The sequence below is a fragment of the Candidatus Cloacimonadota bacterium genome (genome assembly GCA_021734245.1).
Taxonomy (GTDB): domain Bacteria; phylum Cloacimonadota; class Cloacimonadia; order Cloacimonadales; family TCS61; genus B137-G9.
Genome location: JAIPJH010000012.1, coordinates 1 through 44,741, shown reverse-complemented (window position 1 = coordinate 44,741; position 44,741 = coordinate 1). Strand labels below are relative to the sequence as shown.

43 protein-coding genes and 2 pseudogenes are annotated in these 44,741 nt (G+C 37.4%); 16 read left to right on the top strand and 29 right to left on the bottom strand.

Features of this window, described 5'->3' with window-relative positions:
* Nucleotides 1-184 precede the first annotated feature (184 nt).
* Nucleotides 185-865, top strand: a complete 681-nt coding sequence (locus tag K9N40_03600; protein MCF7813550.1) for a hypothetical protein — start codon at nucleotides 185-187, stop codon at nucleotides 863-865.
* Nucleotides 866-931: 66 nt separating this feature from the next.
* Here K9N40_03600 and K9N40_03595 read toward each other — a convergent pair whose 3' ends face one another.
* Entirely contained in the window at nucleotides 932-1,132 is a 201-nt protein-coding gene (locus tag K9N40_03595; GenBank protein MCF7813549.1) for a cold-shock protein, read from the bottom strand.
* 248 nt (nucleotides 1,133-1,380) lie between these two features.
* Between K9N40_03595 and K9N40_03590 the strand changes: the two genes are divergently transcribed.
* The 6 genes from K9N40_03590 (at nucleotide 1,381) to gdhA (ending at nucleotide 6,381) form a co-directional block, all read left to right on the top strand.
* Complete coding sequence (locus K9N40_03590) at nucleotides 1,381-2,790, top strand: response regulator (GenBank protein MCF7813548.1); 1,410 nt, start codon at nucleotides 1,381-1,383, stop codon at nucleotides 2,788-2,790.
* Between the two features lie 109 nt (nucleotides 2,791-2,899).
* Nucleotides 2,900-3,280: a glycine cleavage system protein GcvH gene (gcvH, locus tag K9N40_03585; protein ID MCF7813547.1), complete on the top strand. Its 381-nt coding sequence runs from the start codon at nucleotides 2,900-2,902 to the stop codon at nucleotides 3,278-3,280.
* An 18-nt stretch (nucleotides 3,281-3,298) separates the two neighbouring features.
* The gene (gene gmk, locus K9N40_03580; protein MCF7813546.1) at nucleotides 3,299-3,910 is read left to right on the top strand and encodes a guanylate kinase; all 612 of its coding nucleotides are present in this window, start codon (nucleotides 3,299-3,301) and stop codon (nucleotides 3,908-3,910) included.
* A gap of 23 nt (nucleotides 3,911-3,933) precedes the next feature.
* A complete protein-coding gene (locus tag K9N40_03575) occupies nucleotides 3,934-4,164 on the top strand; it encodes a hypothetical protein (GenBank protein MCF7813545.1) in 231 nt (76 codons plus the stop codon).
* A gap of 13 nt (nucleotides 4,165-4,177) precedes the next feature.
* Entirely contained in the window at nucleotides 4,178-4,861 is a 684-nt protein-coding gene (locus K9N40_03570; protein MCF7813544.1) for a uracil-DNA glycosylase, read from the top strand.
* 188 nt (nucleotides 4,862-5,049) lie between these two features.
* On the top strand, nucleotides 5,050-6,381 hold the full coding sequence (gene gdhA / locus K9N40_03565; protein ID MCF7813543.1) for an NADP-specific glutamate dehydrogenase: 1,332 nt from the start codon (nucleotides 5,050-5,052) through the stop codon (nucleotides 6,379-6,381).
* Nucleotides 6,382-7,059: 678 nt separating this feature from the next.
* Here gdhA and K9N40_03560 read toward each other — a convergent pair.
* From K9N40_03560 to K9N40_03545, 4 genes and pseudogenes are all read right to left on the bottom strand, one after another.
* Nucleotides 7,060-8,562 (bottom strand): annotated as a pseudogene (locus K9N40_03560) (FAD-dependent oxidoreductase).
* A gap of 388 nt (nucleotides 8,563-8,950) precedes the next feature.
* Nucleotides 8,951-9,511 carry a hypothetical protein gene (locus tag K9N40_03555; protein MCF7813542.1) on the bottom strand — a complete coding sequence of 187 codons (561 nt, stop codon included), beginning with the start codon at nucleotides 9,509-9,511 and terminating at the stop codon, nucleotides 8,951-8,953.
* Nucleotides 9,512-9,545: 34 nt separating this feature from the next.
* Nucleotides 9,546-10,643: an AhpC/TSA family protein gene (locus tag K9N40_03550; GenBank protein ID MCF7813541.1), complete on the bottom strand. Its 1,098-nt coding sequence runs from the start codon at nucleotides 10,641-10,643 to the stop codon at nucleotides 9,546-9,548.
* Nucleotides 10,644-10,738: 95 nt separating this feature from the next.
* Nucleotides 10,739-11,683, bottom strand: a complete 945-nt coding sequence (locus K9N40_03545; GenBank protein MCF7813540.1) for a YitT family protein — start codon at nucleotides 11,681-11,683, stop codon at nucleotides 10,739-10,741.
* A gap of 139 nt (nucleotides 11,684-11,822) precedes the next feature.
* Here K9N40_03545 and K9N40_03540 point away from each other — a divergent pair, with 139 nt between their 5' ends.
* The gene (locus K9N40_03540) at nucleotides 11,823-13,472 is read left to right on the top strand and encodes a nucleoside kinase (GenBank protein MCF7813539.1); all 1,650 of its coding nucleotides are present in this window, start codon (nucleotides 11,823-11,825) and stop codon (nucleotides 13,470-13,472) included.
* A gap of 446 nt (nucleotides 13,473-13,918) precedes the next feature.
* Here the strand turns inward: K9N40_03540 and K9N40_03535 are convergent, their stop codons facing one another.
* From K9N40_03535 to K9N40_03525, 3 genes are read right to left on the bottom strand one after another with little or no spacing between them, the layout of a single operon-like run.
* Nucleotides 13,919-14,488, bottom strand: coding sequence for a hypothetical protein (locus tag K9N40_03535; GenBank protein ID MCF7813538.1), 570 nt, complete (start codon nucleotides 14,486-14,488; stop codon nucleotides 13,919-13,921).
* On the bottom strand, nucleotides 14,488-16,254 hold the full coding sequence (locus K9N40_03530) for a hypothetical protein (GenBank protein MCF7813537.1): 1,767 nt from the start codon (nucleotides 16,252-16,254) through the stop codon (nucleotides 14,488-14,490). The genes K9N40_03535 and K9N40_03530 overlap by 1 nt, the downstream gene beginning before the upstream one ends.
* Nucleotides 16,251-17,225 carry an NAD-dependent epimerase/dehydratase family protein gene (locus tag K9N40_03525; protein ID MCF7813536.1) on the bottom strand — a complete coding sequence of 325 codons (975 nt, stop codon included), beginning with the start codon at nucleotides 17,223-17,225 and terminating at the stop codon, nucleotides 16,251-16,253. The genes K9N40_03530 and K9N40_03525 overlap by 4 nt, the downstream gene beginning before the upstream one ends.
* Before the next feature lie 163 nt (nucleotides 17,226-17,388).
* On the opposite strand from K9N40_03525, the gene K9N40_03520 reads away from it, so the two are divergent.
* From K9N40_03520 to K9N40_03490, 7 genes are all read left to right on the top strand, one after another.
* Complete coding sequence (locus K9N40_03520; GenBank protein ID MCF7813535.1) at nucleotides 17,389-18,015, top strand: nucleoside monophosphate kinase; 627 nt, start codon at nucleotides 17,389-17,391, stop codon at nucleotides 18,013-18,015.
* A 139-nt stretch (nucleotides 18,016-18,154) separates the two neighbouring features.
* The gene (locus K9N40_03515; GenBank protein MCF7813534.1) at nucleotides 18,155-18,856 is read left to right on the top strand and encodes a TrkA family potassium uptake protein; all 702 of its coding nucleotides are present in this window, start codon (nucleotides 18,155-18,157) and stop codon (nucleotides 18,854-18,856) included.
* 10 nt (nucleotides 18,857-18,866) lie between these two features.
* Entirely contained in the window at nucleotides 18,867-19,625 is a 759-nt protein-coding gene (locus K9N40_03510) for a PAS domain-containing protein (GenBank protein ID MCF7813533.1), read from the top strand.
* Nucleotides 19,626-19,634: 9 nt separating this feature from the next.
* Nucleotides 19,635-20,621, top strand: coding sequence for an RluA family pseudouridine synthase (locus K9N40_03505; GenBank protein MCF7813532.1), 987 nt, complete (start codon nucleotides 19,635-19,637; stop codon nucleotides 20,619-20,621).
* A 213-nt stretch (nucleotides 20,622-20,834) separates the two neighbouring features.
* On the top strand, nucleotides 20,835-23,231 hold the full coding sequence (locus K9N40_03500; protein ID MCF7813531.1) for a hypothetical protein: 2,397 nt from the start codon (nucleotides 20,835-20,837) through the stop codon (nucleotides 23,229-23,231).
* Nucleotides 23,232-23,668: 437 nt separating this feature from the next.
* The gene (gene dapA / locus K9N40_03495; GenBank protein MCF7813530.1) at nucleotides 23,669-24,544 is read left to right on the top strand and encodes a 4-hydroxy-tetrahydrodipicolinate synthase; all 876 of its coding nucleotides are present in this window, start codon (nucleotides 23,669-23,671) and stop codon (nucleotides 24,542-24,544) included.
* A 7-nt stretch (nucleotides 24,545-24,551) separates the two neighbouring features.
* Nucleotides 24,552-24,935: a hypothetical protein gene (locus K9N40_03490; GenBank protein ID MCF7813529.1), complete on the top strand. Its 384-nt coding sequence runs from the start codon at nucleotides 24,552-24,554 to the stop codon at nucleotides 24,933-24,935.
* Nucleotides 24,936-24,953: 18 nt separating this feature from the next.
* Here the strand turns inward: K9N40_03490 and K9N40_03485 are convergent, their stop codons facing one another.
* The 21 genes and pseudogenes from K9N40_03485 to K9N40_03385 form a co-directional block, all read right to left on the bottom strand.
* Nucleotides 24,954-25,331, bottom strand: coding sequence for a VanZ family protein (locus tag K9N40_03485; GenBank protein ID MCF7813528.1), 378 nt, complete (start codon nucleotides 25,329-25,331; stop codon nucleotides 24,954-24,956).
* On the bottom strand, nucleotides 25,328-26,041 hold the full coding sequence (locus K9N40_03480) for a DUF3108 domain-containing protein (GenBank protein MCF7813527.1): 714 nt from the start codon (nucleotides 26,039-26,041) through the stop codon (nucleotides 25,328-25,330). Before K9N40_03480 ends, K9N40_03485 begins: the two co-directional genes overlap by 4 nt.
* The gene (locus K9N40_03475; GenBank protein ID MCF7813526.1) at nucleotides 26,028-27,299 is read right to left on the bottom strand and encodes a hemolysin family protein; all 1,272 of its coding nucleotides are present in this window, start codon (nucleotides 27,297-27,299) and stop codon (nucleotides 26,028-26,030) included. Before K9N40_03475 ends, K9N40_03480 begins: the two co-directional genes overlap by 14 nt.
* Before the next feature lie 4 nt (nucleotides 27,300-27,303).
* Nucleotides 27,304-27,738: an rRNA maturation RNase YbeY gene (ybeY, locus tag K9N40_03470; protein ID MCF7813525.1), complete on the bottom strand. Its 435-nt coding sequence runs from the start codon at nucleotides 27,736-27,738 to the stop codon at nucleotides 27,304-27,306.
* A gap of 2 nt (nucleotides 27,739-27,740) precedes the next feature.
* Nucleotides 27,741-29,840: an HDIG domain-containing protein gene (locus tag K9N40_03465; GenBank protein ID MCF7813524.1), complete on the bottom strand. Its 2,100-nt coding sequence runs from the start codon at nucleotides 29,838-29,840 to the stop codon at nucleotides 27,741-27,743.
* Between the two features lie 259 nt (nucleotides 29,841-30,099).
* A pseudogene (locus K9N40_03460) lies at nucleotides 30,100-30,528 on the bottom strand (LysM peptidoglycan-binding domain-containing protein).
* A gap of 291 nt (nucleotides 30,529-30,819) precedes the next feature.
* Nucleotides 30,820-31,071, bottom strand: a complete 252-nt coding sequence (locus K9N40_03455) for a hypothetical protein (protein MCF7813523.1) — start codon at nucleotides 31,069-31,071, stop codon at nucleotides 30,820-30,822.
* 135 nt (nucleotides 31,072-31,206) lie between these two features.
* Complete coding sequence (locus K9N40_03450) at nucleotides 31,207-31,668, bottom strand: CBS domain-containing protein (GenBank protein MCF7813522.1); 462 nt, start codon at nucleotides 31,666-31,668, stop codon at nucleotides 31,207-31,209.
* A gap of 28 nt (nucleotides 31,669-31,696) precedes the next feature.
* Nucleotides 31,697-33,478 (bottom strand): FAD-dependent oxidoreductase, encoded by a 1,782-nt coding sequence (locus K9N40_03445; protein ID MCF7813521.1) that lies wholly within the window; start codon nucleotides 33,476-33,478, stop codon nucleotides 31,697-31,699.
* Between the two features lie 4 nt (nucleotides 33,479-33,482).
* Nucleotides 33,483-34,649, bottom strand: coding sequence for an NADH-quinone oxidoreductase subunit D (locus tag K9N40_03440; GenBank protein ID MCF7813520.1), 1,167 nt, complete (start codon nucleotides 34,647-34,649; stop codon nucleotides 33,483-33,485).
* Complete coding sequence (locus K9N40_03435) at nucleotides 34,639-35,199, bottom strand: NADH-quinone oxidoreductase subunit C (protein ID MCF7813519.1); 561 nt, start codon at nucleotides 35,197-35,199, stop codon at nucleotides 34,639-34,641. Before K9N40_03435 ends, K9N40_03440 begins: the two co-directional genes overlap by 11 nt.
* A 6-nt stretch (nucleotides 35,200-35,205) precedes the next feature.
* Complete coding sequence (nuoB, locus tag K9N40_03430) at nucleotides 35,206-35,826, bottom strand: NADH-quinone oxidoreductase subunit NuoB (GenBank protein ID MCF7813518.1); 621 nt, start codon at nucleotides 35,824-35,826, stop codon at nucleotides 35,206-35,208.
* 13 nt (nucleotides 35,827-35,839) lie between these two features.
* Nucleotides 35,840-36,757 carry an NADH-quinone oxidoreductase subunit H gene (locus tag K9N40_03425; protein ID MCF7813517.1) on the bottom strand — a complete coding sequence of 306 codons (918 nt, stop codon included), beginning with the start codon at nucleotides 36,755-36,757 and terminating at the stop codon, nucleotides 35,840-35,842.
* Between the two features lie 13 nt (nucleotides 36,758-36,770).
* The gene (locus K9N40_03420) at nucleotides 36,771-39,902 is read right to left on the bottom strand and encodes a hypothetical protein (protein ID MCF7813516.1); all 3,132 of its coding nucleotides are present in this window, start codon (nucleotides 39,900-39,902) and stop codon (nucleotides 36,771-36,773) included.
* Nucleotides 39,896-40,249, bottom strand: a complete 354-nt coding sequence (locus tag K9N40_03415; GenBank protein MCF7813515.1) for a sodium:proton antiporter — start codon at nucleotides 40,247-40,249, stop codon at nucleotides 39,896-39,898. Before K9N40_03415 ends, K9N40_03420 begins: the two co-directional genes overlap by 7 nt.
* Complete coding sequence (locus K9N40_03410; GenBank protein ID MCF7813514.1) at nucleotides 40,246-40,929, bottom strand: Na(+)/H(+) antiporter subunit B; 684 nt, start codon at nucleotides 40,927-40,929, stop codon at nucleotides 40,246-40,248. The genes K9N40_03415 and K9N40_03410 overlap by 4 nt, the downstream gene beginning before the upstream one ends.
* Complete coding sequence (locus K9N40_03405) at nucleotides 40,922-41,206, bottom strand: DUF4040 domain-containing protein (protein ID MCF7813513.1); 285 nt, start codon at nucleotides 41,204-41,206, stop codon at nucleotides 40,922-40,924. Before K9N40_03405 ends, K9N40_03410 begins: the two co-directional genes overlap by 8 nt.
* Nucleotides 41,206-41,565 carry a monovalent cation/H(+) antiporter subunit G gene (gene mnhG, locus K9N40_03400; GenBank protein MCF7813512.1) on the bottom strand — a complete coding sequence of 120 codons (360 nt, stop codon included), beginning with the start codon at nucleotides 41,563-41,565 and terminating at the stop codon, nucleotides 41,206-41,208. Before mnhG ends, K9N40_03405 begins: the two co-directional genes overlap by 1 nt.
* Entirely contained in the window at nucleotides 41,566-41,778 is a 213-nt protein-coding gene (locus K9N40_03395) for a cation:proton antiporter (protein ID MCF7813511.1), read from the bottom strand.
* 49 nt (nucleotides 41,779-41,827) lie between these two features.
* A complete protein-coding gene (locus K9N40_03390; protein ID MCF7813510.1) occupies nucleotides 41,828-42,322 on the bottom strand; it encodes a Na+/H+ antiporter subunit E in 495 nt (164 codons plus the stop codon).
* A gap of 11 nt (nucleotides 42,323-42,333) precedes the next feature.
* Nucleotides 42,334-42,972, bottom strand: a complete 639-nt coding sequence (locus K9N40_03385; GenBank protein MCF7813509.1) for a TetR/AcrR family transcriptional regulator — start codon at nucleotides 42,970-42,972, stop codon at nucleotides 42,334-42,336.
* Between the two features lie 546 nt (nucleotides 42,973-43,518).
* Between K9N40_03385 and K9N40_03380 the strand changes: the two genes are divergently transcribed.
* On the top strand, nucleotides 43,519-44,661 hold the full coding sequence (locus K9N40_03380; protein ID MCF7813508.1) for a hypothetical protein: 1,143 nt from the start codon (nucleotides 43,519-43,521) through the stop codon (nucleotides 44,659-44,661).
* Nucleotides 44,662-44,741: the final 80 nt, after the last annotated feature.

The window sequence follows — 44,741 nt, the reverse complement described above, 5'->3', positions numbered from 1 at the left end:
GAAATATATCAGAAATTAAATCTCAAGTTCAAATTTAATCGGAAATATCATGATGTGAAAGTAAGAATGTAGTGCCCAAACAAAAAAGCCGCCCTTGCAAAATAAGAACTTAGAGGCATTTTGCCGAAACTTGGGTTAAGTGCGGTTCATCTTGAGATAAGTTGAAAATTCTTTGGAGAAAAAAATGACCAAAACAATCTACATTTTATTAGCATTCTTGCTGATAGCCACTCCTGCATTTGCCAATCCGAAGGGCTCTTCAGATTTTTCTACAGGGCAATTTATAATTTTAGGCGTGCTCACTTTAGGAATCGGGCTATTGATTTATAACTTGTTTTCACCACCTCCCAAGGCAACTTTTCAATCCGAGGAGATAGGTATAACTCTTCTCCCGAATGGATTCGTGGAAGTGGACGGCAAATACAAATTTACTCGTCCCGATGATTCGGTAAAACATTTCAAGATTACTTATCCATTCCCCAAGAGCAAAGATTTTGGCAATGTTCAGATCAAGAAGATGATGGTAAATGGAGCAGAAATAGAGAATGTTTCTCAGCATTTGAACAATCCCAAACAAGTAACTCTGGAACTGTTTTTCGAAGGAAAGGATGAATTGGAGTTTGAGATAGTTTTTCTGCAGAAACCTCCCCGAAATTCCTACAAATACATTTTAGAAACCACCAAATCTTGGAAAAAACCATTGGAAAGTTGTAAGATCAATCTTCATTTGCCGGAAGGTTTTGCTGTTGCACACTGCAATTATAATCTTATCTCTTTAGAAAATGAAGAAGGAAGAGGTAAAGAATATCAACTGACTGCATTCAATTTCTATCCCGAAGAAGATCTGAAATTCAGCTGGAAGTAATAGATAATAAAATTTAAATAAAAAAAAGCCCCGAAAAATCGGGGCTTATGTGCGAATCAAAATACGTTATATTTTAGAAACGTTTATCGCTCTAAGTCCTTTATCAGATTGTTCTGATTCAAACTGTACTTTTTCGCCTTCAGCAAGTGTTTTGAATCCTGAAGAATTTATATTTGTGTGGTGCACAAAATAATCTTGTCCGTCTTCTCCAGAAATAAATCCAAAACCTTTACTTTCATTGAACCATTTAACAGTTCCTTCCAACATGTACTACTCCTCTAATTTATATTGGGAATAAATTCCCTGTGTATTAACTTTTCAAAAGATACTAATAACTGCTTGGCAATCCTTAGATTTTCATCACCGTCATACACATAGTGCAGCTGATAAATTCGTCTGTTTATTGTCAATACATTAATTTTTTCTTTGTTGAAAATATAATTTTTTTTTATTACTTGCCATTAAAATTGAACAAAATATTTTGTAAAAAATATTGGATAAGGAATGTATTGGAAATGAAGAAAAGGATAATGATTGTAGAAGATGAAAAGATCATTGCCGAAGATGTAAAACGGACTCTGCTCTCTTTCGATTATGATGTGATTGGAATCGTTTCCAGTGGTGAAGTTGCTGTGGAAATTGCCCAGCAGGAAAAACCTGATCTGATTTTGATGGATGTGATGTTAAGCGGCGACATGAACGGATTGGACGCTGCTGATCACATCTACAACGTCTATGATATTCCGGTTATATTTCTTACTGCTTATGCCAATGATGAGATACTTTCCAAAGCTACACTTTCTTCTCCTTTCGGATACCTGATTAAACCTTTTGAAGACAGAGAACTGAAGGTTAATCTGGACATGGCATTTTATAAACATCAGATGGAAAAAAACCTCAGAAACAGCCGAAATTTTTTGATGAATCTTATCGATACTGTTCCCAATTATATTTCTGTAAAAGATGAAAATTTTAAATACATAATTGCCAACAAAGCTTATGCCGACCTCTATAAAACTACTCCAAAAAGCATGGTGGGAAAAACTGATAGCGATTTTATCGATTCGGTAATAAAAGATAAAGACCTGGTAGCAAAATATCATCAGAATGATCTGGAAGTTCTGGAAAATAAACAACCTAAATTTATTCCTGAAGAGTATTATGAAAATGTCGATGGCATAACAAAATGGTTTCAAACTACCAAAGTTCCCATGAAATCTATCGACAACAAAGATGTTGTACTTACAGTTGCAGTAGATATTACCAAACGCAAAGAAACAGAAGATGAGTTGGAAGAAAGTTATCATAAGCTGCAACTTTTGATGGAAGAAACTGTAAACGGATTGGTGTTTGCCTTGGAAAAACGGGATCCTTACACGGCAGGACATCAACGTCGAGTAGCGATCCTTGCAACCAAAATTGCAGAAGAAATGAGGTTGCCGAAAGATCAGATAAATGGACTGAGGATAGCAGCATTAGTTCACGATATTGGAAAGATCTATGTTCCATCCGAAATTCTAAGTAAACCTGGAAAGTTAACAACCGCTGAAATGAATCTGATTAAAACTCACCCCCAAGCTGGTTTCGACATTCTTTCTAAAATCCAATTTCCATGGCCGGTTGCAGACATTGTGATTCAGCACCAGGAAAGACTGGATGGAAACGGATATCCAGCTGGATTGAAAGGCGATGAGATCATTCTGGAAGCTAGAATAATCAGTGTAGCAGATGTAGTGGAAGCTATTGCTTCGCATCGCCCTTACCGTGCTGCTCTGGGTTTGGATTTTGCCATCAAAGAGATCTCTTCTAACCGTGGTGTTTTATACGATGCAGCTGTGGTTGATGCTTGCTTGAACGTAGTGAAAGATGAAAAATTCGTATTTGAAGATAGCAATTCTAAACTGATTGAGGAAGATCAGTCATAACTACTATTAACTATTTAAATTATAAATATAAATTATTTAGAATTGCTTGACATGAAAACCTGGTTTTTAGTCCTTACATCAAAAAATAATAATTAAATAGAGGAGGAACATGATGGTCCTTGAAAATTTATTTTATACCGAAACTCACGAATGGGTAAAAGTTGACGGAAATATTGCCACGATTGGTATCACTGATTATGCTCAGCATGAATTGGGAGATATTGTTTTCGTGGAACTTCCTGATGTGGATGATGAAGTAACAAAGGGCGAACCTTTCGGCACGATCGAAGCCGTAAAAGCCGTTGAAGATCTGAATTGTCCTGTATCGGGAAAAGTTGTAGAAATTAATGAAAATCTGGACGGTGCTCCTGAAACGATCAATGAATCAGCTTTTGAAGAAGGCTGGATAGTTAAAATTGAACTTTCCGATAAATCTGAACTGGAAAATCTTTTGAACGCTGAAGCTTACAAAAAGATAATTGAAGAATAAACATTTTATAGGAAGAACTTGGCTTTCCAAAAACGCAATTTTCTGATAGCTCTAATTTCTCCTTCCGGAGGAGGTAAAACTGCTATTTTGAGAGAAGTGATAAAAAGAAACCAGAATATTGAATATTCTATTTCATATACTACTCGTCCTGCCCGTCACAACGAAGTAAATGGCAGGGATTATCATTTTATTTCTCAGCAGAAATTCGATGAGATGAACGATAAGAAAGACTTTCTGGAACATGCCCAGGTTCACGATTTCTGGTATGGAACATCACGCAGTATTATCGAAGAAAAATTGCAGGCTGGTCATCACATTATAATGGATATCGATGTAGCTGGTGCACTCCAAATAAAAGAAACAGACATCGATTTTGTATCTATATTCATTCTGCCCCCAACCGAAAAGGAACTTATCAAAAGATTGAAAGCCAGAAAAACTGAAAGCGATGCCGTTATCAAAAGAAGATTGCAAACTGCAGAAGAAGAAATGAAGCAGATCCACAACTTCGATTATCTGATAATAAATGATGATTTTGAACTTGCGGTGAAAGATGTGGAAAAAATAATTGCAGCAGAAGAAAATAAGGTTGAAAGATATACCAATATTCACGAAGATTATTATAATTAATTGAAAATAAATGGAGGAAAATAATGAATCCGAAAGTAGATAAATTCCTGGAAGATCACAACATGACTTACCTGTTCCTGTTGATGGCAAATCTGGAAGTAGCCCGACTAAGCAACCTTCCTTTCACAGTAAAAAAACAGTTGAAAGGAAAATTGACAAATATCGCTTTGGAACACGTTGCAGAAAATAACATTCCTGATTATGTGATGAAAGAAGCGATGGAACAACTGGACGAAGAATTAGCAGAAAAATAATTCAAATCTCATTTTGAACGAAAAAATTATAAAACAATATCTTGAATACCTGAAATTATCGGGAATTCAAGATATTTTTTGTTCCAAAACTGTTGCTTCGTTTTCTAAGCAGGAGCAATCCCAAATAAAACAACAGGTAGAGCCTGAAGATATGTTGAAATTCCTGGAGCAAAAATACAGTAGTTGCCAGAAATGTGTTTTAGGGAATTCCAGAAACAAATTCTGTTATGGGAATGGATCGGCAACTGCAAAATTAATGTTGATCGGTGAAGGCCCGGGCGCTGATGAGGACAGAACCGGCAAGGTTTTCGTGGGAAGAGCAGGCCAATTGCTTACCAAAATGCTGAAAGCGATAAATCTGGAACGTGATGAAGTTTATATTGCAAACATTGTAAAATGCCGACCACCTGGGAATCGTAATCCCTTACCGGAAGAAAAACGTGCCTGTCTGCCATATCTGGAAGAGCAGGTAGAAATAATTAAACCTCAACTCATATTGCTTTTGGGAAAAGTAGCAGCCACCACATTGTTGGGCATCGATGGAACAATGGCTGTATTACGATCTGAAACTCATGAATATAAAGGAATTAAAACCTACGTTTCTTATCATCCTTCGGCACTTCTGCGAAATCCAAACTGGAAAAAACCAGCCTGGATAGATCTGCAGAAACTGCAAAAAGATTACGAAGCTTTGTAATTCAATATTTTCTTATTGAATCGTAATTCATTATAATATTTCTCTTATTTTTCATACAATTTTATAACTTCCTAACAGACTGTTAAACATAGGTTTAAGGTAGTATTAAATTGCTCCAATTCACAAAGGTTGACAAGAAAATCAAACCTTTCTTTTTGACATCAAAATAAAAAAAAACGGAGGGAAGGATGGATAAGAAATCCTTTGTGGCAAAAGTAGCAGCGAACAATCCGGCACAACCGGAATTCCTGCAGGCAGTAGAAGAAGTTGTAGAATCTGTTTGGGATATTTACGAATCAAATCCCCGCTTCAAAGAAGCCAAAATCCTGGAAAGAATGGTTGAACCGGAAAGAGTAATTATGTTCCGCGTTCCCTGGACGAATGATCTGGGTGAAGTTCAAGTAAATCGCGGTTATCGTATTGAATTCAACAGTGCTATCGGTCCTTACAAAGGTGGATTGCGCTTTCACCCGAGTGTTACTCTAAGTATTCTTAAATTTCTCGGGTTTGAACAAGTATTCAAAAACAGCCTGACAACACTGCCGATGGGCGGTGGAAAAGGTGGATCGGATTTTGATCCTAAAGGTAAAACAGATAACGAAATTATGCATTTCTGTCAGAGTTTTATGAGCGAGCTTTTCCGTCATATCGGGCCAAACACAGACGTTCCAGCCGGTGATATCGGTGTTGGTGGTCGTGAAATTGGCTATTTATTTGGAATGTACAAAAAACTTCGCAATGAATTTACAGGCGTTCTTACAGGTAAAGGTTTGAATTGGGGTGGAAGCCTTATTCGACCAGAAGCTACTGGTTTTGGCTGTGTTTATTTTGCAGAAGAAATGCTGAAAACAGTAGGTGAATCTTTCGAAGGCAAAACAGTTACAGTTTCCGGTTTTGGAAACGTAGCCTGGGGAGCAATTCAAAAGGTTAACGACCTGGGTGGAAAAGTTGTAACACTTTCCGGACCTGATGGTTACATCTACGATGAAGAAGGAATTGCCGGCGAAAAAGTTGATTTCCTACTGGAAATGAGAGCTTCCAACCGAGATATGGTGCAAGATTATGCCGATGAATTTGATGTTCCTTTCTATCCTGGTAAGCGTCCGTGGGAAGTAAAATGTGAAGTTGCTCTACCATGTGCTACTCAGAACGAACTGGACGAAGTTGATGCAAAAAACCTTCTGGATAATGGTTGTATCTGTGTTTCCGAAGGTGCGAACATGCCTTCCACTCCAAAAGCTATCGAACTTTTCCTGGCTGCTAAGATTCTTTATGCTCCTGGAAAAGCTGCCAATGCTGGCGGCGTAGCTACTTCCGGCTTGGAAATGAGTCAGAATAGTTTGCGTTTTGGCTGGAGCAGGGAAGAGGTTGATGAAAAGCTGCATCGCATTATGAAAGATATTCATGAACAGTGCGTGCAATACGGTAAGCAAGGCGATCATGTTGATTATGTGAAAGGTGCCAATATTGCAGGCTTCATGAAAGTAGCAGAAGCAATGTTAGATCAGGGCGTTGTTTAAAATATAACCAAAACTAAATAAAATCAAAGCCCTCGAGTTTCGGGGGTTTTTTTGTTAACCTTGAAAAGGTTTACGAGGATGATACTTTCTTATTAACCTTTTCAAGGTTTCTTACAGCAAAAAATTCCTCTTTTGAGAATGGTGTCCCGAATACTTTCGGTATGAGGTGAGTTAAATTCGTTGTTCTTACGGCTTCGTGTAATTTCGCCGGTACAGGTGGGAAGAATCACGAAACGGAGTTTCGTTGGAAATTGCGTTCCCAAACTGGAGTTTTGGAACGAGAAGACTTTTTGTATCTCGATCACTCCTGATCGAGCAGTCAAGCTGCAAGAATATTCACGAGATCCTTCCGACTTCGCAAAGCTTCGCCGGACACGAGGGTAAAGCTAAAAGTTACCTCAGGAAGCCGTTTTTTTTTCGTCATTTTGACGTTATTCCCCTCTTGAGAGGGGTGTCCCGAATTCTTTCGGTATGAGGTGAGTTAAATTCGTTGTTCTTACGGCTTCGTGTAACTTCGCCGGTACAGGTATGAAGAATCTCTTTTGCCGCGAATAAACACGGATTATGCGAATAGTTTCTTCGACAGGATCACAGGATTGACGTTCAGAGTATACATGGAATAAAAAGTCTTTTTGTTAGGGGATTCCACCACATTGAAAGGTGGATTTTGTTTTAAAATCAGTTAAATTCCTCGAACTTGATTTTCTCTTTTTTACAAAGTCGCATAATTGTGTCTTTTCCGGTAATTAAAGCAACAGGTAATCCACCGGGTGGTTGTAGCCATTGTCCACTTAACATCAGATTTTTTAGTCCTTTTATTTTCCCTGTATGTGCCAATGATTTCCCCGACAAGGTTGGCCAGAACCCCATAAATGCTCCCCGGTAAGCATTGCAATACCGTTGATAGGTTTGTGGACTGGCAACATCAAGCAATGTAAGCTTGCCTTTCATTTGGGGAAAACGCGATTCCATTGCCTTAATAACTTCCCTGCCAACGCGGTTTTTTTCCTGCTTATATTGTTCTTTATCTTTTATAAGTTTCTCCCATTTGGTCAATTCAGGTTCAAACTGGTTGATAGCAACTATGATAACTGAATGACCTTTCGGGGCAAATTCTTTCTCATAAGCATAGTGAGTCATTTGCAAATGTTTAATCGGTTTATCATTCTGATTAATGTTGATTGAATTAACAGGAAAGCGCAATGTACGCGGTATATCATCCATAGTACCTTCGTAACCAATACCTACATAAATGTTTGATGCCAATGGATAGTCTTTTGGATTATTGTACCTTTTTTGGAATTCCTGGTCATTATATTCTCCTTTGAGCAGGTTTTCATACAGTACTTTTGCATCACAAGCTGCAATAAAATAATCACCAGTAAAAGATTTGCCATTCCTGCAATTAATTTTATTCACCTGGCTTCCCTTAATGGTCAAATCCGTAACCTCACACGATGTTACAACTTGTCCGCCTAAAGAAACATATTTCTCCACCATTCGCATTGTCATGGCTTTGGAACCACCATAAGGAATGGATGATTGGTTTCCGGTAAATGTTCCCAATGGAAAGAGAATTGAGATTGCACTAAACTCTCCTTCAGGCATAAATGAATTAATTGCACCTCTAAGCGCAGGGTGTTTGAATTTACCGGCAAGTTTCTGAATGCTGATCTTGCTGTATTTCTGCATGATGGGACCAATCTCTTTCATTGAAGCCATAAATTGGATTTTTTCAAAAAATATTCATCATATCCATAGGCTTTCCTAAGGCATTTGAAATGATTGCAATTTTTTAATGACGCTGCAAAATTCCTCGATTGAATTCCTGTCATCGGGTGATATTGCAAGCCAATTTGATTTTAGACGTTCAAGATCACGATAAAAGTTTACCGTTATATCCTCAAATTCGAAAGCCAGAAAGCTTTCAGGATGATATATCTCAACGCCATCTAAAGCCCCAACAGATTCCCAAAGTCTACGTATGGGTGTTCATTTCTTTGTTCCTACTAACCAGTGTATACAGCCATCAATATGATATCCCTGCCGTTCCCAACCGGTACATTCGCCACCCATTGTATGATTTTTTTCAAGAATTATACTTTCAAAACCGGTTTTCTGCGCAAAAATTCCCGCAGTTAATCCAGAAATGCCGCCTCCAATTATTACTATTCTTTTCATATAAATATCCTATATTTAATTTTGGTTCTGTAACAAGAGTCGTATTTTTTTTAGCTCTAACTTATTATTTTCTATGCAAATAAACCTTCCGGGAATTCTCCCCATAATAAAAAATAACTTCATTTTTTCACTTTATACAGCTGTGGCTAACATTTGTACTCACCCTCATCAAATTTGAATCCATAACCGTCTTTAGTTATACTAAAAATATATACAATGACTTTCACGAGATATTTCGTAAAAAAGCTATAAGATTTCTCTATACAAAACGTATGTTTTTCATCATTCTTTTTCATTTTCGACGATCATTTTTTGCAGTCCCACGAATTTTGCAGACAGCGTAAAGTTAATAAAATTATGATCGAATTTTTATTTGCCATATTCTTTGTTATTCGAACTCGATAATGAAATTTTTCAGTGGTAAAAAATCTTTCTTTCGCCAGATAAGTTTATAATGCGTATCTGTTTCAATCAGGTCATCTGGAATGTAGGAGATAGTTTTTAAGGTGATCGTTTTAGGTAAAATCAAGTCATAATATGCCTGTTCAAAACCTTTTCCCCAGGCAGCTGTAGTTTCCAAAATGTATTCTGCTTTCCCGCCTTTCAGTTTGTGATTGTAAAATATACGTATCACGGTTGTATCTCCGGCAGGAATTGATATCTGCAAACTTGCTCCCATCTGGTTCCAACGCAACACTTTTGCAGAATCGCTTCTGGAAGTATTTTTACAGAAAATGGTATCTACTTTTCCATATAAACTATCTTGGGGAAAGGGATAAAAAAGTAATTGCTTAAGATCTTTTTCAGATTCATTCCTGAAGAAATATAAACCATCTACCGTAAAAGTGCTTTCCGAAAGTGTGAAATGCAGATCTTCCCGATAAAAGCGGAGTTCAGCTTTCAGAGTTACTATTAAAAAGATCAGTGTAAATAGACACAATTTTTTCATATCTTAATGTGTTTCTACATCATTGTTCGGAATTCTATTCTCCCAATAATTCCTGCACCTTATTTCCCAGATCTTCGCCACGCAGGTTCTTGGCAATTATTATGCCGTTTTCATCTAAAAGGAAATTTGCAGGAATAGAAGAAACACCGTATTTGTCGGCAGCTGGACAATCCCAACCGGAAACTGCTGAAACATGCGTCCAGGTAAGATTATCTTCTTCAATACCTTGCAGCCAGCTGTCTTTATCATTATCCAGCGAAACTCCGATAATATCAAAACCTTTTTCATTGTATTTATTGTAAACTGCAACCACGTTGGGATTTTCTTCTCTACAGGGATTGCACCAGGAAGCCCAGAAATCTATCAATAACAATTTTGCACCAATAATATCTGACAATTTCACAGGATTTCCTTTGTCATCATTCAATTCGAAATCAGGGGCTTTTTTGCCAATTTCGGTATTTTTTAGAGCAATTAATCGTTTTTCCAACTGCTTTATTACAGGCATTACTTTCACATTATCATGTAAGCTGCCTAGCATTTCATCCAATTCATCTTTATCCAGTTCATAAGATAAATGTCCCAAAATTCCTGCAGATACAAAAGAACCAGGATTATCTTTTATAAATTGCATGCTAATCGATTTTATACCATCCTGTATGGTTTCATATTCTTCATATAATTCTTCCATTTTTGCTTCATCACCAGATTGGGCGATCTGCTGATATTCCTGATATAGAGTTTCCATTCTTTCATCGAAAGGTTTCATAAGCCAATTGTAATTTTCGTAATCCTCGTTGGATACAGAACCCGAGATTTCAACCTTATCCAATGAATCAGCATTTCCCAGCATTGTTATCTCAGAATTTTCCAGGAAAAACTGCTTCATGTTCTCGTTGCCTTCCAAACCAATAAAATAAAAATCAGGATATTCCACAGAACCTTTCAATGAGAAGTTTCCATCTTTAACGATCGCAGAATCTACAGTTACAAATGCTCGTCCATCTCTTTGTAAAAGTTTTATCATTTGTCCATCTGCATTTTCCATTTCCCCGCTGATCTTGAATCCTGGTTTGGATGAACAGGAAAACATCATCCAGGCAATAAGTGTGATTATAAATAATTTTTTCATAATATCTCCTTTTATGTCAGATGTTGTTTTGAAGGGTTTTCGTCAAACAAAAAAGGCAGACCTTGCGATCTGCCTTTGGAGAGGATTTATTTATTTTAGCTATTATCCTGCAGATCAAGATTGCGGCTGCGGAAACCGTAACCCATTACATCGTAAACATCTGTAAGTAACACAAATGCTTTCGGATCGATATCTTTGACGATATCACGAACCATCGCAACCTGGCGACGGTTCATAGCACAGAACAGCATGTTGAAAGGTTTTCCGGTATATCCACCTTCTGCTTTCAGATATGTTACACCGCGATTGATCTTATCATAGATCATCTCTTTTATTTCTTCTGTTTTTTCAGAAATAATATAAACACCTTTCACGTAGGGAAGACCTTCACTTGTCAGGTCGGTAATTTTGGAAGTGATGAACAAATTCACATATCCCCAGATTATCAGTTTAAGATCCTGGAAAACAATTCCGATCGTGAGAATGATAAGAGTTTCCACGATCCAATATCCCATTCCTATAGAAACACCTGTTTTTTGTTTAAGGAAGGCAACCGGAATATCAGTTCCACCGGTAGAGCCTTTGAATCGGAAGATAATTCCCAATCCAAAACCCAGCAGAGCAGCACCGGCAATGGCTGAAAGATAGATATCGCTGGGAGACAGCATAGCATAAAAAGTGCTGCCTTTTGCAGTAAATGTAAATGGAGTCAGATCTTTGATAATTCCGATTTTGTGCATTGTTTCAAAGCTGAGAAGATCGGTGAGAATGGATGTAGTGAACATTCCAAAAAGAGAACGAACTCCAAAACGCTTTACCAAAAAGATGAAACTCAAAATGAACAGTGGAACATTGAACATGATCATCGAAACACCGATTGGAATATGAAAAAAATGATATAAAATCTGGCCTAAACCACCAATCCCACCAGGTGCAATTTTATATGGTACCAGAAACCAGGAATACCCCATGGCAAAAAAGATCGAGCCGGCAATTATTCCTAAATGCTGAATGATATTTCTTTTTACTAATGATTTCATTTCAATCACCTCCGGTGCCGCAAATTAATTTTCAGGTTTTAAAGTCAATCACAAAATATGGAAAGCAATACCAGTGTTTTCACTTGACGTTATTTTAGTATATAAAAATTCTATTTTATTTAGAGTTTTGGAGGATAAATTGATCAAAATAGAACTTAAGATAAATGGTGACCATCATCAAACACTCACTTTTGCCAAGCCGGTAAAAGTGCAAGAAATTGTAGATAAAAAATTGTGTGAAGAAAAGAAAATAATAATTCATAAAATAGATGAAACATATTGCAGTTCTCAGCATCTCATCGAATCAGACTGCACGTTGGAATGCGTATCTGTTTACACCACCGAAGGTTACACGATCTATCAGGATACGACTATTTTTGTGCTTTGCAAAGCATTCAATAACGTGATTTCCAAAGAGCAGAAGCTGGTTGTAGAACATTCAATTGGAGATGGAGTTTTCTGCGAAGTACTGGGGTACACTTTTAGCCCCGAAGAAGTTGAAAAACTTCGCAAAGAAATGCATTCGATCATTGATAGCGCTTTTCCAATAGAAAAGGTGAGTTTGAAACCAGATGAAGCAAAAGAATTGGCCAGGAAAGGGCATCGCGATGATTTTGTGAAGATACTGAAATATAAGAATATCGACATGTATCGATGTGGCGATTATTATGATTATTTTCTACGTCAGTTGGCAGAAAATACTTCGTTTGCAACAAATTTTGAAATTTTCTATCAATCTCCAGGAATTATTTTACGTTTTCCTCATAAAGGTGATGACGAGATCACTACAAAGTTCCGACTTCCACGTAAACTTTTTTCTACTCACCAGGAGCATGATAAATGGTTGAATATTCTTGATATGCATACCGTAAGTGCTTTGAACAGGGCAGTACAGAATTACACGATAAAAGATCTGATCCACGTGGAAGAAGCTCTTCATGAAAAGAAGATCGTGGATATTGCCAGTGAGATCCATCAAAATGATGATATCAAGCTGATATTGATCGCCGGACCTTCTTCTTCTGGTAAAACTACTTTTGCCAAACGATTGGCAATTCAGCTTCGAGTAAATGGAATCCATCCTATAATAGTAGGTTTAGATGATTATTTTCTTCCCCGTTCGTTAACACCTCGCAAGAACAATGGAGATTTCGATTTCGAAAATATTCAAGCTCTTGATCTTCCACTTTTGAACGAAGATCTGAAGACTTTGATGTCTGGGTTAGAGATTGAACTACCAAAATTCAATTTCATCACAGGAAATAGAGATCGCAGTTATCATAATATCAAGCTGGGAAAAGAGAACGTCATCATTCTGGAAGGTATTCACGGATTGAATGATATTCTTACTTCATCTGTTCCTTTCAACCAGAAAATGCGGATCTACGTTAGTGCTCTTAATAATTTGAATATCGATGCTCATAATCGTATCCCAACTACTGATTCTCGTAAAATTCGCCGCCTGGTGAGAGATCATAATTTCCGCAATCATTCTGCGGAACAGACTTTGTGCATGTGGGATGATATTCGAGATGGGGAAGATCACAATATTTTCCCTTTCCAGGAAAATGCGGATTTCATGTTCAACAGCATTCTTACCTACGAACTTTGCGTTCTAAAAAAATATGCCAAACCACTTCTGAAAAGTGTGAATAAATATAGTAAACAATACATCGAATCACGTCGATTGATCAGGCTTTTAGATCACGTTTACAATGTTCAGGATGGTCTTGTTCCATCCAATTCGATTTTACGTGAATTTATTGGCGGGAGCATATTTAATTATTGATTTTTTTTTCTGACAGGATCACAGGATTACTCAGAATCTTGGACTGGACTTCAGGTGTGACTGGAGTTCAGAACAAAAAAATGAATAATCAGATTCAGTTTCCTGAACTCGAGCCTATTTTAATGTCAAGCTGCCTGCCAAGCTGAAAACTGTACTTAGGCTTGACGTTTCTCTCACATCGTTCTTGCGGCTTGTATGAATATCGCCTTAACAGGTAGGAAGAATCACGAAACGGAGTTTCGTTGGAAATTACATTCCAAAACTGGAGTTTTGGAACGAGAAGACTTTTTGTATCTCGATCACTCCTGATCGAGCAGTAAAGCTGAAAAAATTCTCATGAGATACTTCCGTCTTCGCAGAGCTAAGCCGGACCCAGTCGCAAGTAAGGCTAAAAGGATCCTCAGGAAGATGATATTTTTTCGGTTATCTGAGGTTTATTTAATTGTTTATTTAGAGAAAAAATTCTTTTGGATGGAATTATTAATTTGAAATGCAATATTCAAAGCAAAGCTCATTGTGAGTGTAATAACAAGTCCATTGCTGAAATAATATAAAACCTGCCTTGCATCAATTTGCATTGCTAAGATCTGATGCATAAAAAGATGAACAAATGTGTAGGCAACAGCTGCAAAAATGCTGAATAATAATCCCCGCAAATGCACTTTTCTGGCTTTCCATAATTTTGTATAAACCAGGGCAAAAGAAATCATTAATAATTCAGTATACAAAAGCAGCATATAAAAACTTCCGAAATCATTAAAAACTGAAGTTCTTTTTAGAAAATAAGCCAGGACAAATCCCCAGAAAGCTGCGAGAATAATACTTTCCATTAACTTTAGATATTTATTGCTGAAATTGATAAAAGTTGTAAGTAATGCAAAAATAAATAACTGAAAGCCAAAATTACTGATCGAAAAAAGTTTGTAATCCAAGACAAAGCATACAACTGCACTGAAAAATATTGTACAGATCAAAACGATCAGGAATTCCAAAATTTTGAATAAATTGCTATTCATCAGTTCACAAAAAGCCAGTAAACATTGAAATTAAAATGTCTTCCAGCAAGATTGTAAGAAGTTGGATAACCGTACAATTCACTGGTATTCAAAAAATTAACTGCATCAACCTGGATCTGGAATTTATTAGTTATTTGAATTCCCAACCAGGCATTTACGTTCATGAAATCATTCAAAATCAATCCTTCAGAAAAATCTTGAAAATAACCATATTCAGACAGATAAACATGAGAAAGTCCTAACTTGATCTTGTTGTTATATTTAAGGTTAAGATTCAATTCCAGATCGGTTTTGGTCTGTAAAACAGGTAGTTCCAATTCTTCTGTATTACGATAAAGAGTCCAATTTCTGGCTAAAACAGTAAATTTTGATATTGGAATTTTAAAAGACGATTTGCTTTCTACGAAAATATCTTCTGTTGTAAATATTTTTTCCTGTCCAACAAATATCTGAAGGTCTATTTTGGGATTGATGAATTCAAGTCCAGCAGCTTTTCGCTCTTCCTTCCACAAAGGTGTTTTGTTTTTTTCACCATATTTTTCATAATTGGCTAAAATTGAAAACTCAGGGTAGAAATTCCAATTTATGAGTGAGTTAAGATAGAAATTATCTTCTTCTCTGTAAAATGCATTATTGCTAAAATTGCTCGAACTTAACTGCGAATTATTAGAAAAAGTAAACAAACCAAAATCGCCATCATTTTTCAAATCAAAATATTCGTAACTTCCAGATATGAAGTGTTTTCCGATATTTATCTGTTTTGAAAACAAAATACTTTTCAGCTTCATTTCCAGAGAATCAATTTTCACATTTTGCTGTCGGGCTCCAACAGTAAGAAATTTGCTTTCCCATTTGAAACTTACATCGATATTTTTTTCTTTGAAAACCTCCACTTCTAATAATTCTGGTGCATTAGAAAGTTTGTTTGAGCTGATCTCCTGATCGATATCTGTGTAATAAAAATGAAATTTTCCTAACCAATTTCTATGCCAGAGATGCAGATCGAAATTACGGGATTTCTCACGCTTCCCAAGCCAGGAGCCATCCTGACCAATGTAATCTGCTTCAATATTCAAATTTTCAATTCCAAATAATTTACCTTTTTGAAATAAAACTACAGCATGATTCATCTCAATATCACCAAGACCAAGATATGCTTCTGATATTGATACAGGCAGATCATAATTGGTAGAATTGAATTCCAGGAAACCTTGCTTATAACTGGTTAAAAACAGTGGATCGTAATTTTGGAAATAATGTGTTTTGGAAACTAAAAAAGAGATCTCAGTAAATCCATTTTTACGAATCTGCAGATTTGGTTCGAATGGTGATGCAAAATGAAAATTTTCTTTGTAAAAAACAAAAGGTAAATTTAGATCGTTTTTGATTTTTCTTTTCTGCTCAATTTTACTTTCTAAGTCTTGAACCAACTTTTCCATATCAATCGAGGAAGTATCCTGCACAACTTCTTCCAGCATGTCCTCGGTTCTTAGATAAAGTGTATCTCCATCTACCACGATGTATCCCAGAGAATCCATTTGCGCTTGATAATCAATATTTTGCAGGAGAAAATCAAGAGAATCAGGAAAATCGCTAACTTTTAGCGAATCAGGTATTTCGGCAGAAGATTGCAGTGAATCTTGCTCAACCTTGATCGTCTGCATAGAATCCGAACTATCTACTTGTATTTCAGTAACTTCTTCAGTTTGCTGAGCTGAAAGATAAATTAAAGATAAAACTGCAATGATGAATATAACTTTTTTCATAACCAACCTTTATTTTTATACCATTCAAAAGTTTTTTTGATCTGTTCTTGTAAAGTTAATTCAGGTTCAAAGCTCAAAAGATTTTTCATTTTTGTATCATCAACCAGCCAGTATCTCTGTTTGAACTCCTTTGCTTTTTGTTTGTTCAAGATCGGTGGTTTGATGCTGAAGAAACTCGCTAATTCTGAAAATAAAGCTGCAATATCTATTAAAAAATGGGGAAGATGAAGATCGATAGTTTTAGAATGCATTATTTTTTTTAAAGTGTTCACAAATTCCTGCATGGAAATTTGGGGTGTGGAAGCAGCAAATAATATCTCATTTTCCGTTTGCTTATTTTCCAGCGATCTGTAGATAATTTCCACCAGATCTTCCACGAAAACAAGGCTGATAAATTTTGATTTGAATCCGATAAAAGCAGCCAGATGATTCTTGATCATTCTAAAATATTCCAGGAAATCTTTGTCGCCCGGACCGAAAACAGAAACGGGACGAATAATTGTAAAAGGAAGCCGGGAATTCTTAACGGCTTGCTCTGCCAGCAACTTACTTTTACCATACCAGGAAACAGGATGAGGATCATCATTTTCCTGCACAGGATCATCTGGGCCCGAAGCTGGTCCCGCCGCTGCCTGGCTGCTGATGAAAATAAAGCGTTTTGTATTTATATTATTTGCAGCTATTTGGGTTAATGTTTCAGTGAGATTCACGTTTATTTTCTGGAAAGCTTTCCAACTTTTTGCTCTGGTAAGAGCGGCGTTGTGAATTATTATTTCACAGTCATGCAAAACTTCTGCTATTTCCTTCAAATCGTGATAATCTATTTTGTATATATCAGCATTTTCTGGAAGCAGAGACAAATCCGATCCTGCACGCACCAGGCATTTTACCTGATGTCCATTTTTCATTAGTTTTCGAACCAGATTGCTGCCCACAAATCCGTTCGCACCAGTTACTGCAATTTTATTCATAAATGTAAAATCGTGACTCAGGCAATTTCGGTCAAATAATTTGTGAATGATATTCCAAGTATTTTTGATATCAGATAAATTGATGCAGATGGAATATGTAAAACTTGACTGGATAGATACATTTAATAAATTGCAGACAAATATAAAAAATAGGAGAATTGATATGAATATTGTATTAATTGGAGTGCAGGGAAGCGGCAAAGGAACTCAAGCAAAATTACTGGTAGAAAAAACTGGTTGGAAACACGTTACCACTGGTGATCTGCTAAGAGATAATATTGCCAACGGAACTGAGCTTGGCATGAAAGCAAAGAGCTTTATGGACAAGGGAGAACTTGTTCCAGATTCTTATGTTTTTGAAATTGTGCGAGTGGCACTTAAAAGCCTTAAAGACGGTTTTATCCTGGATGGTTTTCCACGTAATAAAAAGCAGCTCGATTTTTTGAGAGAAAATTTCAAGATCGATTATGCAGTACTTCTGGATCTGGCAGACGAAAAAGCAATCGAAAGATTAACTGCACGTCGTCATTGCGAAGACTGCAAGAAAGATTATAACCTGCTTTACAGCAAGCCAGAAGTTGATGGCGTTTGTGATGATTGCGGTGGCAAGATCGTGGCCAGAGTTGATGATAACGAAGCTACTATAAATAAGAGAATTGAAAAATTCCACCTCGAAACAAATCCTGTTATCGAAAGCTTTGCTGCCGACGATTTACTGATCAAAGTTAATGCTGATCAGTCTGTTATGGCTATTCATGAGGAAATTCTAACAAAACTGAAAAATTCTTAAAATATTAATGAATTGTATTGGAAAATACACGATCAAAATGTGTGTTGTATTTCTGTGAACAACGTGCAAGATAAGCCTGAAGGACAGAAAGTGAACAGAACGATGGTGTGATGACAGAGATAGTGGATAGGAGTATTTTATGGCAAAATTTGCTGTGATAGGATTAGGAAAATTTGGCTTGAATGTAGCTACCACGCTTTTCGATAAAGGTGCGGAAGTTATTGCCATCGATAACGATCAATCTCTGATCGATGAGATCAGCGGACGTGTGAGCGTGGCAATTAATATGAACAGTACAGATGAACGGGCACTCAAGATGAATCGCATCCAGGATGTTGATGCTGTGATTCTGGCGATTGGCAACAGCATCGAAGTAAGTGTGTTGACTGCTGTTATCCTGAAGAAACTGGGAGCGAGTAATATTTATGCCAAAGTAGATAGTAAAGTTCACGCTCGAATTTTGGAACTTCTGGGCGTTCCAAATATTATTTTCCCGGAAGAACAGATCGGAATTCAACTGGCAAATTCACTGATTTCCAGCAGCGTTTTGGAATATATCGATCTTTCCAGCGGACACAGCGTGGTGGAATTGGTAGTTCCGGAAGAATGGGTCGGTAAAACCCTGCAACAGCTGGCACTTCCCACCGAAAAAGGAGTGAACATAGTTGCCATCAAATATACAGAGCAGATTGTGACGAAAGAAGGTGACAATCGGATGCAGAAAAAAGTAAATGACATGCCTGGTGCAAATGACGTGGTAAACGAAGAAGATGTACTGGTTTTGATCGGTCCAAAAGCCAAGATCAACGATCTGATCAAAGAAACTTCTCAACAGATTTAAAGGGAAAATTATGAAGAATACATTTACCGGAAAAATTCGATTCTTAGTTATCTTGTTATTTTTAATTACGATAACCCAAACGGGAATTATCTTTCAACTCATGGATAGCTCGGTAGATATTGCTGATCTCAAAATGAATATCCAAAACACTCTTTTCATCACTGTATTCCTGCAATTTATGATCGTGATCATTATCATTTTTTACATTCCTGTTTTCCTGCATAAAGCCTTTTCCGAAATTCACAATATTCTGAAAGATATTTCTCAGGGAATCTACAACATCGATATTGATCTTGATGTTTATAATAGATCGATGGATAAAGAATTCCTGGCTGTTCTTGATTCCATCAATGAAATGCTGAAATCGGTGCTGACTTTTGATAAACTGAAAAAGGATAAGATCGTGGAACATCACAATCGAATTCTGGCGATATTGAACCTGACCGATGATGGTTTTATGGCTTTGGATGTGAAAGGAAATATCGTTTATATTAACGACATTGTAACAAAAACATTTCCATCGATCAGTGAAAATCAGAATATGATCGAATCAAACTTTCCGCCAGAAGTGGAAAACAATATAAAAAAGTACATCCTGCACATCCTGAAAAGCAAAACAAAACAGCAACCACAGCAATTTTTCATGCCTTCCATGAAAAAGCATATTTCACTCAACAGTGCGGTTATTCGCGATGCCAACGGACAAATGGCTGGAGTTGTGGTTTCTTTTACCAATCTGGGAATGAAGAAAAAGGAAGAAAAAGAGTAATTGAACAGACTGGAAATCGATAAAATATTGAACTTCACTTTTGAAGAAGAAAGTTCCACTCGATTGGATGTTTTTCTAAGCAATCTGAAACAGGAAAATCTCTATTCACGTTCCTACATCGATAAATTGATAAAAAATAATCTGGTCAAAGTTAATGATAAAAATGAGAAGAAAAGCTATAAACTGATAAATGGCGATACGATAACTATCAGCATTCCCAAACAAAAAAGCGCTGAAATTTTACCTCAAAAGATTCCTCTCGATGTAATTTACGAAGATCAGTTTCTGGCGATCATCAATAAACAATCCGGCATTTCTGTACATCCCGGAGCTGGCATCAAAGATGGAACGCTGGTGAATGCTTTGATGCATCATTTCAAGGGTGAACTTTCCAGTGGAAATGATGCTTTGCGCCCTGGAATCGTGCATCGCCTGGACAAAGATACCAGCGGTCTTATCATCATGGCAAAAGACGATAAAACTCATTCGCTGCTTTCTTCGATGTTCCAGGAACAGAGCATCAAGAAATCCTATTTTGCAGTGCTCTGTGGAGTTCCGTCAGAAGTGGAAGGAACGCTAGAAACTTACATCGACCGCAGCAAAACCGACCGTACCAAGATGGTAGTTTCAGCCAAAGGCAGAAAAGCTATAACTCATTACAAAATTCTGCAAGATTATCATTTCTTTTCCACAGCCCAGATCGACTTGGAAACCGGAAGAACTCATCAGATTAGAGTTCATTTTTCGCATTTGAATTGTCCTGTTCTGGGAGATCAAACCTATAACAGCCTTAAACGCACACTCAGTTTATTGAATGTGCAATATCATAAAAAAGTAAAATATCTGCTGGCAAAGCACTTGCAGCGACAGGCTTTGCATGCGCACAGATTAGAATTCACCCATCCTGTTACAAAAGAAAATGTCAATGTAGAAGCTCCGATTCCGGATGACATCCAATATGCTTTAAACTGGTTAGCCAAGAATTTCGAAGTGTAGCTGGTTGCTTGATGCTGGTTACTTGTTGCTGGTATGTCACGGCGTAGCTTTTTTTACTTCTCTTGCATCAGCGAAGCCGGATTGCTGGTTAATTACCTGAATTTCTATTTGACTCTTTTTTCAACAGAATCTAACTGACAGTTGAGAGTTGTAAATGGAAATCAATAATACCTAAGCGTCCCCCTTTAGAAGGGGGAATCAAAAGGGGGTTTGATGAAATTGAAATTATTAATCATATTAGCTCTCATTAGTGTTAGTTCGTTGCTATTCAGCACAACCTGGCACATCAAACTCGACGGCACGGGTGACTTCACAACCATTCAACAAGGAATCAATGCTTCCACAAATTCTGACACAGTTCTTGTTTATCCTGGAACTTATTTCGAAAACGTAAATTTTTTTGGGAAAGATCTAACCATAGCTAGTTTAGAATTAATCACTGGCGATGATCAATACATCACTCACACAATAATTGACGGTCAACAACTTGAAAGTTGTGTTAGAGTGCACAATGGTGAAACAAATGCCGTTTTAAGAGGCTTTACAGTTCAAAATGGTTATGGATCATTATTCTGGTCAGAAGATGGAGGTGGTATTTTAGTTCACAATAACAGCACTATTAATGTTGTGAATTGTATAGTTAAAAACAATATAGCTTGTTTAGGCGCTGGCGTTTATGCTAGAGAAAGTACAATCAACTTATCCGGTGTTTCAATCATAAATAATGCTGGTAATTTCGGAGGTGCAATTTACGCAGCAGATGACAGTCATATAAATTTCGATCCCAACAATCTATGTAATATCTACAACAATAATGCTGCAAAAGGTGCTGAAATATATGCCGAAGATACGTATCCAGTTAATGTTATTGTAGATACATTTACTGTGTTTAACCCAGACAGATTCTTTGCTGAATTTCTTGATGGTGCATCTTTCACATTCAATATACAAAATAATTGGATGGAGCTTGAATCCAATGATCTTTATGTATCACCAAATGGTGACAATACAAATAGTGGATTAACTCTAGATGATCCTTTGCAGGATATAAGTTTTGCGGTCAGAAAAATTCAACCAGATGAACAGAATCCTCTTACAATTCATCTTGCACCAGGTCTTTATTCAAACGAAGAAAACAATCAGACATTCCCTATTGGTTGCAAAGAGAACCTTTCAATTATTGGTTCAGGAATGGATGCAACATTAGTTTACAATGATTTAAGTGTTAATGCTTTAGCAGCTTACAACCTTTCAGGATCGATAGAAATATCGGATTTTTCTATCCGAAACGATCCTGATATTGCTACAACATGTGTAGTTTATTTAGTAGAAATTGATTTAGTGAAAATGAAAAATGTAAAGATTAAAGATAATTCAAACATAAAGAAAGTTATCCATACAGAGTTTATCGTAAATGAATTTGAAAATCTCATAATTAGAGATAATATTGCTAGTTCTAATGCTGGATTGGGATTAGAAGAAAATTCTGGATATATGAAAAACTGTATAATAACTAATAATGAAGCTATTGATTCAGGATGGGGTAGTGAAGTAATTTTTCAATTAGATGCATATGAAGATGAACCTTTCATAGTTGAGAATTGTATTTTTTCAAACAATATAATAAATGGTAATTTTTCAAGGATTATAAGAGTTGTTAGTGGCTGGGGAGAAGAATCTCCTGTTAAGTTCATTAATTGCAAGTTTATTAACAATTATACAAATTTTGAAACCATGATGCATGTTTCTAATAGAGGAGTTACCGATTTCATTAATTGTACATTTGCCAATAATAGCGCTTCAGAAACTACATTAAAAGGTTATGGTGATATTAATTTGACAAATACAATTTTTGATAATCCCACTCAATTTGAAGTGTTTATGGCTGACTATGTTTATGTTTCTGGAGAAATTAGCATTCTGAATATTGATTATTCGAATATCGTTGGAGGACAAAACTCTGTATACAATCAAGGTTCAGTTAATACCATTAATTGGAATTACGGAAATATTGATATGAATCCCTTATTTACAACCAGTTATGAGTTAACTGAATTTTCCCCATGTATTGACGCAGGCACTCCTGATACATCAAATCTATTTCTTCCTCCTTGGGACCTAATATATAATCAACGTATTTGGGATGGAGACGACGATGGATTTGCTGTAATAGATATGGGTTGCTATGAATTTGGAGCAGATTCTTTGGGAATTTCGAATCACCAATTACCAATGACCAGTTCACAAATGACCAACTATCCCAATCCTTTCAATCCATCTACGACGATTAGTTTCAATGTACCGCAAACGTCCTCGTTTGCGACCATAGAAATCTACAATTTAAAAGGACAGAAGGTGAAAACTCTGCCTGTCACTCTGAGCCTTTCGACGCAGCTCAGGACAAGCTTAGTCGAAGAGTCAGGAGTTAATCAATTGAAAGTTCTCCGTCCTTCGACGCAGCTCAGGATGACACAAGCGGGGAACAAAGAATATTCCGTGGTTTGGAACGGGACTGACCAAAACAACAAACCGGTTTCCAGCGGGATTTACTTCGCTAAACTAAAAGCTGGAAAGATCGAAGCAAACTGTAAGATGCTGCTTTTGAAGTGATTTTCGGACTCGACTTCAGAAGAATGAAATGAGACTGGAGTTGAGAACGAAAAACTTAAAGAACGTGTACGAAGTCCAGTACACAAGGAAGCAAGGCTAAAAGAACTTTCACGGGATCCTTCCGTCTTCGCAAAGCTTCGCCGGACACAGTCGAGGGTAAAGCTAAAAGAATCTTCAGGATGACGTTTTTTCATTCGCAATTTCATATTTATCATTTATAATTTTCCATTATTCCTTTGCAAAACGATTGAAGTGGAAGCAGGCTGTAAGACGTTTCTGTAAAAGTAAATTCCAACAAATCCAAATAAAAAAATAGTAAATTAGCAATTTGAAAGTTGACGTTAAAAACCCGCCGTTATAATTTGTAATTAACGATGAAACTGGATTGGGAGAGTTCTCGATTCGGTAATTCGAACTATTTTGAGTAAGGAGGAAGAATGCTGAAAGGATCTTATGTAGCGTTGGTAACACCCTTCAAAAATAACGAGATAGATTACAATGCTCTGGAAAACTTGATCGATTTTCACCTGGAAAATGGCACTGATGGAATTCTTTTCTGCGGCACCACAGGAGAAGCTCCTTCTTTGGCTGGAGATGAAAAAGAGAGATTGATAAATTTTGGATTGCAGAAAATTGACGGCAGAATTCCTGTGATGATGGGAACCGGAACCAATAATCTTTCTCACACGATCGCAGCAACTTCACGCGCCAAAGAATGGGGTGTAAACAGCGCCTTGGTGATAACTCCTTATTACAACAAACCAACTCAAAACGGACTCTATCTGTACGTCAAAGCAGTGGCAGAAAATACTGATATACCTATCGTTATTTACAATGTTCCCGGTAGGACTGGTGTTAATATTTCTGCTGCAACCACTTTGAAACTTGCACATGAATTCAAGAATATAGTCGGAATAAAAGAAGCCAGCGGCGATCTGGTGCAGCTCTGCAAGATCGTTAAAGATGCTCCAAAAGATTTTTCTGTGCTTTCCGGCGAAGATGCTTTGAATTTTCCAATTTTATGTTGCGGGGGAAAGGGTGTTATTTCCGTTACTGCCAATATTCTGCCAAAACAAGTTCATGATGTGGTTGAAATGGTTCAGAAAAGAAAATATGAAAAAGCACGCGAAATTCATTTAGAGCTGTCTGAAATAAATGAAGCACTGTTTTATGAAACCAATCCGATCCCGGTAAAAGAAGCACTTCATTTAATGGGAATGATCGAGCAGGAATTTCGCCTTCCGATCTGCAAAATGGAAGCTGAAAACTTAGCTATGTTAAAATCAGTTTTAGAAAATTATAAATTAAATTGAGATAATATTGAGAAGAAGAAAACGATCCAATAAAAATTTGATAGTTTGCCCCAAAAGCAAACAATATACCGATATCATAGTTTGTGCAGCAAACTGTGAAAGGAAAACATACTGTGAGATTTATCGAGAGAAGATTTCCCTGGAAATTTTACAGGAATTCATCGAAACTCATCCAAATTATATTTTAGTAGGAGAACTTATGGCAACTAAAACAACCAAACCAAAAGAAAACACTTTCTGGGTAGTTACAGGCGAAAATGAATTTACCGAAGTAAAAGAATCTGAAGTGATGAAAAATCCTCAGAATTACATTGATAAACAAATCTGGCAAAAGCCGCCTTACAAGTACGAAGTTGTAATTACACTGAAAAGAGTTAAAGCCGATAATTAAAAGCCTTACGAAAGTTTTTTAATCTTCGTAATGGCTTGATCTTCGGTTTGAGATTTTTTTTCGGAAAATAAATATAACTATAGCAAAACCGATCAGATCGGCTAAAATATCCCAACCGGAAAAACCACGTCCAGGAATGGGAATTTGATGAAGTTCATCAAAAAGTGGAATAATTAGGGCAAGCAGTAGAAGTTTTTTCAATGTTTTACTCGATATATTATTCCCATGCATTTTAACAAATAACCAGGCGTAAATAAAATAAACCAGACAGTGGGCAAGTTTATCAAAATTCAAGGAATCATCGACGGGTGAACGTAATTTTGGATACGATGTAAGCACTAAAATTACAGCCCACCACGCAAAGAATAAAATTTTATAAACTTTCTTATCAATCATTCTGAATAGTTTTCCAGTTTCCACACAACGGCAAACGGTTTCATCATAAATTTTGCTTTCAAAGGTATGTGACGTTCATCGTCCGAGAACCAGAAGATAAGCGACTTTTCTTCTGTTACAAGATTATTTGTGAGCATATCAGTATTTTCTGTTTCTTTATCAGAAATTTTTTGGAAAGTCAGTTTAATCTTTATAGCGTTCAATTTACCAAGTTCTGTGTTGATGAGCTCTTTTCCTAAATTTTTGTAGTTTGCTTTCCAAATGAGAGAATTTGCATCCAGATACAATTCACCGAAAGGTTGATCGCAAACAGTTCTAAGATAAAAAAGTGATGAGAAAAAATCGCGGCTTTCCGAGTTTATCGGGAAAACTTTATTTTTATCGTAATTGATGTAACTTGTTTTCTTTGCAGTTTTTGTAGCTCGAAAATACTCTGTAACACGGTTTTCATGATAATCTTTCTGATGGATGATCTTCTTGTAAGAATTCGGCAGGTAATTATCAGAATAGTGTGAAATGTATGTATTATCCATTTTAGCGGCAATACTGGCAATTTTGGTTGCTTTGGCTTTCACGGTTATCGTATTATTGACATCGGTCATTTCCACATTCACTACCGGCAGGCCGATATAACGAATGGAAAGCTCCATTCGTTCAGCGTTTAAATAAAAAATAAAAAATAGCAGAAAGATTAAATTATATTTCTTCATCGGCAGGTGGGAGTAATTTCATTTTGGCGTATTGGATGCGGTTTCCTTTAACTTGAGTAATTGTGAATTCCACTTTATCGGCAAAGATAAATTTTTCATTTCGTTTGGGAACCTTATTGAAATTGTCATAAAGAAAATCTGCCAGATTATCGTATTCGTCATTATCAATATTTAATTGGAATTCATCATTGAGCTCTGCAATGGTGTGCATTCCGCTTATCATCCATTCATCATCGCTCGCTTTGTCAATCATCGGTTTTTCTTTGTCGTATTCATCCATGATCTCACCGACAAGTTCTTCCAGAATATCTTCCAAAGTAATAAGTCCAGAAGTTCCACCGTATTCATCTACCACGATAGCGATTTGCACTTTTTTGGCTTTGAACTGATTTAAAAGATTTTGAATTTTGGTATTTTCCGTAATAAAAAGAGAAGGTCGGAAAAAAGAATTCATGCTGCTTTGATCTGGATTCAGAATAAGATCTTTAGCATATATAATTCCGATTATATTATCGATACTTTCCTCATAAATTGGAATTTTGGAATGTCCAGAATCAATTATACTCTCCCGAACAGAAGTAAGAGTCTCGGAAATCTCCACAGAAACTATATCAACACGAGGTGTCATAATTTCTCTTGCGGTCGTAGAGGAAAACCGCAAAATACTGTAGATAATTTTCTTTTCCTTTTCTTCCAGAGAATCTTGGGCAGCTTTCGATTTGATTAGATTTTTAAAATCTTCAGATGTAATGTGATGAGAGTTTTCAGATTTTTCTTTAGAAGAAAATAAAATACTGATATATTCTAATATTTTGATGACAGGCCACAACAGATATTTGATAATTTCCAGAAAGAAACTTGAGAAATTCGAAACTCTTTCTGGTGAAGAAAAGGCGATCAGCTTGGGAGTTATTTCACCAAAGATTAACAGTAAAATTGTCATTACTACAATCTGAGCGGTTAAAATTAGAGATTTGGGAAAATTAATCAATACATTGTCTGCCAGATAGATCGCCAAAATAGCCGCTACAGAAGATGCCGCAACATTTACGATAGTATTTCCCAAAAGAATAATTATCAGCAGTTCTCGTGGATTATTTATAAGTCGTTGCAATCTGCGAGCGCTTTTAGATTTGTTCTTTTCAATTTTTTTCAGTTGAATTTTGGTAAGTGAAAAGAAAGCTGTTTCCGATCCTGAAAAGAATGCTGACAGCATTAAGAATCCAATAATCACTAAAATAGAAAAACTTATTTCCACGGTTTTAAATTTTCTCCTTATATTTTTCGAAAAATCTCTTTTCTTTTTCTTTCATAATTTCAGCTTTTCTTGTGTCCAGATGATCGTAATTTAGAAGATGCAAAAGCCCATGCAGAAAGAGTAGAGCCAGTTCATCCTGCAATGTTCTTTTCTCTTTTTGTTTGTTTGCTACGTTTGTATCGATAATGATATCACCGAGAAATGGAATTCCCGGCATTTCCGAAGAAAACGAGATCACATCTGTAAGTTCATCCCTTCCCAGATATTTTTTATTCATATTTTGGATTTCACTATTATTAGAAAGACGCAAGTTAACGAAAGAATCTTTATCAAGATCTTCTTCAACTATCAGAATTTTCATGATCCTACTGAAAGGATCATCATCAAGTTCGATCTCAGCCTTATTATCAAGAATTACATGATCTACTTTACTTTCCAATTTTAGTCCTTATGTTCTTCTGGATATTCCAGGCGTTTTCTGTAAACTCCCATCAAAATCGGCAGCATATATTTTTTTATGATATCCAATTCCCGTATGGTAACTGGAGCTTCATCCAATTGTCCATCATTTATAAGATTTTTCAAAGTTTTGTCCATCACATCCGAAATAGCTTCTTCACTAAAATCAGAAAGTGATTTGGTGGTAGATTCCACTATATCTGCGATCATAACAATGGCAGCTTCTTTGGTTTGTGGTTTAGGACCTTCATAATGGAATTGATTTTCATCGATTTCCAGATTAGATTCAATTGCTTTATTATAAAAATAACGTATTTTGCTGGTTCCGTGGTGCTGCTGCAGAATTTCAATAACAGGTTTTGGCAGTTTGGAACGTTTTGCTAAGGCAACTCCATTGGCAATATGATTTTTAATAAGATTTGCACTTTCATTGGCCTGCATTTTATCGTGAAGTTCGGTGGAATTGGGATTGTTTTCCACGAAGAATTGGGGATTTTCCAATTTGCCGATATCATGATAATAACTTCCCACGCGCGCTAATAAATGGTTCGCTCCAATCCCTTCTGCTGCACTTTCGGCCAGGTTTCCTACAATGAGGGAATGATGATAAGTTCCGGGAATTATCATCGACATTTTTTTTAGAACAGGATTATCAAAATCCAGAAGCTCTAACAATATCTGTTTTGTAGCCATATTCAGCTTTCTTTCTACAATCGGTGTTAGCAATACCAATATCATGATAGAGCTAATAACAGAAATCGTAGACCACAATAAATGCCACAGGAAGATCATAAAACTTTCATGACGGATCAGGGTGAAAGAAGTAATAATAAGAAGAAATCCTAAAATCAGATATAATGTCAGCGGATAATATTCCAATCTTTTTTTCATGTTCTTAAGAGCGATAACTCCACCCAGAGTTGCAAGGCACATTACGATCGGATTTATTATACTCCAGCTAAGGAATAATGAAACAAAAATAAGATTAATAAAATTGAATGTGATTCCTACGTGTGGTGAGAAAATGATTGCAATTAGAAGTACACTGAAACTGTAGGGAATTATCAGCGATGGTAGTTGCAATAAACTATTAACAATTATCGTGAATAATATAGAAGTAATAAGACTGCACAGCAAGATAACCAGCCTTGGAGTAGAACTGAAGTTTTTGGGAAAGAAAATGCTAAGAATATAATATAACGCAAAAAGAATGATTATTGAAAACAGAAATACACCCAGAGATGATAGTATTAATTGATTGTTGTTTTTCTTTGTAGATTGGTCTTTCTGAGCTCTCAGCATCGATTGAAGCTTGAGAAGTTCTGTAGATGTTACCTTTTGATTCTTTCCGATTATTTCTTCATTCTTTTGAACTTTACCCAAAGTTGTTGGAACTTTTTCTCGCGCTTTCTGCTTTTCCAGCTCGGTCATTTCGTTATCGATAACGATATTTTCGATTAAAATAATATCGGCGATCTCTTTTATTATCTGTTTATCAATATCAGAACTTGATTTTGCTATAAGCTTATTTTTAGCTTCCTCCAACGAATACAGGCGGTTTAATTCATATTCAGTAATTCTATTGATTTTTACTAATTTGATCTTCTGATAACGATAATTGTCAGGATAAATTCCAATTGTGAAAATATCGGAAAGCTCTTTTGCAAGAAAGTTATAAATTCTAAATCTTCTCTTATCATTCATCAGGTTTTGAATACTGTTCATTGATAGGTCATATCCATTTTGCAGTAGCTTTTCTCTGATTTCTGTACTGTCTTTTATTGTAGATAATGTAAAATGCTGAAATATGAAATCCAGATTTTTTTGTGCGTTGAATTTAAGATTTTCCGAAACTCTGTAAATCGGCTGTACTTTGGCAGCTGCAGCATCCTGTTCAGCTTTCAAAGTTTCCTGGTTTTTATAAACAAAAAAATCAAAAGGAGCAATAATATCCTTTTCTGCAATCTCACCAAGTTTAAGGTCGTACTGATAGTTATAAAACTTGTAGGGGTTTACCAGGAAGTGCAGAAGTGCAATAATAATTGCAGTAGAAATGATAAGGATATATTTAATTTTTTCCAACGAACTGTCCTAAAAAAAAGAATTAGTTTCAAAAAAAGCCTCTCAACATTTTGAAGAGAGGCTTCTTTTATATTTATAAGAATTAGTCTCTTGGTATCTGGAATATCTGATTTGGATAAATCAAATCAGGATCTTTGATCTTGTCTTTGTTTGCTCTGTAGATCATAGGCCATTTTGCCGCATTGTTATAAACTTCTGGATAACCGGCAATTCTCCACAGACATTCACCTCTGTAAACTTTCCATTCATTGGGAAGACCGCGAGGAATTTTGATAACTTGATCTGGATAGATCAGGTTTGGATCTTTAATTCTGTCGCGATTTGCTCGGTAAATGATGGGCCATTTGGAAATGTCGTTATAAATAAAGCTATAACCGGCAATTTTAGAGAGCCAATCACCTTTCACAATGGTATATGTGTCTTCATAGTATTTTGGTTCAGCATTATCAAGAGATCTTTCCAGATTGGCAACTCTGTTATCAAGATCGGAAAATTCTTTACGATAATCTGGAACCAGGGTTTCGTTTGTATCGCGATAATCTTTGTATTCAGCAATCAATCCGCGAACAGATTTCTTGGCTTTCCAAAGTTCATCATCAGAAAGTTTTTCCCAGTTGCTTACTCTCTGATTGAATTCGTCCAATCTTGTATTAATAGCTGGAACTGCTTTTTTCTCCACATTCAGCATTGCCAGAATTGAATTATAGGTTTGCTGATATTCTGTATCAAGTGCCATTTCCTGCTTTTTGAGATCATCCATCTGAGCTGTACATTGTTCTTGTTGTGCTATAGCGTCTGCTTTTCTTTGTTGAAGAGCAGCTAATTCTGTTTCAAGTTCATCCCAGTAAGCCAATCTTTCTTTCTTGTTCAATTTCTTATAATCTTCTTCGCTGAGATAAGCAACTTTTGCACTAATAACAGCAGGAACAACGATCATAACTGCGATTAATAAAATGATAAATTTTTTCATCTGTTCCCCCTATTTCCTTGCTTCCAGTTCATTTTTGTAATTTTTCAAATCATCAAGCTCTGCCTGTTTTGCAGAAACTTTTGCTTCCATTTCTTTTGTGGCAGCACACTGATCGGCTGCAGCTTCTTCGGCAGCAATTGCTTCCTGCTCTGCTATGTCCAACTGATCCTTTGTAACAGGAGGTGGTGGAGGTGCACAAGCGGAAAGTAAAATCGATGCCAGAATTACAAATCCCAACAACATTCTAAGACTCTTCTTCATAATATCTCCTTCTTTAAAAGAATTTTCTAAAATTACACATTCACTTCTTTTCATCAGAGTTATTATTTGTCAAGTATAAACCTGATGCAAGAAAAATTAAATATATTTTATATTAGATAAGAAAAAAATAATTCTTTAAAATTCTTCATTGTCAGGTTGAGGAGTTTTTCCTTCCAAAAGATCAAGATATGTTTTCGCAGTATGCTGGCTTTGCTTAAGTTGGGCTTTGATGAGATCTCCTATTGAAATTATCCCAAAAAGTTGAGAATCTTTAAAAATCGGCAAATGCTTTATCCTGTGTTTTGTCATCATGCACATGGCATATTGGATGTCATCATTGTAAGATGCAATTATCAGGTTTTCTTTGGGAGTCATAAAATCTTTTATTTTCAATTGATCGAATTTTTCAGCATCCCGATAACATTTTAAAACATCTTTTTCAGTTATTATCCCGGCAATTTTTTCATTATCATCCATCACGATTACCGAGCCGATCTTCTTTTCTGTGAAAAGCTGCAAAACATCACAGATAGAATCTTTTTGATTGATCGATATTATTTGTCGGCCTTTTTCTTTTAAAATATCTTCTATCAGCATTATTCTTCTCCTTTGAATGTAGATGCGATTAATTTACATTTTTACCTGAATTCAAAAATTTATCGATTCCCATCGCAGCACGGTGACCATCGGCAATTGCGCTGATGGCATCAGCTTTATAATTGGAAGCATCACCACCGGAAAATACTTTGGGAATGTTGGTCTTGCCATTTTCATCCACCACGATCTTATCCCATTTTGTTTCAATTTTATCTCTTAATTTTTCTGGTAGGAATGTGAAATCGGCATTCTGACCAATAGCAATTATCAATGAATCAAGTTTCACTTCAAAAGATTCACCTTTGATAAGAATGGGTTTCGGGCGTTTTCCTTCCTCATATTTCATTTTATTCTTACCCCAAATTAAAATAATTCCCTTTCCGTCTTTTTTGATTTCCAAGGGTGTTGTTTGCGGATAGAATTTAATTCCCTCTTCCTGAGCTTCATCAATTTCTTCATCATCAGCAGGCATATCTTCTATTCTTCGACGATAATAGATATCAACTTCCGCTCCCAATCTGCGAGCGGTTCTGGCAGCATCCATGGCAGAGTTTCCACCACCAATAACACCCACTTTTTTGCCAAGTTCTATTTTTTCTTTATTTGTCACTTTGTTCAGAAGCTGAATTCCCGATAATACTTGCGGAAGTTCTTCACCTACAATATTTACAGGAATGGAATTCCACATACCCGGAGAAATGAAAATTGCCTCGAAATCATTTTGCAGATCCTGAAATTTTATCTTTTCTCCGATCCTGTAATTATATTTTATCTTCACTCCCAGATTTTCGATGTAAGCGATTTCTTCATCCAGTTTATCGTAGGGCATGCGATATTCGGGAACGCCATAACGGATCATGCCGCCGGCTTTTTCATTAGCTTCAAAAACTGTAACATCATAACCGGTAGTAATCAAATAATATGCAGCACTCAAACCAGCCGGGCCTGCTCCAATTATTGCTATTTTCTTATTGTTGGGTTTGAATTCATCCTTTAGAATTTCTTTGAATTTGGAAGGTTCGATCTGATCTACAATATAGCGTTTGAGCCAGCGAATTGCCAGAGCTTCACCCTTTACACCAATCGAACAAGCACCTTCACAAAGATGAGTACAAATTCTTCCACATGTCGAAGGCATTGGATTTGTCTTATAAAGCAGCTGTAAAGCTTCTTCCAGATTATCTTCTCTGATTGCTTTGATGTATTCGGGGATGTCCATATGGGCAGGACAGGAAGCCACACAAAGTCCGCATTCCACGCACCGTTCTGCTTCTCTTATCGCTTCATTTTTGGAGTATCCTTTCACCACTTCCAAAAAAGATTGAATGCTTTCATCTGCTGTCATCATCGGCATTTTTATTTGATCTGGAAGTAACAATTTATATTCATCACTCCGCTGATAACCTTCTTCGATTTTGTCCCATTTTTTTGTTTCTGCTCCCGGTACAAATCGAAAAACATCTGCATCAGTATCTACCCAGGTATAATCATTGCTCATTTTCAAGGAATCGGTTGTACAGATATCTACACATAAAGCGCACCAGCAGCAGCGACCATAATCTATTTGCGGACGAAGTCCACTGTCTTTTTTCGTCGTTTCAATTCCTTCTACCGGAACCATGTCGATTGCTGCATTCTGGCAGATCGCTTCACAAGAGCCACAGCCGATGCATTTTTCCAGATCATTTTGATGAAAACCTCGATATCTTTCGGCTCCTGGTCTGTCTTGAAGCGGATTTGGTGTTGTGTAGGGTTTTTCGAAAGCTCTCTTCCAAACATAAAACGGTGACAATATATCTTTTAAGCTCATAATTTTACCTCTCAATTTCCGGTGGATAAGTGTGCAGAGAAACCATCAAAGCTGCAAGATCTGCGATGTTTGTTCCGATTGCTAAATGTTCCAAAAGTGGAATTGCATGTGTGTAGCTGGGACCTCGCACGTAACATCTTCTAGGTTTACCAGAACCATCTGAAACCAGATAATAGCCGTATTCACCGCGGGTGGATTCGGCTTTCACATAGGTTTCTCCAGCTGGAATTTTCCAGTTCAGTACATTAGGCAGTGTTTTATGAATTTTGCCTTTTTCCGGAATTCTGCGCATGATTTGACGAATCAGATCAATTGACTGCAACATCTCATTATATCTGCTAACTATTCTATTGTAAGCATCTGAATGAGAATGAGTTACAGGTTCAAAATCCAGTTGATCATAAACTAAATAGGGATTGTCTTTTCTAATATCTCTTTTCAATCCTGTAGAACGGGCATTTGGCCCGACAATTCCAAATTGATCAACCATTTCCTGATTGATAATTCCCAAACCGATAAGACGTTTTTTTACAACGATATTGTTTAGAAGCACCATTTTTACTTCTTTTAGAAGTTTTTCAACTTTTTGAAGTACAGCTTCCAATCTATTATCAAACCCATCAGGAAGATCATATCGTACGCCGCCGGGAACAATGTACATATGATAAATTCTGGCACCGGAAAGCTCTTCAAAAAGATCCAGAATATAATCACGATGCGTTACAGTCCATTGTCCTACTGTTCCCAATCCCAAAGCTCCGGCTTGTCCGCCGATCCACATGAGAAAGCTTGCTAAACGGGAAAGTTCCATCGTTAAGGTTCGCAGCCAGACTGCTTTTTCGGGAACTTTAATTCCTGCCAGATCTTCCACAGCAGCGCAATATAAATATTCATTCGTATCGGGTTCGGGAACGCAGATGCGGCAGACGATAGTAAAATTCTGGATGAATTTGCGGCGTTCGATCAATTTTTCAAAACCGCGATGCAAATAGCCCACGTGCGTTTTAAGATCGACTACTTCATCACCGCACAAAGTTACTTCCAAAGACATATTTCCTGTCACACCGGGATGTTGCGGACCTTGCCACAATTTCACATATTTTTGAGAATCAAGATCGATCTTCGCTTTTCCGTTATGAATAGGAGGATATTTATCTCGATTAGCGTTCATCTGTTTCCTCCTTTTCTTTTTTAAAGAAATCAGGATATAGCTTTTCTTTCATATATTCTTTGGGATCGTGTGTTTGCCTTCCTGGTCGTGGGAAGAAGGTTTCATTGGAATATTTGAGCGTATCAAAATCTCTGCGCATGGGTGGAATTTCCTGCCAACCTTCCAAAACAAAAGATTCATGCTGGCGTGGACTGCCGGGAAAGCGAATTCCGAACATTTCTTTTAATTCTCTTTCGTAAGCTGCAACCTGATTCCAGAGATGATGAATTGTCGTCATTTCCGGTTCAGTTCGAGATACTTCAACACGAATTCCCAAACTTATATTTGAGGTGGGATTATCCAGCAGATAAGTAAGTTGAAAAAGATTCTTTTCCAGCCGGTCCACTGCATTTAAGAAAGCAAGATGTGTAAATTTTTCATAATCTTTCATGTGTGTGATGAAGTCGACAGCATAACTCTTGGGTACAGTTACGAAAAACAAATCATCTCGCTGCTTAACAACTTTTTTTAATCCATATTTTTTCTTAATTGCGTTCAATAATTCTTTCATTTTTTCCTACCAGTTATAATCGGGCATATTCCAGTCTTTAATTATCTTTTTCTGATTATTTTTGTACCAGTCAAAATTCTCGGCATATTTATTGGCACCTTCACCTTTGCCGGCTTTGATAAGTTCTTTCAGTTTGTTGAAGCCTGCAATAATTGCTTCTGGTCGCGGCATACAACCTGCCACATACACATCAACCGGAATGTAATGATCGACGCGATTTATGGTGTAATAACTATCGTAATACATGCCGCCGTTTATCGTGCAGCTGCCCAGAGCGATCACGAATTTGGGATTCTGCATTTGTTCATAACTGCGTACAACGCGCTTCAGTGTTTTTACACTCATGTAGCCACCGATGATGAAAACCGACGATTGGCGCGGAGTCGGTCGGGGAGCTATTCCATATCGATACATATCGTAGCGGGAAGTCATCAGCGGGCGCAGCTCAATGGCACCGCAGCCTGTTCCGTAAGCGATCAGCCACAGAGAGTTTGCTCGTGCCCAGTTAACAAATTTCTCGATGTATCTGGCAAAAGGTTTAGAAGGTGTCGGACGGGCATCACAAAAGAGGTCTCGTTCATGTTCCGGCAAACCCAGATTTGCTAATTTTTCTTTTTCTTTTTTCATTGGAAGGCTCTCCTTATTTTATTGCCCAGAATATTATCGATAGAATTCCAATAATGGTTGGAATTCCCAGGAAAAATCGGATCGATTGTTCGGTTCGGAAACGTGGGAAGGCAACGCCAACCACAACCGAAATCATATAAATGAGGAAAGTTTTGATGATAAGCACAATAAGATTCGTAGCACCACCGAAGAAAAGATTCATGAATAAAATCAGTTTTGCAACATTGAATAGAGCTCGATTTGTCTGCAGCATTCCCAGAAAAGCGCTGTGATGTTCAACTGGAGGTCCAACTGGAATTTCCTGTGGTGCACGCACAATATCGAACGGTGAATGCATGTTCATTCCCAGCATTGCTAAAATAGCAGCTGTTACTGCCAGGGGATTTGTGAAGAGCGTCCAGTTTAGAAATGAACCTTGTTGAGCGGCAACAATATCAAGCACGTTTAAAGTTTTATATTGGATTACCAGAGAAATAACCGCTAAAGTGTAGGGAACTTCAAAGGCCGTCATTTGAGAAAGTCCTCTACTTACTCCCATTGCAGCGTAAGGATGTCCGCTTTCTCCAGCACCCAAAGCCATTCCCAACTGGCCAAAAAAGAAGAAATACATCAAAAGAAGCAGATCTCCGCTGAAACTGAAATTGGCAAAAAATTCTGAACCGTATAAAACCGGCATAAAAAGATATAATCCCAGTCCACCAGCTAAACGAAATACAGAACCAAGATAAAACATTATTCCATGTGATATCATGGTGCGTTTGCCGTTGTTTTTGATGATATCCAGAAACGGCTGCCAGACCGGCATTCCAATTCTTCCATGAACACGTGCCACGATCCTGGCTACAAAGCCAAACATGAATAAACCATAAATTATAGCAAATGCCAGTGAAATTATCGCAAAATATATTGAATTCGGAAAACTAAATTCCATCAAACTCTCCTAATTATTTTATTCCAATTGCAAAATAAATTATTACTATATACATTATGATGTGAAGTCCGTAGGTTTGACCATTTCCTGTATAAATATGCCTTAATGATGCGGAAATGGAATAAGTCCATTCTACAACAGAATTCCAGATTTTGGTTACACGGGGCTCCACCAGAAATCCCAGAGCCTTCTGATAGGGCGCAAAGAAATTGTAGGCAAAATGAGTAGTTTCCGGTTTTTCCGGTCGTTCGGCTGCGTAAACTATGTTGAACTGTTTTACTTTACGAATCGAGCGGATGCGCAGTGAAATCCAGATAAGTGGCAGCATGAAAACACCCATCGTTACAAGCATTACATTATAGCCATTCCAATAACCAAACGGACTGATCAGAGTGTAATTTTCCCAATTTATGTTTGTGGCAAAATGTGTTTCCACAGCTGCAGTAATTGGTTTTATCAAAAGATTTGGATATGTGGAAAATGCCATGATGACCATGATGAGCAGAAATGAGGGAACAATGTAAAACGGTGAAGCCTCTTTCACTTTTTTGTGAGCAGTTTTTCCCTGTCCCAGAAAGATCGTGTGGATCAAACGGAAAAGATACAGGAACGAAATTGCTCCGGAAAAGAAAGCTAATCCTGCCTGCAGATACCAGCCTTTATCAAATAATGCGTTGTACATCAACCATTTACTGCCAAATCCTGTTAACGGCGGAACGCCTGAAATGGCGATGATGGAAATGAGAACAGCTACAAATGATAATGGCATTTTCTTGATAAGACCGCCCATTTCAAACATATTTCGCGTTCCCACTCGGGATATTACTCCGGCGACCGTGATGAACAAGATCGCTTTGAACAGGAAGTGATTTACACTCATATAAATAGCCGCAACCCAGCCCAGATGACTGAGAGAGGCAACCGTAAGCACGATGTAACCGATCTGACTCATACTGGAATAAGCCAGAAGATATTTGATGTCTTCCTGGAAAATTGCCATCAACGCTCCGAAGAAGGCTGTTAAAACTCCAATCCATCCCAGTAGAACGGTAATCGAAGTGTCTCCCAGAAAGTTTTTACCGAAAATTCCCAGGAATATCAGGAATCCAAAAATTCCTGCTTTACTGAGTAGCGACGAAACAAACGGTGAAAAATCATCTTCAGCTTCTGCATATGAACCCGGCAACCATAAATGAAGGCCCAAAGCACCGCTTTTTATCGAAAATCCCAGAGAAAGGAAAATTAAAATTGTGGGAGCGGAAGTGTAGATCATGGCAAAAGATTCCAGCAGCACATTACCGTTTTCTCGAAAAGCAAAACCAAAAGCTGTAAGTATGAAATAACTTCCTAAAGTGGAGAATAAAATATATCGCAAAGCATGCGGAGCAGAGAATTTTCCTCGTAATATCAGCAGAAAAGCACTGATCGCCATGATTTCCCAGGAGAGGAAAAACTGCAGAGTCGTTTCTGCCTGCAGAAGACCGGATAGCGAAGTTATCAGCATCACGATAAGCGGATAAAATCCTCTTCGGATTCCTTTGGAATGTAATGTGGTTATCAGCAGAATAGCACTTCCAGCGATAAACATAATTCCAAAAATATAGCGAATTCCAGAAAGTTCCGGCACAATCAAATATCCGGTTCCCAATGTAATAAAAATCACCAGAAAAGTTTTCATTTTTGCAGGCAGCCAGTCCAGGGCATACAAAATTGCTCCAAACATGATGGGGAAGAGGTAGAGTGGATCGGAACCTTCCAGATGATTCGAGGAGATCAAGCCAAAAAGATAAAGCAGCAAAAAGAATAACGAAACAGGAAGAACTTTATTAAAGTTATAAGTTGATGGTTCTTTAGTTTTTGAGGAAACGATCTTTACCAGCCAGCGCAGCAGGTAAACAGCTTCCAGCAGCGATCCGAATAAGATCAAGCCTATCAAGGGTAACATATTGTTGGCTGCCAACTGCATTATAAGCTCCCATTTTGCCCAGAAACCCGGAAATGGTGGTAAACCGATAAGTGCGAACAAAAATGAAGTGAACATGATAATTTTCATGGGATCGGATTTCAAAACGGCAAAATCTTCCAGCTTCTGTCCTTTAACCATTCCTGCTAACCAGAATAAACCAGCTTTTGCCAGGAAGTGATTGATGAACAAACCACCAATAATTACAAAAATAGAATTTCCCACACTTTCCAAATCGGAAAATTGGAAGATCAAAGCTAAGGCAGCCAGAAGCAATCCCATTTGTGCAATGGAAGAATAGCCCAGCAATCGGCGTCCATTCGTCTGCTTCAGAGCAACCAGATTCGAGCCGATAAAAGTGATCATTCCCAAAACCGTGATGGCGGGAAGAATGGCATCAAAAAGAAAAATTAATTTATAAAACACAAAAAATATGGCAGCCGATGAAGCTGCTGCAATGAGAGCCGAAATACCCGGATCGGCGGCTTGATAAACATCCAATGCCCAACCGTTGGCAGGAAATGGTTTCAGCTCAATTAGAACTGCAGAAAGTAGCAGAAATAATGCCAGAAATCCAAGTTTTCCTGATAGCATTTCCTGAGAATTGATAATAAAATCGATATTTAATGTTCCGGTGAATTTGTAGATGTAAATCGTTCCCAGCAGGAAGAAAGCAGAAGCTAATCCTCCGGCGATGAGATATTTAAATCCGGCAGAAAGGCTTTGTGTATTTTTATTCAGGGCGATCAAACCGTAAGTGGAAATGGCAGTGATTTCCAGAAAAACAAATACGTTGAATAAATCACGCGTCATCACCAGTCCGTTCAAACCCAGAACCAATGCCAGATACAATGACAAAGCATACGATTTTGCCAGTCGGAATTTTGGAGCAAGATACAAAGCTGAAAGCAGAGCTGCCAGATTTATAAGAAAAGTGAATAATGATTCTTCCAGGCCCATTTGCAAATTGATCGAGATCGGTGGAATCGTGCCGGCTGTGAAAATCTGTGTTCCTTCACCACCATATAGAATATTAAAAAACCATTGAGCCGAAATAGCCGTAGTTAATACCAAAGCTCCAAAAAAGACAAGTTGAGATAAACTTCGAGAGAGTTTATCAAATAAAGCTATCAGGAAGGCAATTCCCAAAGTTACAAGCAGTATCCAGATAGGATTTACCATTTCAACTCCTCAAAATCATTTATCTGCAATGATTTTTTATGTTTATACATTTGCACGGCGTAAACCAGCATGAGCGCTGTAACGGCCAGCCCGATTACAATTGCAGTTAGAACCAGAGCAGAGGGAACAGGGTCGACTACTCTTTCTACTGCTGTTGCTTTTTCAACTGCAGCATCCAAAATGGGAGCTGTGCGGTCTTTCAGGTAGCCAATGGAAACTATCACGAGATGAATTCCGGTATCGATTATGGAAAATCCAATGATCATCTTGATGATATTTTTCTGAGTCAGCATTCCCCACAAACCAATAATGATAAGAATAAAGCCAAGCATTGAAACTAAGATCATGCTTCCTCCCCGCTCAAGTTATCCAGAATTCCCACCAGTTCGGAACCTACTTTTAGTCCAATCAGAGAGTAAATTATGGGAATAGCTCCGGCACTGAAAAGTGTACCAAATTCTCCCAGAGGTAAAATGCGATTATCCAGAAATCCGCCTGCCAGGAAAATTCCCAGTAAACCAATTACAATATAAAATGCACCGGAAAGAGATTCAATTGTGTGTAACACAGTTTTATTCATTTTCCAGTTCACGTTTGCCAGCATCAACAGCAATATACCAGTAGCGATTATAACTCCACCTTGAAAGCCACCACCAGGTGTAAGATGGCCATGGGAAAAGATATAAACACCAAATAAAATTATAATAGGTGCTAAGAAACCGGATCCTGTCTGCAGAAGTTCAGAAGCTTTTCTCTTTTTAGATTTTGCTTCTTTAGTTTTCAGTAGAAAACCCACACCAGCTGTGGCAATGAACAGAACAGTAACTTCGCCTAAAGTGTCCAATCCACGATAAGTAACAATTACAGATGTTACCAGGTTCTGGCTGCCCAGTTCATCGGGTCCTGCACTCACGTAATTTGCTGCCAGCGGATTAAGTTCAGTATCACTGAAAATAACATAGAACATCGGAAACAATATATAAATAAGGAATATAATAAAAAGGAAGGTGAAGAATCTTTTAACCATTTTCTTCTCCTTTTACGTTAGCTGCTTTCTGCCTGTTTTCCACTTTCATTTTTCTAATTTTATTGAAGGCATAAAGAAAGACTACCGTGGTCAATCCTGATCCGATAGCAGCTTCTGTCATCGCTACGTCTGGTGCAGCAAGCAAAATATAAATAATACTGGCAAGTAAACTGATAACTCCGGCACTAAGGATAGCCGAAACCAGGTTTTGGAAATAGATTGCCATAAATGCTGCAAAGATCATGATAATACCAAGTACAATAATTATTGTGGAAATCATATTTCTTCTCCCTTAAAATCTTCATTAACAGATTCATTTTCATCCTTTTCCAGATCGTCTTTCACGGAACGTTTTGCTAACTTGATCCCGGCAAAATGAGCAGCTCGTGCCAAGGTGTGAGACGAAATAGGATTTGTGAAAATCAGGAATAAAATTAACAGAACGATTTTCCAGAAACAAACTCCTACAGAATGACCGATGCAGATTCCAAACAGGAAGAAAATACTACCCAGGGTTGTTGCTTTCGTTCCCGCCTGCATTCTATTATATACATCTGGCATTCGCAGAATTCCCAGAGCTCCCAGGAAAAGGAATATTGCTCCGATCAGTGTAACTATAGCTCCAATTAATTCCATTTATAGCCCCCTTTCCAAGTAACGGGCGATCGCTATTACTCCGATGAAACTCATGAGTGCATAAACCAGAGCTACATCAATGTAGATGATCCTTTTCAGCAGGGCGGCAATGAAAACGATCAGTGAAATGGAAATGATTGTCATTACATCGAGTGCTACTACTCTGTCAGCCGCAGTTGGTCCTTTCAGCATTCGAATGAGTGCGATTATCATTCCTGCCAAAGCCAAATATGCTGCGATGTTGTAGATAAGATTGGCTAGATTATCCAAAGATCACCTCCAGATATTTTTCAAATTTTGCCACAATTGCATTCGTAGCTCCTTCGATATCGGTAGAGCTTATATCGATCCAGTGAATATAGAAGAAATCATCTTTAGTTTCTACGGTCAGCGTTCCCGGAGTAAGTGTAATAGAATTTGCCAGGATTATTCTGCCGATCTTAGATTTAAGATTTGTTTTAACTTTCACGATTCCCGGATTGATGGGAAGTTTTGGATTTAAAACCCTGAAAGCAACATCCAGATTCGATTTGATAAGTTCCCACAAAAACACAAAAATGTAGATCAACCAGAAAACAAATGCTTTTGGCGTTAGTTTGATCTCAGCAAAAATTTCCGCACTTCCCAGGAAGATCAACATGATAATTAAAGCTACAATTGCTCCAATGATCAATTCCTGTGGGTGCAAACCTGTAAGTAATATCCAGATGAGAAATAGTGTGATAAATAAGAAAACAGCTTTTTTAAAAAATTTCATCAAAACTCCTGTTATTGAGCTTTTATTGCATTTTGTATCAGCTCGAAGATATATCTCAGAACTACAGCAGGTTCTACATCAGTCTGCTTGTTCATCTGATTCTTTGCTAATATGCATCCTGGAAGAAATCCTGTCAAGTTTCCCCAGATCGCCTGAGCAAGTTTTGCAGCATCAGCAGTAGGTGAGATGCTGTTATCAGCATGACCAGATTCGATTATTTTTTTTATCAAATCATTGATCTCTGAATTTTTTTTTAAACTTTCCTGATAAATATATCCAGTTTCAGAACATTCAATACTATGATTTCTAAAAGTGAGTAGTGCTTTATAATATTTTGGATGAGCGATGGTAAAATTTAAGAATTCTTCGGAGATCAATTGTAATTTTTTCAGGCCATTACAATTTTTATCAATAATTTTCTGGAACAGCTCCAAAATCTTTTCCAAACTACGAACGATGATAGCCATACAGAGTTCATTTTTGCTGTTGAAATAAAGATAAAGTGTTCCCTTGCTCAATTCAGCTTGTTCAGCCACATCATTCATGCTGGCGTTATCAAAGCCTTTGGAGAAAAATACCTTTTCTGCAGCATCGATTATATCGATCTTACGCTGCTCTTTCTCCCGCTCCTTTCTTTCCAGAATTCCCATAAAATCCTTCTAAATTTCTTCAAGAGTCAGAAAATGACCACCGGTCAGAAATGTCAAAGTATTTTTTTTATAGTGTTAAAGATTTAATCGAAAAAATTCCTTGCTGCTCGGCGTCGGGGTTTTCCAAATTTTCTCCCCTGTTTGAGGGGAGATGCCGAAGGCAGAGGGGTAAATAATAAAAATTCGATTTTCAGCTTGCTGAAATAAATTTAGCGAAATACACCTTGGTTCTGCCACGGTGAAAATCAAATTTATGAATTTTCATTATAGTAGCAAATTATCTTTTGGTTTGAATTTTGTCTTTTGAATTTTCACCCGACGTTGAAAGCTGTATCCTGCTAATGCAGAATTAATAATTATCATCTTTATATTCCCCATTCTAAGTTGCAGCTAAATTACTTCTGTAAAAAGAAATGCTTCTTCCAAATTATATTTTTTTTCTTGACTAAAATGAGCAGCATTCAATAAATCAATCAGATTAATTATTAAGATTCTCTGGGAAAAATGTTTGCGGAATGAAGTCGATATTATAAGGGGGGAAATCCGATGAAAAGAAATCATGTTTTTTTTGTTTTTATACTGATTGTGCTTGTGAGTGTAATTTTATTCTCAGAACAAAGTACTCTAAACTTTCAGGGAATGCTACAGGATGCGGACGGCATTCCGGTTAACGACACAAAAATGATCGAATTTCGTATTTATGATGATCTGACCGCTGGAACACAGCTCTGGTCGGAACTGCATTATTCTGTGAATATCGAAGACGGTTTATTTGCCGTGGAACTGGGCAATGACACTGCTTTTCCTGCCGATCTCTTTGCCGGCGATGAACTTTTCATCACCTTTTTTGTGGGCGGAGAAGAGATAACGCCGCGCCAGAAATTTCTGCCCGTGCCGTTCTCGATCCGCTCCTATCAGGCTGCCAATGCCGATACTTCTGCTTATGCTGCCACTCTGGAAGGCGTGGCTCTCTCCGGCGTGGTGCAGCAGGATGGTGACGGCAACGCCACAATCTCGGGAACTATGACTGCAGATGCTTATGTGGGTGACGGCTCCGGCTTGAGCGGCATCACCCAGATTTATGATGATACTTATCTGCATAAAGTGGGACCCGATACGATGACTGCTAACTCTGAAGATGCTGTTCTCAGTATCCAGAATCAAAGTGATACAGGTGATGGGATATTTGTAAGTGGAGTATATAATGGGCTGAATGTTAATAATTCATCATATGGCGTTACTGCTAGCGGAACACAATATTCTGGTTTCTTGTCATTTAACACAATAAGTGGATATCAAGCTGATCAAATATTGTGGAATGGTTTTCAAGCGGTGCAAATTGGTACTCCTACTGCGATGAATTATAATACTGAAAATCCTGCGGGATTTGTTGTAAATGGTTCTGAAGGTAATGGACTCTGGGTTGGAAGAGCTGATATGGACGGGGTATATGTTAATTCTGCCGGAGTTGATGGAGTTCAAGTTAATTTTGTTGGGGATAATTTTTTTCAGGCAGGACAAGATGGTAGTGAAAAATTCTATGTTAACAGCAGCGGTAGTCTGTTTTCTGAGAGCTTTCAGAATATTTCCTTTGCAGCCGGCGGTAACCGCTATCTCGGTTTGCCGGATAATACTAGTGACCCGTCAATCATCGATTGTCGGATAGAGACGTTTCAATTTAACTCGTGAATCTTGGGTGGTAAACTGCCAGTTTATAGAGCATTCTTTTTTGTTTCTTGCTTTTGTCCATGCTGCTACCTGGCTGGACA

Excerpts from the sequence above, each read along its gene's own strand:
- K9N40_03425 (MCF7813517.1), bottom strand. The coding sequence starts at position 36,757 with ATGGAATTTAGTTTTCCGAATTCAATATATTTTGCGATAATTTCACTG.
- K9N40_03455 (MCF7813523.1), bottom strand. The coding sequence starts at position 31,071 with ATGAAGAAGAGTCTTAGAATGTTGTTGGGATTTGTAATTCTGGCATCG.
- K9N40_03480 (MCF7813527.1), bottom strand. The coding sequence starts at position 26,041 with ATGAAGAAATATAATTTAATCTTTCTGCTATTTTTTATTTTTTATTTA.
- K9N40_03415 (MCF7813515.1), bottom strand. The coding sequence starts at position 40,249 with ATGATCTTAGTTTCAATGCTTGGCTTTATTCTTATCATTATTGGTTTG.
- dapA (MCF7813530.1), top strand. The coding sequence starts at position 23,669 with ATGCTGAAAGGATCTTATGTAGCGTTGGTAACACCCTTCAAAAATAAC.
- K9N40_03520 (MCF7813535.1), top strand. The coding sequence starts at position 17,389 with ATGAATATTGTATTAATTGGAGTGCAGGGAAGCGGCAAAGGAACTCAA.
- K9N40_03395 (MCF7813511.1), bottom strand. The coding sequence starts at position 41,778 with ATGATAATCGCACTCATTCGAATGCTGAAAGGACCAACTGCGGCTGAC.
- K9N40_03450 (MCF7813522.1), bottom strand. The coding sequence starts at position 31,668 with ATGCTGATAGAAGATATTTTAAAAGAAAAAGGCCGACAAATAATATCG.
- gcvH (MCF7813547.1), top strand. The coding sequence starts at position 2,900 with ATGATGGTCCTTGAAAATTTATTTTATACCGAAACTCACGAATGGGTA.
- K9N40_03380 (MCF7813508.1), top strand. The coding sequence starts at position 43,519 with ATGAAAAGAAATCATGTTTTTTTTGTTTTTATACTGATTGTGCTTGTG.
- K9N40_03575 (MCF7813545.1), top strand. The coding sequence starts at position 3,934 with ATGAATCCGAAAGTAGATAAATTCCTGGAAGATCACAACATGACTTAC.
- nuoB (MCF7813518.1), bottom strand. The coding sequence starts at position 35,826 with ATGAAAAAAGAAAAAGAAAAATTAGCAAATCTGGGTTTGCCGGAACAT.
- K9N40_03595 (MCF7813549.1), bottom strand. The coding sequence starts at position 1,132 with ATGTTGGAAGGAACTGTTAAATGGTTCAATGAAAGTAAAGGTTTTGGA.
- K9N40_03410 (MCF7813514.1), bottom strand. The coding sequence starts at position 40,929 with ATGGTTAAAAGATTCTTCACCTTCCTTTTTATTATATTCCTTATTTAT.
- K9N40_03535 (MCF7813538.1), bottom strand. The coding sequence starts at position 14,488 with ATGAATAGCAATTTATTCAAAATTTTGGAATTCCTGATCGTTTTGATC.
- K9N40_03420 (MCF7813516.1), bottom strand. The coding sequence starts at position 39,902 with ATGGTAAATCCTATCTGGATACTGCTTGTAACTTTGGGAATTGCCTTC.
- K9N40_03445 (MCF7813521.1), bottom strand. The coding sequence starts at position 33,478 with ATGAGCTTAAAAGATATATTGTCACCGTTTTATGTTTGGAAGAGAGCT.
- K9N40_03525 (MCF7813536.1), bottom strand. The coding sequence starts at position 17,225 with ATGAATAAAATTGCAGTAACTGGTGCGAACGGATTTGTGGGCAGCAAT.
- K9N40_03590 (MCF7813548.1), top strand. The coding sequence starts at position 1,381 with ATGAAGAAAAGGATAATGATTGTAGAAGATGAAAAGATCATTGCCGAA.
- K9N40_03500 (MCF7813531.1), top strand. The coding sequence starts at position 20,835 with ATGAAATTGAAATTATTAATCATATTAGCTCTCATTAGTGTTAGTTCG.
- K9N40_03550 (MCF7813541.1), bottom strand. The coding sequence starts at position 10,643 with ATGAAAAAATTATTTATAATCACACTTATTGCCTGGATGATGTTTTCC.
- K9N40_03510 (MCF7813533.1), top strand. The coding sequence starts at position 18,867 with ATGAAGAATACATTTACCGGAAAAATTCGATTCTTAGTTATCTTGTTA.
- K9N40_03440 (MCF7813520.1), bottom strand. The coding sequence starts at position 34,649 with ATGAACGCTAATCGAGATAAATATCCTCCTATTCATAACGGAAAAGCG.
- K9N40_03515 (MCF7813534.1), top strand. The coding sequence starts at position 18,155 with ATGGCAAAATTTGCTGTGATAGGATTAGGAAAATTTGGCTTGAATGTA.
- K9N40_03385 (MCF7813509.1), bottom strand. The coding sequence starts at position 42,972 with ATGGGAATTCTGGAAAGAAAGGAGCGGGAGAAAGAGCAGCGTAAGATC.
- K9N40_03530 (MCF7813537.1), bottom strand. The coding sequence starts at position 16,254 with ATGAAAAAAGTTATATTCATCATTGCAGTTTTATCTTTAATTTATCTT.
- K9N40_03390 (MCF7813510.1), bottom strand. The coding sequence starts at position 42,322 with ATGAAATTTTTTAAAAAAGCTGTTTTCTTATTTATCACACTATTTCTC.
- K9N40_03435 (MCF7813519.1), bottom strand. The coding sequence starts at position 35,199 with ATGAAAGAATTATTGAACGCAATTAAGAAAAAATATGGATTAAAAAAA.
- K9N40_03555 (MCF7813542.1), bottom strand. The coding sequence starts at position 9,511 with ATGAAAAAATTGTGTCTATTTACACTGATCTTTTTAATAGTAACTCTG.
- K9N40_03600 (MCF7813550.1), top strand. The coding sequence starts at position 185 with ATGACCAAAACAATCTACATTTTATTAGCATTCTTGCTGATAGCCACT.
- K9N40_03545 (MCF7813540.1), bottom strand. The coding sequence starts at position 11,683 with ATGAAATCATTAGTAAAAAGAAATATCATTCAGCATTTAGGAATAATT.
- mnhG (MCF7813512.1), bottom strand. The coding sequence starts at position 41,565 with ATGGAATTAATTGGAGCTATAGTTACACTGATCGGAGCAATATTCCTT.
- K9N40_03485 (MCF7813528.1), bottom strand. The coding sequence starts at position 25,331 with ATGATTGATAAGAAAGTTTATAAAATTTTATTCTTTGCGTGGTGGGCT.
- gdhA (MCF7813543.1), top strand. The coding sequence starts at position 5,050 with ATGGATAAGAAATCCTTTGTGGCAAAAGTAGCAGCGAACAATCCGGCA.